At 69.9% G+C, this 52213-nt stretch carries 42 protein-coding genes, 1 pseudogene and 1 CRISPR repeat array; of the genes and pseudogenes, 17 read left to right on the top strand and 26 right to left on the bottom strand.

The window, feature by feature from the left end; translation table 11 throughout:
- Positions 1-172 precede the first annotated feature (172 nt).
- The 3 genes from KVT45_RS39075 to KVT45_RS39065 all read right to left on the bottom strand — a co-directional run bounded on the left by KVT45_RS39075 (position 173) and on the right by KVT45_RS39065 (position 4002).
- Complete coding sequence (locus KVT45_RS39075) at positions 173-838, bottom strand: SDR family oxidoreductase (protein ID WP_217554055.1); 666 nt, start codon at positions 836-838, stop codon at positions 173-175.
- 71 nt (positions 839-909) lie between these two features.
- Positions 910-1437 carry a MarR family winged helix-turn-helix transcriptional regulator gene (locus KVT45_RS39070; protein WP_217554054.1) on the bottom strand — a complete coding sequence of 176 codons (528 nt, stop codon included), beginning with the start codon at positions 1435-1437 and terminating at the stop codon, positions 910-912.
- Between the two features lie 381 nt (positions 1438-1818).
- Entirely contained in the window at positions 1819-4002 is a 2184-nt protein-coding gene (locus tag KVT45_RS39065; protein ID WP_217554053.1) for an MMPL family transporter, read from the bottom strand.
- Between the two features lie 222 nt (positions 4003-4224).
- Between KVT45_RS39065 and KVT45_RS58205 the strand changes: the two genes are divergently transcribed.
- The 7 genes and pseudogenes from KVT45_RS58205 (at position 4225) to KVT45_RS39030 (ending at position 9451) form a co-directional block, all read left to right on the top strand.
- Positions 4225-5505 (top strand): sensor histidine kinase, encoded by a 1281-nt coding sequence (locus tag KVT45_RS58205; protein WP_217554052.1) that lies wholly within the window; start codon positions 4225-4227, stop codon positions 5503-5505.
- Between the two features lie 56 nt (positions 5506-5561).
- On the top strand, positions 5562-6173 hold the full coding sequence (locus tag KVT45_RS39055) for a response regulator transcription factor (protein ID WP_254648007.1): 612 nt from the start codon (positions 5562-5564) through the stop codon (positions 6171-6173).
- A 210-nt stretch (positions 6174-6383) separates the two neighbouring features.
- Positions 6384-6743 carry a helix-turn-helix transcriptional regulator gene (locus KVT45_RS39050; RefSeq protein WP_217554062.1) on the top strand — a complete coding sequence of 120 codons (360 nt, stop codon included), beginning with the start codon at positions 6384-6386 and terminating at the stop codon, positions 6741-6743.
- A pseudogene (locus KVT45_RS39045) lies at positions 6743-7442 on the top strand (cation transporter). Before KVT45_RS39050 ends, KVT45_RS39045 begins: the two are co-directional and overlap by 1 nt.
- Positions 7443-7673: 231 nt before the next feature.
- Positions 7674-8087, top strand: a complete 414-nt coding sequence (locus KVT45_RS39040) for a hypothetical protein (protein ID WP_217554049.1) — start codon at positions 7674-7676, stop codon at positions 8085-8087.
- A gap of 691 nt (positions 8088-8778) precedes the next feature.
- Positions 8779-9246: a hypothetical protein gene (locus tag KVT45_RS39035; RefSeq protein ID WP_217554048.1), complete on the top strand. Its 468-nt coding sequence runs from the start codon at positions 8779-8781 to the stop codon at positions 9244-9246.
- A gap of 4 nt (positions 9247-9250) precedes the next feature.
- Positions 9251-9451 carry a hypothetical protein gene (locus tag KVT45_RS39030; protein WP_217554047.1) on the top strand — a complete coding sequence of 67 codons (201 nt, stop codon included), beginning with the start codon at positions 9251-9253 and terminating at the stop codon, positions 9449-9451.
- A 332-nt stretch (positions 9452-9783) separates the two neighbouring features.
- On the opposite strand, the gene KVT45_RS57840 is transcribed toward KVT45_RS39030, so the two are convergent.
- From KVT45_RS57840 to KVT45_RS38980, 11 genes are all read right to left on the bottom strand, one after another.
- The gene (locus tag KVT45_RS57840) at positions 9784-9918 is read right to left on the bottom strand and encodes a hypothetical protein (protein WP_302832622.1); all 135 of its coding nucleotides are present in this window, start codon (positions 9916-9918) and stop codon (positions 9784-9786) included.
- Positions 9919-10122: 204 nt separating this feature from the next.
- Complete coding sequence (locus KVT45_RS39025; RefSeq protein ID WP_217554046.1) at positions 10123-10896, bottom strand: hypothetical protein; 774 nt, start codon at positions 10894-10896, stop codon at positions 10123-10125.
- Between the two features lie 97 nt (positions 10897-10993).
- Positions 10994-11521 carry a hypothetical protein gene (locus tag KVT45_RS39020; protein ID WP_217554045.1) on the bottom strand — a complete coding sequence of 176 codons (528 nt, stop codon included), beginning with the start codon at positions 11519-11521 and terminating at the stop codon, positions 10994-10996.
- Positions 11522-11714: 193 nt separating this feature from the next.
- A complete protein-coding gene (locus KVT45_RS39015) occupies positions 11715-12413 on the bottom strand; it encodes a hypothetical protein (RefSeq protein WP_254647994.1) in 699 nt (232 codons plus the stop codon).
- A 534-nt stretch (positions 12414-12947) separates the two neighbouring features.
- A complete protein-coding gene (locus KVT45_RS39010; protein ID WP_217554044.1) occupies positions 12948-14453 on the bottom strand; it encodes an ATP-binding protein in 1506 nt (501 codons plus the stop codon).
- Positions 14454-14480: 27 nt separating this feature from the next.
- Positions 14481-14933 carry a DUF6238 family protein gene (locus KVT45_RS39005; RefSeq protein ID WP_217554043.1) on the bottom strand — a complete coding sequence of 151 codons (453 nt, stop codon included), beginning with the start codon at positions 14931-14933 and terminating at the stop codon, positions 14481-14483.
- Between the two features lie 34 nt (positions 14934-14967).
- Complete coding sequence (locus KVT45_RS39000; RefSeq protein WP_217554042.1) at positions 14968-16440, bottom strand: SCO6880 family protein; 1473 nt, start codon at positions 16438-16440, stop codon at positions 14968-14970.
- A gap of 139 nt (positions 16441-16579) precedes the next feature.
- Positions 16580-17995, bottom strand: a complete 1416-nt coding sequence (locus tag KVT45_RS38995) for an ATP-binding protein (protein ID WP_217554041.1) — start codon at positions 17993-17995, stop codon at positions 16580-16582.
- 27 nt (positions 17996-18022) lie between these two features.
- Positions 18023-18712, bottom strand: a complete 690-nt coding sequence (locus tag KVT45_RS38990) for a hypothetical protein (RefSeq protein ID WP_217554040.1) — start codon at positions 18710-18712, stop codon at positions 18023-18025.
- Positions 18712-19020 (bottom strand): DUF6112 family protein, encoded by a 309-nt coding sequence (locus KVT45_RS38985; protein WP_217554039.1) that lies wholly within the window; start codon positions 19018-19020, stop codon positions 18712-18714. Before KVT45_RS38985 ends, KVT45_RS38990 begins: the two co-directional genes overlap by 1 nt.
- Positions 19021-19100: 80 nt before the next feature.
- Positions 19101-20246 (bottom strand): C40 family peptidase, encoded by a 1146-nt coding sequence (locus KVT45_RS38980; protein WP_217554038.1) that lies wholly within the window; start codon positions 20244-20246, stop codon positions 19101-19103.
- A gap of 577 nt (positions 20247-20823) precedes the next feature.
- On the opposite strand from KVT45_RS38980, the gene KVT45_RS38975 reads away from it, so the two are divergent.
- A complete protein-coding gene (locus KVT45_RS38975; protein WP_217554037.1) occupies positions 20824-21570 on the top strand; it encodes a site-specific DNA-methyltransferase in 747 nt (248 codons plus the stop codon).
- Between the two features lie 96 nt (positions 21571-21666).
- Here KVT45_RS38975 and KVT45_RS38970 read toward each other — a convergent pair whose 3' ends face one another.
- The 6 genes from KVT45_RS38970 to KVT45_RS38945 form a co-directional block, all read right to left on the bottom strand.
- Positions 21667-22602, bottom strand: coding sequence for a DUF5655 domain-containing protein (locus tag KVT45_RS38970; protein ID WP_217554036.1), 936 nt, complete (start codon positions 22600-22602; stop codon positions 21667-21669).
- A 205-nt stretch (positions 22603-22807) separates the two neighbouring features.
- A CRISPR array of direct repeats spans positions 22808-24543; the repeat unit is 29 nt; unit sequence GGGAACATCCCCGCGGGTGCGGGGAGCAG.
- Between the two features lie 556 nt (positions 24544-25099).
- Positions 25100-25765, bottom strand: coding sequence for a type I-E CRISPR-associated protein Cas6/Cse3/CasE (locus KVT45_RS38965; protein WP_254647993.1), 666 nt, complete (start codon positions 25763-25765; stop codon positions 25100-25102).
- Between the two features lie 50 nt (positions 25766-25815).
- The gene (cas5e, locus tag KVT45_RS38960; protein WP_217554034.1) at positions 25816-26667 is read right to left on the bottom strand and encodes a type I-E CRISPR-associated protein Cas5/CasD; all 852 of its coding nucleotides are present in this window, start codon (positions 26665-26667) and stop codon (positions 25816-25818) included.
- A complete protein-coding gene (locus KVT45_RS38955) occupies positions 26664-28013 on the bottom strand; it encodes a type I-E CRISPR-associated protein Cas7/Cse4/CasC (RefSeq protein ID WP_217554033.1) in 1350 nt (449 codons plus the stop codon). The genes cas5e and KVT45_RS38955 overlap by 4 nt, the downstream gene beginning before the upstream one ends.
- On the bottom strand, positions 28010-28612 hold the full coding sequence (gene casB / locus KVT45_RS38950; RefSeq protein WP_217554032.1) for a type I-E CRISPR-associated protein Cse2/CasB: 603 nt from the start codon (positions 28610-28612) through the stop codon (positions 28010-28012). Before casB ends, KVT45_RS38955 begins: the two co-directional genes overlap by 4 nt.
- Entirely contained in the window at positions 28609-30195 is a 1587-nt protein-coding gene (locus KVT45_RS38945) for a type I-E CRISPR-associated protein Cse1/CasA (protein WP_217554031.1), read from the bottom strand. The genes casB and KVT45_RS38945 overlap by 4 nt, the downstream gene beginning before the upstream one ends.
- 73 nt (positions 30196-30268) lie before the next feature.
- Here KVT45_RS38945 and KVT45_RS38940 point away from each other — a divergent pair, with 73 nt between their 5' ends.
- Complete coding sequence (locus tag KVT45_RS38940; protein ID WP_217554030.1) at positions 30269-31120, top strand: HD domain-containing protein; 852 nt, start codon at positions 30269-30271, stop codon at positions 31118-31120.
- Positions 31121-31274: 154 nt separating this feature from the next.
- Here the strand turns inward: KVT45_RS38940 and KVT45_RS38935 are convergent, their stop codons facing one another.
- Together KVT45_RS38935 and KVT45_RS38930 are read right to left on the bottom strand one after the other, a co-directional pair.
- A complete protein-coding gene (locus tag KVT45_RS38935) occupies positions 31275-35675 on the bottom strand; it encodes an AAA family ATPase (RefSeq protein ID WP_217554029.1) in 4401 nt (1466 codons plus the stop codon).
- The gene (locus tag KVT45_RS38930; protein WP_217554028.1) at positions 35672-36538 is read right to left on the bottom strand and encodes a GPI inositol-deacylase; all 867 of its coding nucleotides are present in this window, start codon (positions 36536-36538) and stop codon (positions 35672-35674) included. The genes KVT45_RS38935 and KVT45_RS38930 overlap by 4 nt, the downstream gene beginning before the upstream one ends.
- 1553 nt (positions 36539-38091) lie before the next feature.
- Here KVT45_RS38930 and KVT45_RS38925 point away from each other — a divergent pair.
- The gene (locus KVT45_RS38925) at positions 38092-38664 is read left to right on the top strand and encodes a hypothetical protein (protein ID WP_217554026.1); all 573 of its coding nucleotides are present in this window, start codon (positions 38092-38094) and stop codon (positions 38662-38664) included.
- An 82-nt stretch (positions 38665-38746) separates the two neighbouring features.
- On the opposite strand, the gene KVT45_RS38920 is transcribed toward KVT45_RS38925, so the two are convergent.
- Positions 38747-39178 (bottom strand): hypothetical protein, encoded by a 432-nt coding sequence (locus tag KVT45_RS38920; protein WP_217554024.1) that lies wholly within the window; start codon positions 39176-39178, stop codon positions 38747-38749.
- A 725-nt stretch (positions 39179-39903) separates the two neighbouring features.
- Between KVT45_RS38920 and rsgA the strand changes: the two genes are divergently transcribed.
- The 4 genes from rsgA (at position 39904) to KVT45_RS38900 (ending at position 44597) form a co-directional block, all read left to right on the top strand.
- Positions 39904-41064 carry a ribosome small subunit-dependent GTPase A gene (gene rsgA, locus KVT45_RS38915; RefSeq protein WP_217554022.1) on the top strand — a complete coding sequence of 387 codons (1161 nt, stop codon included), beginning with the start codon at positions 39904-39906 and terminating at the stop codon, positions 41062-41064.
- A gap of 149 nt (positions 41065-41213) precedes the next feature.
- Entirely contained in the window at positions 41214-42608 is a 1395-nt protein-coding gene (locus KVT45_RS38910; protein WP_217554060.1) for a DNA-3-methyladenine glycosylase 2 family protein, read from the top strand.
- The gene (locus KVT45_RS38905; protein ID WP_217554020.1) at positions 42608-43096 is read left to right on the top strand and encodes a methylated-DNA--[protein]-cysteine S-methyltransferase; all 489 of its coding nucleotides are present in this window, start codon (positions 42608-42610) and stop codon (positions 43094-43096) included. Before KVT45_RS38910 ends, KVT45_RS38905 begins: the two co-directional genes overlap by 1 nt.
- A 319-nt stretch (positions 43097-43415) precedes the next feature.
- On the top strand, positions 43416-44597 hold the full coding sequence (locus KVT45_RS38900; RefSeq protein ID WP_217554018.1) for an SGNH/GDSL hydrolase family protein: 1182 nt from the start codon (positions 43416-43418) through the stop codon (positions 44595-44597).
- A gap of 4 nt (positions 44598-44601) precedes the next feature.
- Here KVT45_RS38900 and KVT45_RS38895 read toward each other — a convergent pair whose 3' ends face one another.
- Positions 44602-45090, bottom strand: coding sequence for a DUF456 domain-containing protein (locus KVT45_RS38895; protein WP_217554012.1), 489 nt, complete (start codon positions 45088-45090; stop codon positions 44602-44604).
- 44 nt (positions 45091-45134) lie between these two features.
- Complete coding sequence (locus tag KVT45_RS38890; protein ID WP_217554007.1) at positions 45135-46115, bottom strand: LuxR family transcriptional regulator; 981 nt, start codon at positions 46113-46115, stop codon at positions 45135-45137.
- Between the two features lie 541 nt (positions 46116-46656).
- On the opposite strand from KVT45_RS38890, the gene KVT45_RS38885 reads away from it, so the two are divergent.
- Positions 46657-48111 (top strand): protein phosphatase 2C domain-containing protein, encoded by a 1455-nt coding sequence (locus tag KVT45_RS38885; RefSeq protein WP_217554006.1) that lies wholly within the window; start codon positions 46657-46659, stop codon positions 48109-48111.
- Positions 48112-48189: 78 nt separating this feature from the next.
- On the top strand, positions 48190-49932 hold the full coding sequence (locus tag KVT45_RS38880) for a pyruvate dehydrogenase (RefSeq protein WP_217553999.1): 1743 nt from the start codon (positions 48190-48192) through the stop codon (positions 49930-49932).
- A 13-nt stretch (positions 49933-49945) separates the two neighbouring features.
- Here KVT45_RS38880 and KVT45_RS38875 read toward each other — a convergent pair whose 3' ends face one another.
- Complete coding sequence (locus tag KVT45_RS38875) at positions 49946-51325, bottom strand: helix-turn-helix transcriptional regulator (protein WP_217553996.1); 1380 nt, start codon at positions 51323-51325, stop codon at positions 49946-49948.
- Positions 51326-51503: 178 nt separating this feature from the next.
- On the opposite strand from KVT45_RS38875, the gene KVT45_RS38870 reads away from it, so the two are divergent.
- Positions 51504-52124, top strand: coding sequence for a hypothetical protein (locus KVT45_RS38870; RefSeq protein ID WP_217553995.1), 621 nt, complete (start codon positions 51504-51506; stop codon positions 52122-52124).
- Positions 52125-52213: the final 89 nt, after the last annotated feature.

The raw sequence follows: 52213 nt of genomic DNA, 5'->3' as shown, positions 1-52213 counted from the left end.
CGCGAGCTTGTCGGGCCGCTCAGCCAGGCGCTGGAGAGCGTCTACGCGAACATAATCGCGCAGGGCACGCTGCCGCCTCCGGTGGACTGGCACCCGCCCCGGGGCGAGTGACCGCCGTCGGCCACCGATCGGCGTCCGAGTGGACCGGTGGCTGCCCGTGGGGGTGCTGGGGTCAGGCACCGATGAAGTGCTCGGCCTGGGTACGGCTGGTGTAGAGGGACCAGTAGTCGGCGGCGATCTCGTCGGGGGCCCGGTGGGGGATGCCTTCGGGGGCCTCAGCGCCAATCATGAGGTTGATGGCCACGTTGGCCGCGTAAATGCCCTTGTCGGCGAGGGTGTTGTGCAAGTTGAGTGCATAGTTGCGCTGGCCGGCCTGGGCGATGTTGATGGTGGCGAGCATGGGGTAGGGGTTGATGGCACCGCCGCCGGTGGTGAACAGCAGGGTGCCGGTACCGGCCTGGAGCATCCCGGGCAGTACCGCCTGCACGGCGGTGACCGCCCCGTACAGCAGGTTGTCGATCCCCGGACGCAGGTTGTCGATCGTCACCTCCTCGGGCGAGGTGAAGGACAGGCTGGCGTGCGGGGAGAACTCCAGGACGTCGATCTGGCCGAACCGCGTGATCGCAGCCTCCAGGGCGCTGGTGAGCTGGCCGGGGTCGGCTGCGTCGGCGGGGAAGCCCGCTGCGGTGATCCCGGCGGTGTCGAGTTCGGCGGCCAGGGCGTCGAGCTTGTCCTTGTTGCGGGAGATCAGTGCGATGTCGAAGCCGTGGGCGCCGAAGACCTTGGCGATGGACAGGCCCAGGCCCGGTCCGGCTCCGACGATGGCGATGGTGGGCATGCGGAAACTCCTTGACGGTGGGGGTGATCCGGCCGGTCGGCCGGGTGAAGAGGCGTGTGCGGGGTGAGGGGTCAGTCCTGGCCGGCCGGCAGCGTGGTACCGGGCGGTGTCCAGTCGACGGGAAGCGGCGCGTCCAGGGCGCCGAGGATGCGCTGGGAGACGGTGCCGAGCTGACGCTGCTGGGCTTTGGTCAGCGGGTCGAAGACCAGGCGGCGCACCTCCTCGACATGGCCGGGTGCCGCGGCGGCGACCTTGCCCATGCCCTCGTCGGTGAGGGTGGCCAGGGTGACGCGGCCGTCGGAGGGATCGGGGTGGCGGCGTACCCAGTCGCGCTTCTCCAGCCGGATGACCACGTTGGACAGTCTGGTGAGCGCGCTTCCGACGTACTGGGCGAGCTCGCTCATCCGCAGGGTGCGCTCCGGCGCCATCGACAGGGTGGACATCACCATGTAGTCGAAGTGGGCGATGCCCGCGTCGCGCTGCATCCGCGTTTCCAGCGCGGCCGGCAGCAGGGTCAGCACGTAGGCGAACGCGTACCACTGCTGCTGCTCATCGGCGTCGAGCCACCGCGGCCCGACAGGCTCTTCAGTCTCTTCCATACCCCTAACATACTCCAAGCGTGGACTGAAAATCCAACCCGGATACTCTTAGCTTGAATAAATCTGGCAGCATAGTCAGTCCAACCTTGAAGTCACTGCAGGGGAGAGTGGGCGCCGATGAACGTCTTGGTGCGGAGCTTTACGGGTCTGCCGGCGGTCGCGTTCCTATCGACCGGAGCGACGACGGCGGCTTGCAGTCCCGACCGGTGGGCCGTCGTAGGCCGGCAATGGGCGGAGGGCTTCCCTGCCGGGTTGGTCTCGGCGGTCGGTGCTGTGGAGGCGCTTGCTTCGGGCCGCGCTGCTTCACCTCCTCGCAGCTGCCGTGCGCCCGCAGTCCGCGATGGAGCCACCACGGACCGCGAGACGCCTGTCGTGACGGGATCAGACGGCGGCGGGCATCACCGGATCGGCGGTGCCGTCGGCGGATTCCGGCGGATCGATGGCCAGGTGCGGCAGGCGCCGGTCGAGCCAGCGCGGCAGCCACCAGTTCGCGTTGCCGAAGAGGTACATCACCGCCGGCACGAGGACGGTGCGGAGGATGAAGGCATCCAGGGCAACCGCCACGGTCAGGCCGATGCCGGGTTCGGCGACCGCTCGGGTTCCAAGGAAGGAGAAGGTCAGGAACACGCACAGCATGATCATCGCGGCGGCGGTGATGACCCGGCCGGTCTCCACCTGCCCGATGCGTACCGCGTCGGCGTTGCGGCGGTTGTGTACCCATTCTTCGTGCATCCGGCTGACCAGGAACACCTGGTAGTCCATCGACAGTCCGAACAGGAGGGCCAGTTGGAGCGGGGGCAGGAACGCCTCGACCGGTCCGGCCTTGCCCATCCCGAACGCCTCGGTGCCCCAGCCGAATTGGAAGAACGCGGTGAGCACGCCGAAGGACGCGGCGGCGCCCAGCAGGTTCATCACCGCGGCCGTGGCCGGGATCAGCAGGCTGCGGAATGCCACCACCAGCAGCAGGAAACTCAGTCCGACGATGGCCAGCAGGAACCACGGCAGTTTGCTGCCGACCACGGAGGCGAAGTCCGCGGAGGTCGCGGTCGCGCCGCCGACATAGACGTGCAGTGTGGTGCCCTGCTCGGCGGCCGGTACGACCTTCTTCCGCAGGGTGTCGATGAGGTCGACGGTCCGCTGCGCCTGCGGCGAGGTCCCAGGGGTGACCTTGATGACGTGGACATCGTGTGCAGTGGCCACCGATGTCACGGCGGCCACGTTCGCCACGTGCGGGAGCCGGGTCTCCAGCGCTTTCAGTGCGGCTTCGTCGGCATCCGAGCCGGTCTGGGCTACGACCAGCAACGGGCCGTTGAAACCGGGTCCGAAGCCCTCTGCGAGCATGTCGTATGCCTGCCGGGTGGTGCTGGACTGGGGGTCGTTGCCCTGGTCGGAGGTGCCCAGACGCAGGCTCAGCAGCGGCATCGACAGCAGCACGATGACGGCGGTCGCGACGGCGGCCATGGCTCGCGGCCGGCGCTGGACCGTCACGGTCCAGCGAGCCCACGGTCCGGCCTTCGCGGGAGTCCCGTTCACGTCCTGCTTGCCGAGGGCACGCCGCTGGCGGCGGCTGAGCACGCGCATCCCGAATATTCCGAGCAGGGCGGGCAGCAGCGTGACCGCCGCGAGGACGGTGAAGGCGACGGTGAGCACCATGGCGGCCGCGAGGCCGTTCAGGAAGTTCACGCCGAGGATCAGGATGCCCAACAGGGCGATGGCCACCGTGCCGCCGGCGAACAGCACCGCGCGGCCGGAGGTGTCCAGGGCCGTGACCGCGGATTCCTCGGGCGTCCGGCCCTTCAGCAGGCCGCTGCGGTGACGGGTGACGATGAACAGCGCGTAGTCGGTGCCCACGCCCAGGCCGATCAGCGCGCCCATGAACGGCGCGTAGCTGGTGACGTCCATCGCGTGGGTCAGCGGCGCGATCGCCAGCATGCCGCCGGCGACCCCGGCGATCGCCGTGATGATCGGCAGCAGCATCCCCAGCAACGAGCCGAACGCGATGAACAACACCACCGCCGCGGCCACGAGGCCGACTGCCGCCGTCACGCTCAGCGGGGTCTCGTCGGTCAGGGCGATGGCCTGTCCGCCGAGCTGGACGTCCAGCCCCGGCCCGCGTGCCGCCCTCGCTGCGTCCACGACCCGCTGGATGTCGGGCTTGGCCAGGTCGTCCTTCTCCTTGGTGAAGTTCACCGCGGCGTAGGCGGTGCGCCCGTCGGCGCTGATCTGCCCGGCGCCGTCCGTCGCGTACGGGCTGATGACACCGGCCACATCGGGCATCGTGGCGATCTGCTTCAGCACGCTGCTCATCCGGGCGGCGACCTGCTGGTCACGCACCGAGCCGTTCTCGACCCGCCAGACGACGGTATCGGCGTCACCGGCCTGCTCCGGGACCGCCTGGGCCAGCAGCTGCTGCGCCTTGGACGAGCCGGTGCCGGGAAGCGCGGACGAGCTCTTGTAGGTGGTGCCCGCGGCTTGGGACAGCACGCCGAGGCCGACGAGCAGCACCAGCCAGAGGCCGATGGCAGCGTATCGATGGCGAAAGCACCACCGGGCGAGGGTAGACACGAGGACTCTCCAGACGGTCGGAGCAGGAACCCTCGCATCGTTCGCCATCGCAGCGGCCCAGGTCTTCGGCCTGACGCAGCGACTTCGACCACCACGCACGCAGTGGCCGAGCCCTGTCGGCTACCGCGTCCGCAGGTGCCCACGCCGCCTGGCGCGGCATCCCCTACCGCACCCGCAGTGCCTTGCTTGCCGCCGTACCCGACGCCTGCCTACGGTGCCGAGGTGAACCTTCCTGACCTGCTGCGCAGCGGTGCCGAACGGGTTCGCCGTGCCGCGCCCATCGAGCGCGTGTGTGAGTGGACGCGGTACTGCACGCCGATACAGCGCGCCGCGACCAGTGTCGCCGTCGCCCTCGCGCTGTTCGCTGCGGCGCTCGTCATGGAATGGCAGCAGGGCCGGCCCGCACTCGGCGCCGGGCAGCTGGCCGTGACCGCGCTGGTCTACGCGAGTTTCGCGCTGGGTCCGATCCTTCGCCGGCCACCATGGCAGCTGCTGGCGGCGGTCACGGTCGGCGCGATCGTCATGACCGCCGCCGGGATCCCGCAGGCGCCGGTCGGCCTGGCCCTGGTCGTGGCGGTGTTCGCGTTCTCGCTGGGCAGCGACAAGTCTCCGGTGTGCGTCGGCACCACGGCAGCCACGGGCGCGTGGCTCCTGGCCAGGGGCGCGACGACCGGGCTGAACGCCCACAGCGGCCTGTCCGGCCTGGCGGTTGCATGGGTATGGGGCGCCGCGGCCACCGGACAGGCGATCCGCGCCGGCCACGCCCAGCGGAGCATGCTCGAAGACCGTGCCCGACGCGCCGAACAGGGACGGGAGGAAGAGGCACGCCGCCGCGTTCAGGCCGAGCGGCTCCGCATCGCCCGGGAACTGCACGACCCGGTGGGCCACCATGTCGCGCTGATCAGCGTCCAGGCCGGGGCGATGTCCTACGTCCTGGAGAGCGAACCGGACAAGGCCCGGCAGTCCCTCGCCCACATCCAGCAGGCCAGCCAATCCGCTCTGGAAGAACTGCGGCTCGCCGTCGGCCTGCTCCGCCAGCCCGGCGAACACGAACCCGTCGAACCCGCCGGCCGCCTGGGCCGGCTGGACGACCTGATCGCCTCCTTCACCGCCACCGGACTGCTGGTCGCCTGCGATGTCACCGGCCAGGCCAGGGCCCTGCCGGAGGCGGTCGACCTCACCGCCTACCGGATCGTCCAGGAATCGTTGACCAACAGCGCGAAACACGCCGCGGGAACCTCCGCCACGATCACCCTCGCCTTCCGCCCCGGGACGCTGACCGTCGCCGTCGAGGACGACGGACCACCGACGTCCCTCCCTCCGACCCATCGTCCGCCGCACGCCGAGCCCGGCGACAGCGGGCACGGCATCGTCGGCATGCGCGAGCGGGCCGCCGCCCTCGGCGGCCGACTGACCGTCGGGCCCCGTACCGGCGGCGGCTACCGAGTCCTGGCCGAACTGCCGGCACCGGCCCAGCCGACATCGCCGGGAGCGACCCAGTGAGCCGGGTACGCGTACTGCTCGCCGACGACCAGGACATCGTTCGCGCCGGACTGCGCATGATCATCGACAGCGCTCCCGACCTGCACGTGGTCGCCGAGGCCGGCACCGGCGGCGAAGCCGTCCGCCTGGCCCGCGAGTCCCGCGCCGACGTGATCCTGATGGACATCCGCATGCCCGGCCTCGACGGCCTGGCCGCCACCCGCCGCATCACCGCCGACGACGACCTCGCCGGAGTGAAGGTCCTGATCCTGACCACCTTCGAGGTCGACGAATACGTCTTCGAAGCGCTGCGCTCCGGCGCCAGCGGCTTCCTCGGCAAGGGAACACGCCCCGAAGCACTCATCGAGGCGATCCGCACCGTCGCCCGCGGCGAAACCCTGCTGTCACCGGCCGCGACCCGCGGCCTGATCGCCCGCTACCTCACCCTCGACAAACCCCGCCCCGGACCGGCCGCGAATCCCCGACTCCTGGAGGGCCTGACCGAACGCGAACGCGAAATCGTCGCCCTGATCGCCACCGGCATGTCCAACACGGAGATCGCCGAACAACTCACCCTGAGCCCACTGACGGTCAAGACCCACGCCAACCACGCAATGACCAAGCTAGGCGCCCGCGACCGAGCGCAACTCGTCGTTCTCGCCTACCAGGCAGGTCTACGTCCCGCCTAGAACCTGATCTCCGCACACGGGTGCGCGGCACGGTCCGGCGTGAGCGCGTTGGAAGGACAACTGGCCGTGCTGGCAGCCAAGTTCGGGGCGATTCCGCCGTACCTCACCGAGCGGCCCGGACTCGCGCAGCAGCCCGTAGCCGGCCTTCACCATCAGGGCGACATCCGGAGACGTTCCTGCCCGGATGGGGCGGGCTGGCGATCGTGGTGCATGTGGCGGCCGCCGGGCTCGGCGCGACGGAACAGCGCTGCCTTCTCGGCGACCTCGGCCTCCCTGCGCGCCGACCCGATCCGCTGCAGCATCCTGCTCGCCCTCCGCGAGGCCCCCGCACACCCGGCCGACCTGGCCGACTTGGCCGACCGACTGGAGATCTCCCGCACCTGGCTCTCCAACCACCTGGCCTGCCGGCGCGACTGCGGCATCGTCGTCGCCGTCCCCGAAGGCCGCCGCACACGCTACGAACTGGCCGACGCCCGCCTCGGGCACGCCCTCGACGAGCTGCGCGGCGTGGTCCTCGCCGTCGCAGCCGACCGCACCTGCACGGACGCCGAGGAGAAGGGCTGCTGCTGATGACGACGCTCTCCCTCGGCCCCACCCCGACCCGCCGCGCCCAACTCACCCGCCGCATACGCCTGCTGGTCGCCGCCACCATCGCCTACAACGTCATCGAGGCGATCGCCGCCCTCACCGCCGGCACCCTCGCCTCCTCCACCGCCCTGATCGGCTTCGGCCTCGACTCGGTCATCGAAGTCTCCTCCGCCGCAGCTGTGGCCTGGCAGTTCTCCGCCACCGACCACACCGTCCGCGAAGCCCGCGAGAAGACCACGCTCCGCATCATCGCGCTGTCCTTCTTCACCCTCGCCGCCTACGTCACCATCGACTCCGTACGCGCCCTGACCGGCACCGGCGAGGCCCAGCACTCCACCCCGGGCATCGTCCTGGCCACCCTCTCCCTGGCGGTCATGCCGTTCCTGTCCGCCGCCCAGCGCCGCGCCGGCCGCGAACTCGGCTCCGCCTCAGCCGTCGCCGACTCCAAGCAGACCCTGCTGTGCACCTATCTCTCGGCCGTCCTGCTGGTCGGCCTGCTTGCCCAACTCCCTGCTCGGCTGGAGCTGGGCCGACCCGATCGCCGCCCTGACCATCGCCGTCGTCGCGGTCAAGGAAGGCCGCGAGGCATGGCGAGGCGACACCTGCTGCGCGGTTCCGATCGAGGGGATCGCCGAGGCCGAGGAACATGGCGGCAGCGGCCCGGCCTGCTCCTGCTGCTGACCGGTTGGGCAGGCTCGTCCCGGCTGGCACCGGAGGGTGATCCGAGAGGCCGGATCTCGATGGCCAGGGCGCCCAGGGCTTCCTTCTCTGCTGGGTAGACGGACCGGATGTTGGCGAGTTGCTCGCCACAGGTGTCGGAGTATGCGTACGTGGATTGTCCCCTCGAAGTGTCAGTGCGGCCCGGTAGGTTCTGCTGGGGCACGTCACCACGAACGGGGAGATATCTCGATCATGTACGACGCCGAATTAATGGCAGTGGCCACTGGCGCAGCCGGCACGCTCGTTGCGGCCATCGCCACGTCGGGTGCCGAGCAGATACGCCAGAAGGTCGCGCACTTCTTTCGCCGGGCCACTCCGGACCAGCAAAGGGCGGCTGCTCAGGCGGTGGATGACACCGCTGCGGCTCTCGCCTCGCCCTCGCCGGAGGCCCGGGCACTCGCGGCGACCGCCTGGACGCAACTCATCGCTCGGTACATTGACGAGCACCGCGACTCCATGAACGAGGTCGGCGAACTCGCAGTGGCCGCCCCACCCGCCTCGAAGGTATGGAACCAGCACAACACCGGAACGGGAACGTTTATCGGTGGTGACGTTCACGGTGGCATGACCGTCAACTACGGCGGGGCGTCAGATGGCGGACACTGAGCACCGGGAGCAGCACAACCACGGATCCGGCACCTTTGTGGGCGGTGATGTCCACGGCGGCCTATGGCAGGTCTTCGTCCCTCCCTACGGGAAGAGGGCGTCCACCAATCCAGCTCCCGCTAAGCGACAGCCCGAGCAGGACGACGAGGAGACGGATGACTACGAGGGCATCCTGGAGTCTCTGATCGGGTCTGCATGGCTCGGCGCTACGGCTGGTCTGGCCGTCGTGTATTCGGTCATGGGCTGGCCTTGGACCGACGATGCACCGACTCCGGGTATTCCAGCGCGTATCGGCGGAGGGCTCATTGCCTTCTATGGATGCTTGGCCGCTGTGGCCGCCGTCTTTGCCCGTCTCGCTCAGGTCTTCGAGGTCTGGTCCGAACAATGTGCCATCACGGCTGTACAGAGCCGAGGTCGGTGGGTTGCCAGGCCCCCTGCATCAATGTCCGGGGTCACGGCTGCATTGACAGCAGCGGCAGCTGTTGTAGCCGAGCTGCTGGCGTCTCTGTACGGCTGGTCTTCTTTCGGCAGCAAAGTATCGCAACGCGCGCGTCTAGCCCGCCGTAACGCAGCTGGCAACGCGAAGTCGGCTCGCGCCGCGACGAGGAGACCCAAGGCATAGTCATGCCATCACGGCGACGACTTACGAGGCTGGGTGCAAGGGTCGGAAAGGTCATCCTAGGCTCTGGTCATGACTACGACACCAGCGAACCCGCAGGGCGAGGAAGCGGCCTTGGAGCTGCTGAACAGCGAGCTGGCGTCGAGGCTGACCCGGCAGTCGGACTCCTTGGCGAAGATTGACACGAAGGCCGTGTTCCTGATCGGGTTCGCCGCGACTGCTGCCCAGTTCCTGGCGACGCATAAACACCAGCCCGTTTTGACCTACTTGGCCTTCGCCGCGTACGCGCTCGCTCTGGCGGCTGGCATGCAGACCATTCGGGTAGCTGACCACAGGGATCTCGAACCGCGTCCGATGTTGGATGCCTATGCCGCTTCGCCCAAGAACCAAGTGCTCGCAGCGTTGACTGCTGCCCGTGTGGTGATCTTCGAGAGGAATCAGGAACGGGAGCGGCAGAAGGCCAAGTGGTGGACGACCAGCCTGTGGTCGCTTGCTGCCGGGCTCGTGCTGTCCACGGCGGCACTCGTGATGCACGATTGAACCCATGAGCGACGACCAGAATGCGGGAGCTGGGCAGACGTCTCCCCCTCCGGCACCAGCACCAACGGTTCCGCCGTCGGCGCAACCGCAGCCGAGCTTCACTGACACCCACTTCAACCCTGCTCTGGTGGGGACCGAGAAGAAGAACGACAACCCCGCCCTCAACAAGGCGGTTCAACCCCCTGGTGCCGCGGAGGAGCGCTGACAGCAGGGCGTATCGGAACGGTTGCCGGTACGCCCTGTTTGCTGCGTGGCCCAGAGCTTCGTACAGGGTGGTCTGGCCACTCGGGACGCTTTCGTAGCCCCAAGGTGCTGCGCTGCTCCGCGCCGGAGCCCGGCCCGCTCTGACAAGGCCGGGATGTCCGCTCCCTCAGCTCCAACCCCATGATCTGGGGCATGTCCTCGGGCCGGTCTCGGTTGGCCGGCGCATCGGTGCGTTCCACCAGCAGCTGGAGCACCCGCCGCACGGTCGCGTCGGTGATGTCGAGCTTGGGTACGTATGCGAGGGCATCCCTGTTCCCTGCGGCGTTTGCCCTCCTAGATGTTCGTGCGTCCGCCGAAGTACTCGGGGACCTTGGCGTTGAGGGTCTGCTCGACCTCTTGGTATGCGCTGAAGTGGGACAGCGGGGTGTTGTGGAGAGCAAACCGAAGGTCCCTGACTAGGTCCTTCAAGGTCACCTCCTTGCCGGGCTGGGGAGTGTGACGGCGTGCTTCGCCCCCGTCGCTTCTCCTCGCCGCCGCCGTCATTGTCGAGGTTGACGGCGCCTGGGTCGAGCAGGGCGGCCCCTCGGAAACTGGCAGTCGGCCCATTTCACAAGTTCCGATAACCGGAACTATCAGTAACGGCCATGGGGACTGCTTCTTAAGGGAGTTGAGTCAGCGGTTACGGGAGTACGCGATGCGCGGGTCGACCGGCCGGGCTGCCGGAGCGGACGTGGCGGGAGCGGGAGCCGGCACCTTGCCCGGGAGATCGGCGCGGGCTGGGCTGGCGGCGAGCGCGGCGGCGCTGATGGGGAACGCGTGGGTGATGAAGCCCTGACTACGCTCGTGGTGCGCGGTCGTCGCGGGTGCAGGGGAGTGGCGTGCTGCTACGTCCTGGGCGAGGAGGGGCTGTACCGCGACCTGGAGATCGGATCGGCGCATCGACAGCGTGGCGTGGGCGACCTTGCCCAGGGCCTCGTTGCGGTCGATGGTGATGGGCAGCGTGTAGATGTCCAGGCTCGGGTTATGCCGCCAGCCGTGTCCTTCTAGGACGAGTCGGCCGTCGAGCGCGGAGGAGTGGTCGCTGGTGGCCGCGACGATGCCGAGCTGCGGATGTTCAGCGAACGCGACGTCTGGTTCTACGCGTGGGGGCCGGGCACGGGCGGGAGTCGCACCGGAGGCCAGTGAGGGGTCGAACGCGGCGTCCGCGTCGACCTGGTAGCCGGCCTTGCGCAGCAGCGCGACAGCCCGGGTGGCACGGCCCTGTCCGTCACGCTGCTGGTCGGCCAGTGCGTACAGCGCCGGGTGGCCCGGGACGGGGTGGAAGTCGAATCCCCTCAACACCCAGGTGCCGGCGGCGAGTTGTTTTGGGTTCGTGGCGACGATGCCGTGGGCGGGGTGGTGGCCGACTGTGATGTCGGGAAGCGAGTCGTGATCGGGGGCGGGCATGGCTGATCCATCCGGTGTGGGCTTGGGGAGAGGGGCGGTCGAAGGCCGGGATGGTTCTGCTGGCGCGGGACATGGCGCACTCCGAGGCGGGAAGAGGTCAGCGACCGGGGGCGGACGAGGGTTGGGCGGACGGCAGCGCGGGCCGTACGGCCGACGCCGCCGGCAGTTGTGTGGGGACCGTGCGCTGGGCGGTCGGCGAGAGCGCGAGAGCAGCACTCACCCGCGGCGAGGCCGTGGCCGGCCGTGCAGGCATGCCGAGCTGATCCAGACGCGCGTCGATGGCGGCGAGCAGACTCGGCACACTTCCCCCGTGCCGGGCGTGGGGGCCGTCGGGTTCCGAGTCGTAGATCACTTCGTGTATCGCGGAGTTGTCAGGATGCCCGCGGGTCACCAGCCAGCTCTCGGGGTGCCCGGGTGGGTGGTCGGGCGACGGTTCCTGGGGCGGCGAGATGATCAGCGTGCTGCCGTCGGGGAGCACGGCGTGGACGATGTAGTCGCTGAGGCCGTACTCGACGGTGCACTCCAGGCCGCGTTGCCGAAGGGGAACGGTGAGGTGGCTGTATCCGTGCTCCCGTTCCGAGGCGTCGGCAGCGGTTTGCCGGGGGAGGGGTTCGCTGATGCGCATCGGTGATGCGTGTGCCCTTCTGGTGGTGGAGGGCGGCCGGGGCCTGATCGGGGTGCACTGGGTTTCTCCGTGGCCGGGTGTCCCAGCGGTTGACGGCGCGAGCCACACGCGGGGGACTGGCAGGGGCAGTGGCATTCGGTGAGGATCCGGCGATCGGCCAGTGTGGCCGTTTCGGAAGCCGGTGCAGGAGGTGTCACCGGGAACGACGTGGGGCCGGCGGATTCGACAATGGCGGTGCCGGAGGTGAAACGGGCGGTACCCCTCGGCTGCCGGAGGCGGATCGAGCGAGGGCCACCTGGGCGCGTTCGGTCTGCGAGGGCTGGTCGGGATCCACCCGGTTGACCAGGTAGTCGGCCGCTCGGGCAAGCGCCGAGCCTTGGAACGACAACTCGTCCGCGTAGTGCCAGCCTTCGGAGTTACGGATCTCCAGTGCTCGGGTCTCGTAGAGCTCCCGCGAACCGGGCATGGAGCCCTCCATGAGCGCGAGGACCTGATCCCACTCGAGCTGGATCTGGCCCGCTCGTTCCAGGGTGGTGTCGATTCCGCGCAGCTGCCGCAGGTCTTCGCTGACCGGCCCCTCGACGTAGTCGGCACCACCGGCAGTGGCGCGGACCCCGGCCAGCACCTCGGGGCCGTGGTCGAGGAAGACTTCGACGTGTTTCCACGCTGCGGCGTCGCGCTTCACCTTCCCGTCCGCATAACCCTTCTCATCGATGGGCCAGCCGCCGAGGTCGCAGAAGGAGTCCGAGACCGCGTCCCAGGCATCGGACGCCTGCCTGATGCCGGCGGCGGCGGAAGCCAGAGTGGGGATGTGCTGCCGCCACGCCAGGTGATCGGTGGTCGCCGCTGGCCGGCCCTCACGGGGCTCGGGGGAGCTGGGCGAAGTGGGCATGGTTGGTCCTCGGGATGTGTGCTGGTGCTCACCGCGAACGCGGCAGCGAACGTACGGAGGGCGGCGGAAGGGGGGGGCAGGAGCGTCGCTCTGGAGGCCGACGGAAGTCCCTCGGGCTGACACGATGGGGGAGATGCGGGTCGCTGCTGCCGCTCGATGCGAGCGGGAGTGGATTTCGTGGCCCATGTCCTCCCCCACGAGATACAGCTCCTCGCCGAGATCGGCCAGACGGTCGGTGAGGGCGTCCAGCTCCAAGGCGCTGCTTCGGGCGCCGTGGGCGCGGCACCACTGGGAGGCGGTTTCGAGCATCTGGTGCAGCCGGGCCGCCGCGCCGCGATCCTGCGTGACTGCCTCGTGGAACAGCTCGGCGAACTCCTCGGATCGGGCGACAGCGAGACGGCCGTTCCAGTCGACGGCCGGTGCAACGATGTTCGGACTCACGGCCGGACCGGCGGCTCCCCCGTGAGCCGGGTAGTCGGCTCGTTGAACAGTTGGCGACATGGCTCAACGCCCTTTCAGAGATTGCAAGTTGAGCTAGGCCGACATGCGGGCGTCGGTGTCGAACAGCTCGCGTTCGGCCGGGTGCAGGATGTGCTGGGTGATGAAGCTCCGGCCCGCGACCTTCCACAGGCCCCGGCCCTTGGTCAGGGCGGACACCGCCTGGGTCTCGACGCCGGTCAGGCCGAGCAGCGAGGCGGCGGCAGCGAGCTGGTCGGGCTCCTGGCGGTAGATGATGCGGGTGGAGCAGTCGGCCAGGAGGCCCTCGGCCAGTACCCGGCCGCGTGAGCCTGCGTCGCCTGCGCTGAGCAGGTCGCTGAGGCGGTGGATGACCATGAGATTGGCGATGCCGAGCCCGCGGGAGAGCTTCCACTGCGACTGCATGCGTTCGAGCAGGCCGACGTGCCTCATGACGCGCCACGCCTCGTCGTAGATCACCCAGCGCCGACCGCCGTCCGGGTCGGCGAGTGCGCTCTCCATCCACGCCGAAGCGCAGGTCATGGCCAAGACCAAGGCTGTGTCGTCGCCGGATCCGCCGAGGCGGGAGAGATCGATGGACAGCATCGGGGTCCTAGGGTCGAAGGCCACCGTCGAGGGGGCGTCGAACATGCCGCTCAGGTCGCCGTGGACCAGACGGCGTAGGGCATGCGCGAGGTCCTGCGCGGCGGGCCCCATGTGTCCGGCCTGGTCGCCGAGGGCTCGGTCGAGGCGCTCGGGCGAGCCGAGGGTGTGCGCGATCTCGCCGAGCAGCGGCACCATGCCGTCGGCGTCGGCCTCGGCGACGACCAGGTCGAGAGCGAGGTCCAGGGCCGTGTGTTCCATCGGCAGCAGATCGCGCTTCAGCACGGTGCGCGCCAGGCCCGCCAGGAGCAGGAGGCGGCGCTTTCGAACTTCGGCCGACCAGTCGCCCTCGCTCACCGAGGCGGGTCGGGCCGGAGCATCCAGGGGGTTCAGCCTGCCCGGGAGTCCCGGGCCCAGCGCGATGCTGTAACCGCCGAGGGCCTGCGCGACGGCCGTCCACTCTCCCTTGGGATCGCAGGGAACATAGACCCGGTAGCCGTGGGCAATCGCTCGGGTGGCTATCGACTTGGCCAGCGCGGACTTGCCCATGCCGATGATCCCGGCCAGGACGGCGTTCGGATTCGTGAAGCCTTCGACGCGCCCGCTGCTGTAAAGCGAGAACGGGTCGTAGCAGAACGCTGCTTCGGCGTGTACGTCCCTTCCGATGAAGATCCCTTCGGCGCCCAGGCCGCCCTCCGCGAGAAAGGGGTAGGCACCGCTGACGGTGGCCGTGGTCATGCGGTGGGCGGGCAGACTGAGCTTGCCGCCGCGCGCCGAGAAGGAGCCGGGACGTCCGGACGGCGTGTAGGTGGGCCGCAGCTGCGGGTCGAGGATTTCTGCGGCGCGGTGTTTCGGCGGGGCTCCGGCGAGGCGGGCCTGGCGGCGGGCCTCGGCGATACCGGCGCGGGCGGCTCGCTGCTCGGAGCGTGGGGCCTTGCGGGGGACGAACAGGGGGGAGGCGCTGGCGCGGGTGCGGGGCATGAGCGTTTCTCCAGATGGAAGGCAGCGTCAGCGGCGGACGAGGCCGGTGAATGGCGCGTGCAGGTCGGCCGGGGTGGTGCGGCGGCGCACCAGGTGCGCGGTGCGCTGGTGGCGCTGGCAGATGGTCAGCTCGGGTGCCCCCTCGGGCAGCCCGGCCTGGCACGCCTCGCGTTCGGGTACCTCGCCGGAGCCGGTCCGGGGGGCCGCGTGGTAGGCGGCGTGGACGTGGTCGGCGGCCTGCCAGATCCGGGTGCGGGCGGCGCGGATCTGGTCGCCCACGGTGGGGACGAGCTGTCCGGTGCGGGCGGCATGTGAGTCGAGGAGGCCGTGCAGCGAGACGAGGTGGGAGTGCAGGGCGTCCAGCTCGGCGCGGGTGGTGACGAGGGGGCCGGCCGGAATGTTGAGCGCACGGTGGAAGTCGAGCGCTGCGGTGGCGAAGGGCACGAAGTCCTGCGCGGTCGGGCTGGCGGTGCGGGACATGGAGGTGCTCTTTCGGAAGGGAGGAAGGTCGGCATCAGACGGCGAGGGCGAGCGGCATGGCGGCGGCGGTGAACGCTTCTGCCTGCTGCCAGGTGAGCGGCCTGAGGTCGAGCTGGGCGCCGACGGCCGCGGTCTCCACGACCGCGCAGGCGGAACGGAGTTCCTCCTCGGAGTCGGCCGAGACGGTCAGGAGGCCGGTCAGGGCGACATCCGCGTGGCCCGCGATGAGCTGGCGCTCACGGGACTTGATGTCCTGGTACTCGACCGAGTCCGCTTCGGAGTCGACCTGGCCGCGCCGGGCTCGCTCGGCGGCATCGGCGATCACGCTGGCCTTCTTGCGCTGGACGTCGCGCAGAGCGGCGTCCAGTCCCTTCGGCTCGTACGACAGCGACAGCGTGCGCCGGATCCCGGCGGTGAACAGGAGCTGGTGCAAAAAGCCCGCCGACGTCTCGGTCCTGGGCCAGTTCTCCACCCAGTACGTGCAGTGGACGGCCGAGTCGGTCGCGATGTGATCCGACTTCTCGACGACCACGACAGGGCCGGCAGCGGCGGGCTTAGCCTCAGGACGTCCGGCGGTGGACCAGCGGTCCAGCGCGGCAAGGGCCTTGGGGTCGTACGCCGTGCGCACGACGGCCGCGATCTCGTGGGCGGTGAGCCAGCCGGTGGGGTTGAGCCCGGCGGTCCGCGCGGCCTGATCGAAGGTCGAGGTCAGCTGTGCCAGGACGCTGAAGGACCCGGTCAGGCCGCCTCCGGCCTGGTTGATCAGACGTCGCGCGGTCTTGGTGTCCAGCGACACCGCGACGTACGCCTCGTGTGGTGCGGCCGCCGGGCCGGCGCTCTGGATCAGCTCGCTGTAGATCGCGCCGGCCACGGGGGCACTGGGCCGGCCGTGCTCCTCCCAGTACCGGCGCAGCGCGTCGCCGGAGTCCGGGACGGTGCGCTCGATCACCTGGATACGGGCGACCTGGCCGGTGCGGGCGAGCGCGGCCAGCGCCCGTCCCCAGCCGTTGACGTTGGCATTCTGGGTGCCCGGGTCGAGCAGCGCGTAGGCGCGGGAAGAGACCTTGACGACGGCGGTCAGCGTGCCGGTGTGGGGGTTGTGGGCCGCACTGTACCGGCCGTCGGGGGCGGTGACCACACGCAGGCTGGCTGCGGTACCGGGCAGGTGGAGAAGTCCTTCACGCACCGGGCGGCGGGAGGGCCGGGCGAGCCAGATCAGTTGGCCCCGCATCCGGCGCAGAACGTACCGGGTGACGATCGGAGCCCAGTCGGCCAGGGCACGGCCTCGATAGCGGACGAAGACGAGCAGGGCGATGGCGGCCCAGAGCGGGATAAGTTCGAGTGCGCCGACGACGCCGTGGGTGACGACCACGGCGAGCAGGAGAAGGCCGGTGAGACTTACGACGATCAGCTGCGGGGCAGTCAGGCCGAGCAGGATGCCGCGCCTGCTGCGGTGGGGAAACTTCACGGTGGCCGTGGTGGCTTCGGCCTGAGGCTTGTCGGACATGGTGGTTCCAGACGGTGGGAGCGGGCGGAGGGCGAGGCACGCGGCGTTCTTCGGGAGGGCATGACGGAGCTCCGTTTCCGGTGATCGGTGGTGGTGCGGGGGCGGGTTGTGGGAGCAGCCCGCCCCCGGTTTTGGTTGGTCAGGGTCCCGAAGGCGGCTGGTTGGGGTAGACCCAGCTCGTCGGTGTCGGGGAACCGGCTGCCGACGGACCCGTGGAGGACGGCGCCGGTGCCGCAGCGCCGCTCGTACCCCCGGGCGCAGGGCCGACGGGAGGCACGGCACCAGCGAGGGTCATGCTGCCGCCCGGAGCCGACGCGCCAGTGAACTGAGCACCCGGGGCGTCTGCTTCGGAACTTCCCGATTCCCCCTCGCTGGGCCGGGTGATGAGCGGCGGGATACCGGGGCGCTGGATCAGGGCTCGACCCTTGTCGCCGGAGGCGTTCGGGTCCTCGCCGTACCGGAAGCGGGTCTGCGGTTTGGGCGGCCCCGCGTCGATGCCCTCCTTGCTGAGGTTGCCGCCGGACGGGTTGATGCCGGAGGCGACACCGTCGGTTCCCGCGCCGGAGACCTGGCTCGGACCCTGCGGTGCGGGTGTGCCGGTGCCGACCTGCATCGCCAGGCTGCCCGCGGTTTTCGCGGCCCCTGCGGCGACCGCCATTCCGGCAACGCCGGTGCGATGCAAATCGTCGTGGCCGCCGCCGTCGCTGGCCCAGTGGACGAACTTGTAGGTGGCGTACGGGCAGAGCAGGACCAGCACCATCACGACGATGCCGGCCATCGCGTCGGACAGCGCGGCCATGCCGTCGTGGGAATCGGACTTGCCCATCGCCGAGACACCGATGAGGAAGACGACCGTCATCAGGAGTTTCGAGACGACCAGCGTGGCGGTGGCCTCGATCCAGCCGCGCCGCCATCGCTTGGCGACCTCCCAGCCACCGCCGGATCCCGCGAAGACGGCGAGGGCAACCATGATCAGGACGCCGACCTTACGGGCGACCATCACCCCCCAGTACATGAACGCGCCGATCGCGCAGCCCAGGGCGACCAGGGCTGGGACGGCCCAGCCGAGGCCGTACATCGCCCCCAGCTCGTTGACCTGGACTACGCGGCGGATCGCATCGTCGACTGAGCTGTTGGCTGCTTGGAAGAGGCTGGCGGACAGGGCGTCGACCACCGTGATGGCGACGGAGGTGAAGGCGACGGCACAGAAACTGAACAGAACGCCGGTCATGGTGCCGATCGCGGCTTGAGCAAGCGCTCGTTCGTCCCGTCGCCAGGCCGCGGACATCAACTGGATGCAGAACGTCCCCACGGTCAGCGCGAGCCCGATGGGCAGCAGCAGCTCGTAGTTGTCCCGGAACCAACCTGCATGGAGATCGATGGCGGTGGTCTCGTCGACGGCCTTCGCAGCGAGATCCGCAGCGCTGGCGGCCAGTTCGCCCGCCGACTTCGCGATCCAGGCTCCGATGCCGTCCGTGACGGTCCCGGCGGGGTTGGTCGCGAAGTCAACGGCGCCGCACACCGTGTCCATCAGCGGAAAGTCGCAGACTCCCATAGCGATACCTCCCTTCTGGTTTCGGGGTCAGGGCGCGACGGACGGCATGACACCGGCCAGGGCGCAGGGACGGGAAGGACGGCACTGGACCGCGAGGGTGGTCACACGGTTCTCCGCACCACCGGCATGCGAGCCCTTCCAGGCGATCGACTGCTTGCCGGAGATGGTCACGGCATAGACGTACGCCTGCGTGATCGTTCCGGGATTCGCCTGGAGAGCCTGGGCGAACGAGTCCGGGAAATGCCCCTCGTTCACGGTGGCGGTGGCGAACTGGCCGTTGGCGGCCATTTCCCTCCACAGCACGGGCGAGGGAACGACCGCGTCGACCGAAGCAGGGTCGGCGTACTTGGTCTCGGTGGTCAGCCACCCGTGCAGGGCGGCCAGCAGCTTGCGCTGGGAGTACGCGCGGGTGTCGTAGGACCACAGCGCCGCTGCGGCTGCCTTCCCGAACACGACCGGATCGTGGGTGTTCGGCGGGACCGGGAGGGCGTGAGCGCGTGCGCTCGGCGAGGGCGACCCGGACGGCGAAGCGGCCGAGGAAGTGAGGGAAGCCGAACTCGCATGCTGCGCAGCAAGCTTGGAAGGTTCCCCGCCATCGCGGGTGAGGTAGGCGGCCAGGCCGGCGAGGACGACGAGCACCGGCAGAACGACGGTGCCGAGCAGTGCCCGGCGGCGCATGCGAGATGCTCCGCCGGGGTTCGAGGAGCGGGAAGACATCAGTGAACCTGCGTCCCCAGCGTGCTGAAGAACGCAACCACACCGTTGGCAGCGCCCAAGAGCAGGGCGGCACCCGCGCTGACCAGGACCCCCTTCTTGCCGTTGGCCTCGGCCTGGTGGCCGCCGGAGTGGTGGCCCCAGGCCCACACGCCCGCGCTGACGGCGAGCGCGCCGACCGCGGCGATGATGCCGAAGAGGTTGATGGAGCCCATCACCTGCTTGAGGACAGCAAGGCCCGGCAACCCGCCCTCGTTTGGCTTGATCCCGGGGTCGTAGGCAAGTTGGACGACCTTGTCGGTGAGATACATTTCGAACTCCAGTTCGGTTCATTGGGCGCCAAAGCCCGAGAGGCCGGAGCGGCGGTGCGAGAAGAAGGCGGAGACGCTGGTCAGACGACTCGGCGGGCCGCGAGAATCTGCGATTTCCAGGACGCGAGGCTCGCGATGCGGACCACGTCACCGGTGTGCGGGGCGTTGATGATCAGGCCCTGGCCGATGAACATGCCGACGTGTTCCGGGACTTTGGCTGTCCCTTCCGTGAAGACGAGGTCACCCGGCTGGAGAGCATCGGCCGAAACTGCCTTGCCCTCCTTGACCTGCGTGTACGTCGTCCGTGCCAGGGCGACCCCGGCGGCCTTGTACGACTGCTGCATCAAGGAGGAGCAGTCGCAGCGGCCCATGGGGTCGGGCCCGTGGGAGTCGGTGCAGCTTCCACCCCACTGGTACGGAGTGTCGAGCTGGCCGAGCGCCCAGCGGATCGCCGTCTGGACCTTCGGCGGAGCGTCAGCCGGAATCTTGTATCCGGCCGGCACCGCACCGGGAGCGATGGTTCCGAAATCCGTTCCGTCCCCACCGCTCGTACAACCGCCCGCGGTACTGGTCGCAGCGCCGCCGGTGCCCGCCGAGCCGGACGCCGAAGAGCTCGGTGACGCACCGCCGGACTTCGACAGCAGAGGCCCGATGGCCTGCTGCAAAGCGGTGGCCAAGGGCTCCCACTTGGCGTAAGCCTCGGGAAAGCCGGACTTCTGCACTGCTTGGGCGGCCTGGGTGACAGACAGGGACTGCCAGCCCGAGACCTTCTCCAACGCCTCGTAGAACATTGTTGAGGCGTGCACCGGGTCGAGGATCTCGTTCGCGGTGCCCCAGCCCTGTGACGGACGCTGCTGGAAAAGACCCAGCGAATCACGGTCGCCGTAGGTCAAATTCCGCAGGCCGCTCTCCTGCAGGGCTGTCGCCAGGGCCACGATCTGCCCCCGGGCCGGGATGTTCATCGCGACGCCGGTGGCCTGGATCGTCTTGGCGTTGGGTATCTGCTCGGCCGGATCGTCCAGCCCTGGAACGGAGACCGTCCCCTTGGTGCCGCCGTCCAGGATGGCCTTCACCTGAGTGGCAACGGCTGCGCTGTCCACAGCCTTTGCACCGTCGGTCGAGCAGGAGGCCGAAGCAGTCCCGGCACCGACGGCGAGGATCGGAACGGCCAGCAGCAGCGGACCGGATGCAAAGAGACCGACGACGGCGCCGGCGGTCTTCTTCAACGCCGCCGCCGTTCACCGAGTCGATAGTGCCGGCCGGACAACGCTGTTGGGCCGGGGCGCGGGGGTATCAGGGCGTGCTGCATCGCAGCGGCTCCTCGTGGTGCGTAGGAGGCGCGGTGCCGACTTCTCGTGCAAAGCCGTCGGCACCGCGCCGATGTGAATTCGTCTCTCAGGGAGGGCCCGTGTCAGAGGAGTTGGTAGCTCCCGGACGCCGGTCTCGGGTCATGCGCGGCAGCCGGCCGCGCTCGTAATCTCAGGCGGTACACCGGGTCTCCTCACGGCTTCGAGAACGGGGGGCAACAGGCCATCCGTGTTGCTCTTTCGGACGAGACAACATGAATAAGCACAGGTCACTGGGGGTGGATCGGGGCTCCGTCCCCGTGGCATGGCGAGACAGTAAACCCGGATTCCGGCCGCACCAAACGGCTCCCGGACCCAGGCCCGGAGCACCGCACGGTTCGTTAGGCCCGGCCGGAAATCGCGGTTAACCTCCGGCGCAACCCCGCTCGAAGCGACCGTTGTTGAGTGCCGTCCGGAGCGGGTCCAGTCCCGCCGTGCCCTGAAAGAGGCCCCGCACATGAGTTACACGCTGCACCGAGGCGACGCCCTCACCGTGCTGAAGTCCCTCCCGGACGAGAGCGTCAACGCGGTCATCACCGACCCGCCGTACAACTCCGGCGGACGTACCAGCTCGGACCGCACCGGTCGCACCGCGCGAGCCAAGTACGTCACCAGCAACAGTGCGCACGACCTGCAGAACTTCCCCGGAGAGAACCGCGACCAGCGCTCGTACCGCAGTTGGCTGACCGATTTGCTCACCGAGGCGTACCGGACCTCCACCGAGCATGCGGTCGCCCTCATCTTCACCGACTGGCGCCAGGAACCGACCACTACCGACGCTCTGCAGATGGCGGGCTGGACCTGGAGCGGCACCATCCCGTGGATCAAGCCCGCCAGCCGGCCTCGCAAGGGCGGCTTCAAGCAGTCGGCCGAGTTCATCACCTGGGGCGTCAAGGGCAGCCTGGCCAAGGACCGGGACCTGTACCTGCCCGGCCACTTCATCGCCTCCCAGCCGCGCAAGGACCGGGTGCACATCACCCAGAAGCCGGTCGAGATCATGCAGCAGCTTGTGCAGATCTGCCCCGAGGACGGCACCGTCCTCGACCCGTTCACCGGCAGCGGCTCCACGGGCGTCGCGGCCCTGCGCGAAGGCCGGCGGTTCGTAGGCGTCGAGCTGTCGTCGCACTACGCCGACGTCGCCGAACAGCGACTCCAGGCGGAGCTGACCCAGGCCGACTTCGTCCTGGCCGGACCGGAGGAGTGATCATGAGAGCAGAGAGCCCAGGGCCAATGGACGGCAGACACCAAAGGGCGGCCGGCGCATCGAGTAACCGATGCGCCGGCCGCCCTTTCGTTTGCGTCAGGCCGCCTCGAACGCTCGCCGGATCAGCGGCGCCGCTTTCTCCAGGTCAGCTGCCGAGGCAAGGCGTACCTCCAGGTCGCCGGTCCCGAGATGCCCGATGCCGCGCATGTCCCGGGTGAAGCCCTCCTCCAGCGTGACGGTGTCCGGGTCGAGTCTGAGGTAGGCCAGGATCGCCTCGTGTTTCGGGCGGAAGATCACCGACGCCACGTTCACCAGCCGCCGGTAGGCGATGTAGTGCCGAAGGGGCGCCACTTCTACTTCGCCCCACGCCGTGAGAGCGTCGTCCAGCTCCGCGTACAGGTCCCGCAGGCAGTCCGGGACGAGGCTGGGCCCCGCCGACGAGGGAACCACCGGAGCCGCCGGTATGCTGTCGGCCGCTGCGTCCCGCTCTCGGTTCCGCCGAGACGAAGCGGCGCTCGGCGAACCGGGCGAGGAGTCGACGAGCAGCAGGCTCAGCAGGTCGCCCTCGAAAACGCGATAGCGCACCAAGTCGATTCGCTCGGGCAGCCGTTGCACGGCCACGCGATCGTGATGGGAGAAACTGGCCGCGATGCAGACCATCCGCGGTCGACGCCAGTCGATGGACTCGGCGGCCTCCGGTCCCAACACCTTCCGGACGAGCGCCTCGACCTCGTGGTGCGCCGACTCCAGCCAGGACAGGTAGGAGACGGCCTGCGACAGTACGCCGCTGTCGGAGCCTTTTTTGTATTCGATCACCACCGGGCTGCCGTTCTCGTCCAGCCCCAGGGTGTCGATCCGGCCCCGGTGCCACGGACCGGTCGGGTACTCCGACGCCAGGAACCGAATGCCGAGCATCTGCTCCAGGCCGGCCTCGACCCGCCGCTGCAGCTCCACCTCCAGCGCCACCGTCGAACCCCGCATCTCGATGTCCCGGCCATCGGCATCCAGCCGGAACAGCTTCAGGTCGGTCACCAGTGTCGCCCTCCCACGATCATCACGGCAGGAGCAATCGAAAGCGACGTACGGGTATTCCGGGTCCCGGGCGTCAAGCAGTTCGGGACTATCCCGGCGGGTGCGGGGAGCAGACGAAGACTTCGGGTTCTGACCCCGCCCACCTGGGCATCTCAATGGCCGTTGACAAGCAGGCCAGCTCGGCGACCTTGGCGCCGCCCTTGGTGGGAACATCCCCGCGGGTGCGGGGAGCAGGTCTGGATGGTGCCGGTCAGGGACACCGCGCCGGGAACATCCCCGCGGGTGCGGGGAGCAGTCGACGCGCGGCAGCCGGACGAGCGAGCACGGGGGAACATCCCCGCGGGTGTGGGGAGCAGACCGATCCGAGCGTCGCCACCGCGTTCTGCGGAGGAACATCCCCGCGGGTGCGGGGAGCAGTTAACACAGGTCACTCCAGAGTTCGAACACGCGGGAACATCCCCGCGGGTGCGGGGAGCAGGCGCCCTTACGGCCCAAGGTGGCCGTCGTCTTGGGAACATCCCCGCGGGTGCGGGGAGCAGAAAGTGTCGGGCCGGCAGCCGCTGATCTGGCAGGGAACATCCCCGCGGGTGCGGGGAGCAGAGGCTCGTGTCCGTCGTGTGGTGCGATTGTCGGGGAACATCCCCGCGGGTGCGGGGAGCAGAAGACGATCCAGAAGCCGGCAGCGTTCGCGCTGGGAACATCCCCGCGGGTGCGGGGAGCAGGGAGTCTGGTCTCCCCGGACCACGCGCCACAGGGGAACATCCCCGCGGGTGCGGGGAGCAGACGTCGAGGGTGTGCGGGAGGAGCGCGCCGAGGGGAACATCCCCGCAGGTGTGGGGAGCAGAGGCTGAGGATGGCCCGGCCGGTCGTGGTGGTCGGAACATCCCCGCGGGTGCGGGGAGAAGGAGCGCATCGAGGAGGGCTGGCCGATCCGGCTGGGAACATCCCCGCGGGTGCGGGGAGCAGTTTGAACCGTCACGCTCGGGCTTTCGCCCCACGGGAACATCCTCGCGGTGCGGGGAGTAGGCGATGGTGTTCCACACTTTGCGGATGCCGTTGGGAACATCCTCGCGGGTGCGGGGAGCAGGGTCACCGCGAGTTCGTCAGATGCCACTCGACGGGAACATCCCCGCGGGTGCGGGGAACAGGTCCGGCTCGACCGGGTCTTCGGCGGTCCAGAGGGAGCATCCCCGCGGGTGCGGGGAGCAGTCGGTGACGACGGACGTGTTGCCGTTCAGGACGGGAACATCCCCGCGGGTGCGGGGAGCAGACGGTGGAGCCTTCCGGCACGCTGCCGGGGTCGGGAACATCCCCGCGGGTGCGGGGAGCAGGAAATGACGGCCCCGGCAACCGGAGCCACCTGGGGAACATCCCCGCGGGTGCGGGGAGCAGCCCAGGTTCCAGTCCGGGCGGTGCCACGGGGAGGAAACATCCCCGCGGGTGCGGGGAGCAGAACGGCGCCCACCCATCATCGATCAACGGCCAGGGAACATCCCCGCGGGTGCGGGGAGCAGTCGCCAGCGGCCTGGTGGGCGATGGCCATGGCGGGAACATCCCCGTGGGTGCGGGGAGCAGCGGACGCTGCTGAACGGGTCGGACCGCAAGCACGGAACATCCCCGCGGGTGCGGGGAGCAGAACCGCTACAACGCCACCACCCCCGTCTACACGGGAACATCCCCGCGGGTGCGGGGAGCAGTTGATGGTGCCGGCCTGGTCGGAGGCGTACTGGGGAACATCCCCGCGGGTGCGGGGAGCAGGAATACGACCTGTGCGACGAGCACGGCAGCAAGGGAGCATCCCTGCGGGTGCGGGGAGCAGAACCCGACCGCCACATTCCTCCCCGAGATCCGGGGAACATCCCCGCGGGTGCGGGGAGCAGCGGACGGCCCGCCGCGAGGTGGGTGGCCCCGAGGGAACATCCCCGCGGTCGCGGGGAGCAGAGCCCGAGCCGACTTCCACGCGTTCCACCGCCGGGAACATCCCTGTCGCCGTGCTTTGAACCGTGACCCCCTATCGGTCGACGAACAGGCACACCGCCGGGTGGGAACATCCCCGCGGGTGCGGGGAACAGTCGGTCGTGTCCAGCCCGGCGCAAAGCTCTTCGGGAACATCCCCGCGGGTGCAGGGAGCAGGGTGGGCGGCAGCCGGAACAGGTCGAGGACCTGGAAACATCCCAGCGGGTGCGGGGAACAGGCGACGGTCTTCCGGATGTGGGGCCAGAGTTGGGGACCATCCTCGCGGGCGCGCGGAGCAGGGGACCGGCGGGTCGGCCGTGCCGCCGCCGATGGGACCATCCCTGCGGGTGCGGGGAGCAGCAAGGATTCGAACCTCGATCTCCGGATCCGTAGGGACCATCCCAGGGGTGGGGCGAGGTAGCAGAGCTCGATGCGGTACAAGGGGCCTTTGGCTAGGGGACGACCCGGGTGCACGGGTGCACGGGTGCAGACCGTGGCCTGCGAAGGGATCACTACGCATCGCTCCGTCCCGCACAGGCACTTATCGGGTCAGCAGCAGTCCGCAGCCGTACGCCCGTGCATGCCCGATGCCCTGGGTCATGGCGTCGGCCAAGGCGGCAGGATCGGTGACCGTGAGCGTGCCCCGGATTTCCGCGCGGACTATGCGCAGGCCCTTGTGGGGGCCGGGGCTTGTGACGGTCGGCAGCATCCGGACGGCCAGGGACTCCTCTTCGGCGGTAGCGCCGATGCGGGTGAGGCCGTCGGGGGCTTGGCGTGGTTCGCCGGGGGGCTGGAGGCGGCGTACGAACCAGTTCTTCACGTGGTCGGGGCGCGTGTGAGCGGTTCGTCGGCCGCGAGGGCGGTCCGGAGCTGGCGGCCCGGACAGACGGTTGTATGTGGGGTTGACGACTGTCCGGAAGGCCAGGGAGTCGCCGATGCGGAGGGTGCGGTCGACAGTGATTACGTGTGGTTTGTCGGTGAGTGCGCCGCGGGGCATGCCCGCCCAGTCCCCCGGGACTCGGGACTGCACGACCAGGACGAGGGCGCCAGCCTTCAGGTCGACGGACCAGGTGGACAGCACCCCCATCTGAGCGCGGGCATCGGGGTCACCGTCCACGACCCAGCCGCGGAAGCCACTCATGACGGTGCGGTGCATGTCCTGGGCGTCGACGAGGGACTTGGCGGTGTACGGGTGCCGGGCGTCCATGGTCAGAACGCTGTGTGTGGCAACGAAACGGGCGGCGGAGGGGGGCTTGGTCACGGGATGACGTCCCATTCGGTGGCGTTCTCGGCGATGGTGACCCGGGTCCGTGTCTCCCACCGCGTGGTGTGTGCGCGACGGTCCGCGTCGAAGGTGACGGGCTGGTCCTGTACGGGAGCTGCCGCTGGGGTGCCCGGTGCCGTTTCGACCCATGCCCAGGGTCGGGGTGACGGCCGTGGCCCGACGCTCTGCGAGGGCAGTAGTGCAGTGGACTTGAAGGCGTCTTCGATGGTCCCGCCGCTCACGGGTCCGGCCAGCGTTCCGGAGGGTGGGCACGACTTGCGGCCCAGCCACAGCAGGCGTTTCGGGCTCTCCAGCGCTGCGGCGACCCTTGCGAGGAAGGTTTGGTCCGGGTGCTGCAGCGCGGCCACGAACGCGGCGTCGGCCAGGTACCAGCGTTCGGTGACGAGCGCGCCCCGAGAGAGCTGCTTGGAGACCAGGGCGCCCGAGTCGGGCTCGGTGACGACGTATTTCGGCGCTCCGTACCAGTCGGCGAGTTCGTGGTGACCGAACGCCGTACCGTCGGTGTTCGCCATGTCCGCGGCCAGCGCCGCCGCCAGGCGGTGGTCGGTGATGATGTCACGCGGGCGGACTGGGTATCTGCCGGCTCCGACGATGTGGTAGTCGCGCACCGGGGTGCCCGGGTGGTCGGCGCGGACGCCGAAGCGGGCTGCGACGAGATCGTTGTCGAGCTCCTCGGCCCGGTCGTGCCCGAGGGCGGCGGCGCACAGGCCGATCACCGCGGACTTTGTCGGTCGGCTGTGGGTGTCACGTCGGGAGAACCGGGAGACCGTTCCCCAGGACTGCAGCGGGCCGGCGAGCCTGATGAGCAGGACGTGTTGGGTCACGCCGTGAGCTCCTCGACGGACTCCACGTCCTTGACGCTCAGCTCTTGGAGGACGGCGTGGACGGCGGGTTCGTAGGTGAGGACGCGGCCTGCCGTGATGTCGTTGCGCCGTCGGCAGACGAAGTCGTGGTGGACGAGAAGTCGGCGTACGGCGAGTTCTCCGGCGGGGCCCCCGTCGGCGGCCTCGTCGATGGGCCTTTGGAATGCGGCGGCGTAGTTGAACGGGCGGTCTCCGTCGAAGGCGAGGACGAGGGCGGGCAACACTCCGGTCGAGGCGGTCGAGTTCTTCTTGGCTTCCGGGAAGGCGTTGACGAAGGAGCTGACGAACTCCGCCTCGGCAGCGACGGCGGCGGACTCGGAGTCCGCTTCGGACATGCCCGCTGCGCGCAGGTTCTGGCGCAGTTTGCGACGGTCGAGGACGGCGTGGCGGTAGAAGGTGCCGGAGATGAGGGCCTGGTAGCCGGTCATGCCGGCTCCGGAATTGTCGGCCGCGTCGAGGAAGTCGAGGGCGTTGCTCTTGCGGGCGAGCTTGGCGTCGTCGGCGGCGGCGTAGAAGTCGTCCGTGTGCTCGGCCTCGTGGACGGTGAAGGCGTGGCTGCTCTGGATCGCCCCGTCGACGTTCGGCGAGTCCGGGATCTCGGCGAGGAAGCGGCCGTAGAGCGCGATGTCGATCGCGTCGCGGGGTGCCAGCGCGGTGAGAACTGCGTTCCGGCTCGTCTTCGGCAGCGCGGGAAGCTTGGCATCGGCGGTATCGGCGGAGTCCGCATCGTTCGTGCTCGCGTCCTCCTCCTGGGGGCTGTTCTTGCGCCGCCCCTTCAGCTTCTTTGCGGCCGCCGAGGCGGCTGCCGCCTCGGACAGCGCGATGTACTGCTCTGCCCACGAGCCGATCGTCGCCTGTTCGGTGTTGATGTGGTCGGCGATACGCTCGCCCGCGTCCGCCGGCGCGAAGAGCAGCACCTTGGTCAGGTTGGCGACCGTAGGCTTCGCCGGGTCGCCGAATTTGAGGCCGATGGCCTGCAGAACCGCGCGCGCCGTCGACAGGGCCTGCTCCTTGGGCCAGCCGTGCCGGGTTTCCAAGGCGCGAGCGGTCACCAGCGCCCATTCACGGGTGCGGACGCCCATGGTGTGTCCGGCAAGCGGCCCCTTCTGGGCATTCGCCCGATCGCGCGAGTACACCCGCTCGGCGCGGCGGCGCGCCTGACTGGTGATCATGTGGCGCTCCACGCCGCCATAAACGATGGTCTTCGGGGCGCCGTTCTCGTCCCGGACGGGGAGCACAGCGGCGAGCGTCTCCAGCAGGTGGAGGGAGAGGAACTGGTACCCGGTCAGGGCAACGTGGGTGCTCACGTCAGCGTGTCCTTCGTTGTGGTCGTCGTGGAGGTCCTGTTGTTCCTGGCGTCTGTTCTCGGCGGCGCGTGGAAGTCGACGGCCCAGTGGTAACGAACGCGGGCCTGACGGTCGGTCCAGCGGGCGAGGTCGTCCGCGAGCTGTGACCAGGAGGGCGGCGGCCGGTCGCACGAGCGCAGCCGAGCGATGGCGTGCTGAAGGTGTCTCAGGGGAGGCCGGCGGCTGGCGACGATGCGGTCCATCAGCCGACTGGCGCCGGCGTCGTCGGGGCCACGTCCAACGCTGGTGCCGATCCGGCGGGCGGCGGACCCGAGGCTCCCGTAGCCTCTGGACGGCTCGACGGCTCCCCGGTGGTAGACGGCGAACAGGAAGGCCACCTGCTCGAACACCTCGCGACGTCCCGGGTCGAACCAACCCGCTTCGATGTGGGCGTTCTGACTGATGGTTGGTCGTCGCAGTTCGGCAAGTTTGCCGTAGTCGCGGCTGTTTACCAGGCCGAGGAGCCACTGCGCGAGCAGTTCGCTGCGCGTGGGCCCACGCCTTTCGGTCTCTTCAGCGGCTACGTTCCGCTTTCCAGCGCCCGGTGCGTCGGCGATCACTTTCGGTCCGCCTTCAGTTCGTCAGGGGCCTTGGGCCCGGTGAGGTCGCTCTCAAGGCGGTGGACCGCCTGTGCCTGTGCCTGGTAGCCGCGTGAGTTGGCGGGCAGCGAGTCGAGCCGGTTGCGCAGGAAATGCCCCGCGGCTTCCGCGAGCACGGCCGCGTACTCGACGAGGGCCGCGTCGACCTGGTCCTCGTTCTCGGCTGCTGTCGTGTCGTCCAGCAGCATGTGGAACGGCTCCGCGGTGTGGGCCCAGTGCTCCGGCCGCGCGTCGAACCGGGCGATCTGGTCGTCCTTGTCGGCCGGTTTCGGATTGGGGTACGTCACGGTCCAGGCGACGTACGCAGCCCTGGACAGGGCGGAGGCCACGTACTCGGCGATGAGGGAACCCCGCTCGGCCGCGTACCGCAGGTCACGCTCCCGGCCCGGCACGAAGGGGAACGTGTCCGACACCCAGGTGACGACCGTGGTCTGTTTGGCGATCAGTCCGACGGTCCAGAGGGTGAGCCGACGGCCGCTGAGCCTGGCGAGGCGGTCGTAGAGGTCGGGTCCGTGGTCCCGGTCCGCGACAGCGGCGTACAGGGCATGCGCCTCGCGCCACAGAGCCCGGGAGGCCGAGGGCCGCAGCGGCTTCGCCGTACCGTCCGCCGCTGTCGTGTATACCGCGTCCTGCAGGTGATGAGCGGCCAGCGGTTCGAGGAGCTCACCGGCCGCCACCAGGACACGGTCGACGGCGGGCTGCCCGTCCTCAGTGACGGTCGGCCGCATGAGGATCGAGCGCCCGAGAACGGTATGCAGGTCCGCCGGCCCGTCCACCCGCCGCCCCGATGGCTTGGTCTGAAATCCCCGGCGGGGCTGGGGAGCCACCGTCCAGGTGCGGTTGAAGCGGCCGGAGGCTCCATCGCCCGGCACAAGGTTGAGCCGCAGCGTGTCACCGAGCGTCTTGCCCACCGCGAAAACGCGAATGCGTGCACCGAGACGTCCAGCGGCCAGGTTGGTGATCGTAGGGCCCAGGGTGTCCTTGCCGGAGATCCGGGCACGGCCGCCGGGACCGTAGACGTGCTGAGTGAGCATCGCCCGGAAGGCGACATCGGCGGGCAGCGGAGCCGGGTGTTCGAGGTGGTGATGGTCAAAGAACAGGTTGTAGTCCCCGGCGTGCTCGATCACCAGCTGGGCGGGACCTGCGCCGTGCTCGTCGAGGTAGGGAGCGAGCAGGGCGTTCTGCCCCAGTGGCTCCGCGGGGTGGAAGAGGTTCCAGTGCTCGTCGGGGCGGCTGTCCAGCCAGTCGGCGGCATCGGTCAGCGGGCTGTTGCCGTGCACCTGGTCCAGCCACTCCTCGACCGTCGCTGGGCAGGTTCCGGAGGCGTAGCAGACCGCGAGGAGGTACTCCAGTAGTGCGACGGTCTCACCTGGGGTCGTTCCCGAGATGCCGAGCAACTCGTCTGCGTGCCGCAGAGCATCGACCAGGGTGACCGAGGTACTTTGCCCGGTGGTTGTCAGTGCGGGGACGCATGCTTGTCGTCGCGGGTCCCAGCGGGGACGTAACTCCTCCGCCGGAGACGGATGTAATTCGGACAATGGCATCTGATCCCTACTTCAGTCTCCACAGTTGTCTGATGAGATGCGGCAGGACCGTAGCACGGGGGATGAGGCCAATATGAGCGAACCAGCAGATCTCGACCGCACTGCGTACCAATGGTGTTGGGGGACGATCGATCTCTCCGACCGACTCGCATGGAATCCGCTCGTCGCTGAAATGGTCACCGCTGGTTCCGTCATGCTCGAGCTGTGGGCGCAGGCGTTGAGCCCACGGCAACGGGCGGATCTCGCGGCCGGTTTCGCGGCCGAGGACGAGCAAAGTGCCCGTGTGGCGGCCGCTTTTCTGGCAGGGGTGAGCCGACTCGGCCGCGTCAGCCCGACGTGCATGGTTTCGTTCGGTGCGGAGCAGCAGCCCTCCCTCGCACTCGACCAGGCGCGCACGGCATGGCGGGAGCAGGCACTGCGGGCGGGGCTTCCGCTGCCGTCCGTTGGGGCCCGGGTTCGTCACGCGGATCCAGAGCACATCACGGCGGCGGTGCTGCCGCGGCTGACCGGTTGCGACTGCGCGGGGTATGTCGACGGTGAGCGGTGCCGCGATCAGGACCACCACGGCCTCTACGTGGCCGCCTACGCACTCAACCGGCACGGCGCCGACGTCCTGCACGCCGACACGGTCGCCAAGGCCTATCGGGCGACCGGCGGCCCAGCCTGGGATGCGGTCCGGGCCGCGTTGGTGAACGCCGTCGCCCACCACGTGGGCATCGACGCACGGAGTCTTCCGCACCTGATTCGGCCATCGGATCCCCTGCGTCTGACGGCCTTCGGCCGCCTGGTCTCCCAGAGCAGCAGCCTTGCCCGCAGGGACGCGCTTCACGGCTTCGCGTCGCCTCATGACACCCGGGAGGCGATGTCCGACCGAGCGCGGCTGCACGCCCGGGAAGCGGTCTCACGGATGCGTGTGACCGGGTGACAGCCGCGATCCCCGCTCTGCGGGGCTGATGCCTCTTCAGTCGCCACAAGGGCCATCTCCGCGGTGCGGAGCAGAACAATCCGCCCGGTGGCGGCGAGCCGATCGTAGTGGGCCTGGCAGCGGGTGACCAGCGGCGTCCGGCCTGCCCTGCTGGCTACTCCCGGGACTGTGCCGGACGAAGCGTCACTGCGGCGATCCCGGCTGAGCCGCCGAAAGTGATCAAGGGCTGCTGAGCGGCCGGGATGCGGTGGAGCGGCGGGACACCGAGGGACGTCAAGGACGTGGCGGTGACCAGTCGCAGAACCTCTTCTCCTGTGTGGGAGTCCCACAGCCGCATGGTCGTGTCCTTGAGGCCGGTGCTCACGATCAGGGGGCGGGAACCGGGCGGCCGGACGATGTCGAGGGCGGATACGGGGCCCTCGTGCCGGGTCGGCAGCGTGAACGGCTTTTGCTCCGGAGCATCCGGAGCCCACAGGCGTACGCGGCCGTCGACTCCCCCGGCTGCCAGGAGCCACTCGTCCTCTTCGTCCCCGGGACAGATGGCCAGAGACTCCACGGGGCCGATATGTCCCGGCCAAGCGTCGTGCGGTGGGTGAAACGGGCGACACAGCAGTACGCCCTGATCGGAGGCGACAGCGAGAACACCGCCCGACGGCAGGGGCAGGTACGCCAGCGCGCGGACAGGTCGGCCGATGTCCCCGCCGCCATGGAGCCACCCCAGCACCTCGCCGGTCGCCGGGTCGCAGTACGCGACCGCCCCGCGGCTCGTCCCTACGGCCAGGACGGTTCGTGCACCGTCGGCGAAGGCGGTGAACGCGGTCGCATGGTCCTCTTCCGAGGTCCAGGCCTTCATCAACTGCCAGTCGCCACTCCAGCAGCCGACTGTCTTGTCCGGCAGCCCGACGAAGACCATGGCGGAACCGTCCGCCGCCGTGTGCGTGGCGAGGGCCGTCACCGGGCCATCAACCCCTGTCTGGGGAAAGGCGATCGAGGCCGTGACCTCGCCCGAATCGGCTGACCTCACGACGAGGTTCCGGTCGGGGCCAACCGAGACCAGCTCGGCAGGACTGGAGCTCCCTGCCAACACCGCGAACAGCGTTCCATCGACAGACCGGGAGGACGACACCGTACGGCGGGTCCACACTTCGGGATTCCAGACACGGACGGTCCGGTCGAGCGAGCCGGAGACAAGCACGGAGACCCCGCCGAGGCCGCGCACAACAGCGAGCCCCGTTACGGCACTTGTGTGGTCGATGGGAAACCGGCAGACCTCCTCGCCGGTTTCGGGATCCCACAGCTGTACGGCACCGTCGTCGGCGCCAAGCGCGAGCAGGGTGTCCGCGTCCGGCTGATGGTATGGCGTCAGCACGCCCGCGGACTGCCTGATCGTGCAGTGCCGGCGTTCAGTACCTGTCAGGGCGTCCCAGAATCTGACCGTTTTCGAGGCCCGCGAGGCCACGGCCAGCATGGGACTGCCGTTCCGCGTGTTGAGCAAGGCAAGCGCGGAGATTCGCTCTTCCGGGACCGGCACAGTGCACACCGGGTCGAGGGATGCGCCGTCGAGGATGTCGACGGTATCCGCTCTGGGAACGGCCAGGAGTGCGCGGTCGCCGGGCAGGCTCAAGGCGGCGAGTACATTCACCGGACCCGCTGGGGTGTCGGCGTCCGCCGCGCCGCCGGCGAGAACGGTCCCGGTGCGCGGATCGCACAGGACAAGACCGTCGGACGTAGCGATGGCCAGCCGAACCATCCCCTCCTGGTCACTGAAGGACACCATGTCGTGAACGGACGCGGTGACAGGCAGTGGTGCGTGCTGGCCGCTCAGCGGATCGCACGTCCACGCGCCGCTGTCGCAGCCGACGGCCAACAGGGGGTCTCCCTGCGGACGGGGCACGACAGCCAGCGTCCGCGCGAAGGGGCCGTGCCCCGGGATCGGTGGGCCGACCGGAGTCACGGTGGACGGATCCCACACCCGTACGGTGCCGTCGGCGACGCCCACGGCGATCAGCGAGGTCCCGTCCCGCAGGGTGAAGGACACGAGGGAGCAGACGTCCGCGTCTTCTCGCGCCAAGACGTTGCCCGGCACCGTGAGGTCCTTCCACCTAGGCACGAGATGCCCGACGGCCGGGCTGCCCGTGCCGCGGGTGCTCGAAGGAGCGACAGTCTCCGACTCCCACAGGGCGAAGCGCAGGCTTTCCGCACGCGCGAGGGGCGGCGCGTCGGCGAGGAAGGGTTCGATCCGGGTCCACGCGGACAGGCGCGTCGTGTCCTCGGCGTGCTCCGAGAGAAGTCCGAGAGCCCCCCGTACGTTCCCGCTTGTCTCGTAGGGCAGGAACTTCTCTTTGATGACCCGGTCGTTCAGCACACCTCCGGCTGCTGCGTGCTGGATCAGATGGCGGCGCAGGTATGGGTGCGGCGGCACGTCGTCCGTCTTCTGCAGGTCACCGAAGGCGTCGGCCAGTTGCCGATGGGCCTCCCTCACGCCCGCCGACGCCTCAGATGCGCTCGGTGTCGCTTCGGCGCCGAGAAGCAGTTGCGAGTTCTCCCTCAGCACCTCGCTGATGCGCTCGTGAATCGGCCGGTAGACGTACCTGTCGTCCTCCACTCCGGTCGCCAGGTAACCGTTGAGCCGGCTCTCCCGTACGCCCCGGATCACCGTGTCGGGAGCAGTGATGTCACCTCCTGCCAGTGCCGCCACCGCGCACGGCCACACTTCGGCCCACGGAAGGCCGGCGCCCTGCGCAAGTGCCGTGGCCCGCAGGACGTGCACGACATGCCCGGCCGCCAGACCTGTATTGCGCCGTATCGCGGCAATGTCCTGGCGCAGAAGCTCTTGCGTCCCCTGCCGCAAGGTGCGCCGCCACTCCGGATCGTCCGGATCAGGCAGCCGCCCCCGCGTATGAAGCGCCTCGATGGCAAGGCGGGTGTCGAGGAACGAGGGTGCCACCACCTCGGCCAGCGCGGCAGCGACCTCGTCCAGCCTGCGAGGATCCGGACGTTCTGAGGAGTCGGAACCATCGAACAGGGTCCTGAGCAGCGTGCGCGCGTACGCTTCGAGGTCCTCTGCGGTGCCGGTGTCTGTCCGCAGGGGCTCGTCCGCGTCTGTGGAACGGACCAGCAGGTCGAGCAGATCCGATGCCCGGTCCTGTGACGGACGGAGTTGACCGACTGTGCCTGCCTGCGCACTGCGGATGCCCAGAAGCATCCGGACGGCGGGCTGTCCGTCGTCCATCCACTGGTCGGCCAGCCGACGGATGAGGTTGGTGACGATCCAACGGGGGTGCCGCGCCTCGTCGATGCCGTCGATGACGATCGTCAGAGGCCGGCCCTCCTGGCGGACGGTGGCCAGCACGTGGTCCAGAAGCTGATCGAGTGGAGTGATCGCCCTGCCGCCGGCGAGCGGCTTGTCCGTAAGCGCGGTGTACAGTGCCACGGCCAACTCATCAACGTCCGCGTTCCGGGCGAGCACCGCAGCATCGACGACTCCCTCCGGCACGAGGAGATCGGGCGGTATGGCCTCGATGAGAGACCGGTACCTCTCGTCGGACCGGAACGTCGGGGCGCTGAGTGTGACGACCCGAGCGAGCAGTGCCGACTTGCCCGAGCCTGCTTCCCCCGTGACGACGAGCGTGCCGCACCCTTCCTCAAGGAACTCGCTCATGCGCCGTACGTGACTGGTCCGGCCGGTGAAGTACCAGCCAAGGGCATCGTGAGAAGGTCGCCCGGAGGCTCGGGAAAGCCAGTACGAGTCGAGGTCAGGCTGAGGCTCGTAGCCGGGGTTAGGGAGGCAGGGACTGGGCTGCTCGTGGTCCTTGCGCCCCGGAAGCGAATGTCTCGGCCAGAGAAACTGAACTTCGGGCGCGACTCCCGCCTCGTACAAGCCCGTCATCGCCGTGAAGAGTTCCCCAAAGCTCAGGTGAGAACGTGCGAACCCTGACTCGCGAGCCTTGAAGTGGGTGACAACGGCGTCGAGAAAGCGCGTGAACTGTTCCGGATGTGGGGTCCCTGTCTCGTTCGCAGACGAGATAACAACGAGGGAGTTCAGATGCCGCCGTGTTTCGTTCAGTGCTTGGATGCGCCTCAGCAACTCGCTGTCCAGGACACCGGAGAAGCAAGAATCAACCATGACCAGGACATGGTCGGCATCGGAATCCAGCACCCTCGTGATCAGGTCGGCGGTCGGAAACGCCGTCGCCGGAAGACGGTGCTCGCGAGACTTCGGCAGGAGCAGGAAATGCTCGCCCGACGGCCGGCCGACTCCGTGGCCGGTGATGTAGATGACAAGAGCCTCGTTGTGGGCAGCGTTCTCCGGCCTCCTCTCATCCAGGAATGTGCGGAGATCGTAGACATCGTGAAGTTGCTCCGGCGCAGCAACGGTGAACCTGCGCTCCATGCCGAGATCCTCATTGGCCCACCACCCCCTCGCGGCCGTGACCTGTGCGTCGATGCCCTTCTTGAAGGCAACGTCTCTGGAGGCGTCGCCGGTGTCGTACTCCGAGACAGCAATCTCAATCAGCGTTCGTTGCTTCGTCTTCGGAGCCGTGCTCTGGTTCACCGGCAGTTGTCCGCAATCACGCGCGCGACCGGACTGGCTCGCAGATAGCGGAGCGCGCTGTGCGGGTCGCCGATGCCGTTGTTGACTTCCGCATCGGTGACCTCCGGCGAGAGAGTGCTGAGCCCCGTGCCTCCGGTGATGAAGTCCCCGGGGTCGAAGACATTGACCCACGCGATGCCGCCGGGCAACTTCAAAGGCTCTCCGTCGGCGATATTCAGCCCACGCCGCACCGAGGGGATGGTCAACGGGGATCCACACGTCACTAGCGTGCGCACGGCAGCCGTTCGGTCCGGTGCGATCTCGCCCCGGCGGAGCAAGTCGTAAGCAATCACGCTTCCCAGTGAATGCCCGATGACCACGGAGGTACTCGCACCGAAGGCCTCCGCAACCAAGGCCCGAACCCGAGCGGCGAGGTCGGGCTGGTACAGATAGAACCGCACCTCACGCATCGCGCTCACAAGGAGCTTGCCCCCGCCTCCGGGAAAGCGCAGATCGTACGCCATCACCAGTCGCGTCAGACGCGGAGGCCAAAGCTGCGGCAGACCGAGCGTCTGCAGCTCCAACTGCTGGATACGGTCCAGGTCTTCCTGACGGACGACTTCCTCGAGCGCCGCGGCTACGAAGTCGGCTTCCCCCTCGCTCAAGGGCACCGCGGCATCGAAGCGATCCTCCTCTGGACCGAGATGGTTCGCTCCGCGCGCCAACAGCCCCGTCCAGTGGGGCAGTTCCAGCACGTCGCCAGGCAGGTTCGGCAAATCCAGCTCGCCAAGACCACCATTGAGCGCCCCGGACCAGTCGTCCGTCAGCTGTGCTTTCGACGTCATGGACTGCCGAATGCCGTGTACCCCAACAATGCGCGTCACGTTCCTACTTCCCCCGCCAACATGCCGTTCAGTGCAGGTAACGAGACTAGTGCGACTGCGCGTTCTGACGGGCTGGTTCCGGCCTCTTGGCCACCGACCGCTCCACGGCTCCTCCTGCGCTGTCATGCAGCATTCGGATGAATTGTTAGCGTGTATCTGCAGCGCCTGAGACGATACTGTCGGTAAGTACCGAGGTGTGCCTCCGGCACTCGCAGGGATGATCCCGTGCAAGGCGACCTCAAAGACGAGACGTATGGCTGCTCCCCGCCCGGGGGGATGGTCCCGTGGCGCACCACGCCTGGTAGTCGGACCACTCCTGCTCCCCGCGCCCCGCGGGGATGGTCCCGGGACACGGTCCGTCCGGGCGATGATCGTGCCCTGCTCCCCGCGCCCGCGGGGATGGTCCCCAGGTCGAGTGGCTGATCGACGAAGAGCTCGTCTGCTCCCGCGCCCGCGGGGATGATCCCGGCAAGTCCTTTGTCCTGCTCGACATGGCTCGCTGCTCCCCGCGCCCGCGGGGATGGTCCCGCCAGGTAGATGATGTTCTTGCCCGGCATGCACTGCTCCCTGCATCCGCGGGGATGATCCCAACGGATCGACCGGCGACGGCGGCGAGCACTGCTGCTCCCCGCACTCGCGGGTATGGCCCCGGCAACCAGCCGCTCAATCGGGCGCACTATGCCTGCTCCCGGCACCCGCGGGATGGTCCCTACTCGGCTGCAGGCAACATCTGGGCTGGTGACTGCTCCCCGTGCCCGCGGGGATGTTCCCGCGGGCAAGGACCTCAAGGGCGCAGGTCTGGTCTGCTCCCCGCGCCCTCTCGACAACGGGTGAAACGATTACCCGTTGTCGGCACCGGACAACATGATCGCTCACGGTCTCGTAGTGCGTAGGTCTCGGGTGCGAATCCCGAAGGTGGCAGCGAAAATCCGAGATTAGCGCCACCTTGCCCGAAAACCGGGATCGTGACCATCCCCGCGGGTGCGGGGAGCAGACGGACTGGGCGCTGTACCGCGTGCGGCGCCTGGGAACATTCCCGCGGATGCGGGGAGTGGCGCCACGGGCGTCTGTCTGATGGGGGAAGGCGGCCGAGTGGCTGTGTGACCTGCAACTTCGCTGCGACAGTGTTGCTGTTTAGTTGCTGAAACTTTCGGTGCTTGTTGTTGGCGGACAGCTGGAACTCGATTGGCGTGCCAGGAAGTCCTGCCCGGCCTTCTGAGCCAGGCTGCTGAAGATGGTCAGCATGTGACGGGGGCAGTCTGCCAGTTGGCCTTCCGCTTGATTGAAGGCGAACTGGGTTGGGCGGGCAGCGGCCAGAGCGGCGCAGGACCTTCATGACGCGTTGGGGAGGGACCTTGTGATCGTCACTACATTGTTTGCCCGGCTTGGCCAAACGATGTTCGCTGAGGAATCTAGGGCCTCCTGCTGTACGAACGAGGTGGAGGAAGTCCATGTCAATCCGGCCCCATGACGGTGGCGACGAGCCCATAGTGGGACGGTTCCATGTAGGCGGACACAAGGATGGAAGGCCAGTGGCCGCATCGTCCTGGCGCGTGACAACACGGGTGCCGTCTGTCGCGGGTGCCCTTGTCGCCCACTATCCGGGTGCTTCTGCGGTCGGAGAGACAATTAGCGGAGCCGTCACCGAGGTGCTCACTGGTTGTGATGTTGTTCCTGTCGTTCTCGCTGGTCAGGGGGCGGTGATGTTCCGTATGTCGCAACAGGGGGCTGGGGAGATCTTCCACATTTGTGACGGGTATCGGTTTCTCGACCCGATGCCGGAGTCTGGTGATTTGTGTGGGTGCCCCTCGACACTGAAGGAACGCAAGGCTGAAGCCCTAGCTGGCCGTGGGCCGGTGCCCATGACTCAGATTCGGTTCCGGCTGGGAGACTTGCCTGATATTGGGATGTTCACCCTGGACTCCTCGTCGTGGGCGCTTGCTGAGTCGGGGCCACGTTTTGTGCGCATGCTCAGCATGGAGAGTGGGCCGGTGCAGTGCCTGCTTCGCTACGACATGGTGGAGTTCACGACGCAGTCGGGCCTGGACGTCAGTTACCGGAGGCCAGCATTGGAACTGGCGGGTATCAGTTTCGGTGTCGGCGGAGGCTTCGAGCTTGCGGCATGAGCCGCGTCGTGGGTGAAGCTCAGTTGTTGATGGGGTTGCCCGGATCTGGCTGTGTCTGCAGTTCCGTGTTCCGGCTTGATCGTCAAGATCTGAACGGGGGTACGGGCCAGGGATGTCCGTCTAGTGAGCTGTGTGCCGGCCGTCCGGCCATCACGTAGTCGTGATACTCGTCCTGGACCAGGCCGGCGTTGACCCACCTTCCGCGTACTGCTCCGGTGAGGTCTTCGGCGGCTGTGAGGGCGGCGAGCGGGTCGTCGCGTGTCGCGACAAGCCGCGCGGATTCCTCTTCCTCGTCGTCGGGGGCGAGGGGAGGGAACTCGACCAGGTCGGCGAAGGTCTCGTGACCGACGTCTTGCAGGGTGTGTAGGAGGATCTCGTAGCGGGTCTTGGCCGGTCGGACCTCGGCGTAGCGGATGCCGGGACGCTGGGGTGGGCCAGCCGGACCGAGGAACTGCTCGACCGGTCGGCCCCGTCTCAGGGCCCCAAGGGCGAAGGGCTCTGCCAGATAACGCATGTGAGAAGCGTAGAGGGCCGCCGGGGATCGTCGGCGTGACGCCCCGTCGCTGGGTGAGAATGCGGGTGCGGAGGAGTTCGCCCGGTTCACGCGGCCCTTGGCCATACCCGTACTCCGCTGAAGAGCGAGTCCAGCGGTGACGGCGCGGGGGTCCTGGCGGAGGAAGCCGGCGAAGCCCTTCATCGGTTTTGGTTTGGGTACGTCCTGCTCGGCCTGGCGGAGTCACTCCTGCAGAGGGTATCCACGCTGGTGACGGACGAGATCGGCACACGCTTGGGCGAGATCGCAGCTCCGGGTGATGTCCGGGCAGGCGAGCAGGACTTGAAGCAGCCTCTTGTTCTGGCTGTCGTTGAGCGTCTTGCGGGACGTCATGATCTACGAGGTGATCGTGTGAGGGCTGGGGATATCGGCCCGGACTGGTCGACTGTGCCTGTCCGCAGGGCGGCGAGGCGTTCGCGGACGACTTGGCGACCGCCCCGGTAGCTGCAGGAAATAAAGGGCTGGCGTCGCCGCATTCCCGTCCCGTAACGTCGGCGCAAGCCGTTGAGTTCGTGTGAGCTCTTGCAAGAACAGGAGGTGAGGACCGTGATGACTGTCGTTGCGCTGGGTGCCGCCCAGATCCAGAAGTTCGTCCATCCCACCCCTGTGGTCTCCGGCTGAGCCTTCCTGCATAGTCCGCGCCCGTGAGCGCGTGCGGCCGGGGCCGCCCCTGTGAAGGGCTTCCCTTGAATTTCTCTTCTCTTTCGGTCTCTTCGGCTTCGTCACACCCTCTCGCCCCGTACGGCTGGGATGCGGGCTGGGAAGCTGAGTTTGTTCCGTACGCCGAGCAGGGTCTCCTGCCCGGCCGTGTCGTACGTGTCGACCGTGGCCAGTGCGACGTCGTCACACCGGTCGGCACCGTTCGCGCCGACACCGAGTTCGTGGTTCCCCGTGACCCGATGAAGGTCGTGTGCACGGGGGACTGGGTCGCCGTCGACCCTGAAGGCAGCGATCCGCTGTACGTGCGGAAACTGCTGCCGCGCCGTACCGCCTTCGTACGGTCGACGTCGTCGAAGCGTTCCGAGGGCCAGGTGCTGGCCACTAACATCGATCACGTCGTCATCTGTGTGTCGCTCGCGGTCGAGTTCGACCTCGGGCGGATCGAGCGGTTCCTGGCGCTGGCCATGTCTTGTTCGAGTGGTGAGGCCCTGCTGCATAAGTCGGCACTCTCCTGGGAGTCCGGGGCGCAGCCGGTCGTGGTCCTCACCAAGGCCGACCTGGTCCCGGACCCGGTGACCCTCGCGCACCTCGTCGAGGACGTCGAGACGACGGCCCCGGGCGTGCCCGTCCTCACGGTCAGCGCGCACGCGGGCGACGGCCTGGACGCGCTGGTCGCCCTCGTCGGCTCCGGTACGTCGGTGCTGCTCGGCCAGTCCGGCGCCGGCAAGTCCACCCTCGCCAACGCGCTCCTCGGGGAGGACGTGATGGACGTCCGAGCCGCCCGGGACGTCGACGGCAAGGGCCGGCACACCACCACCACCCGCAATCTCCTCGCTCTCCCGGGCGGGGGCGTGCTGATCGACACGCCGGGACTGCGGGGGGTGGGGCTGTTCGACGCCGAGACCGGGGTCGGGCAGGTCTTCTCCGAGATCGAGGAACTGGCGGAGGAGTGCCGGTTCTCCGACTGCGGACACGAGAGCGAGCCGGGCTGCGCGGTCCGCCTCGCGGTGGAGACCGGGGAACTGCCCGTGCGCCGGCTGGAGAGCTACCGCAAGCTGATGCGGGAGAACCAGTGGATCACCGCGAAGACGGACGCCCGGCTCAGGTCCGAGATCAAGAAGGACTGGAAGAAGAGGGGGGCGGAGGGGAAAGCGGCGATGGAGGCGAAGCGGGGCCGGTGGCGGTAGCGGCCTGACCGCGGGGGCGTGGGGGCTGAGCGCGCACACGCGGCGGCAGCCGCACATCGATACAGCCCCGCGCCCCTGAGGGCGCGACCAGCACCACGTCCGATTCCCGCCAGCCCCGCCCTTCGCCATCGCCCACACTTGAAGGCGTGATGGACGAAGACACCAGGTACGAGGCGGTCCGCAGCCGTGACGCCCGCTTCGACGGCGCGTTCTTCTTCGCCGTCGAGACCACCGGCATCTACTGCCGTCCCAGCTGCCCCGCCGTCACCCCGAAGCGGCGCAACGTCCGCTTCTTCCCCACCGCGGCCGCCGCGCAGGGCTCCGGCTTCCGGGCCTGCCGGCGTTGCTGGCCGGACGCCGTACCGGGGTCCGCCGAGTGGAACGTCCGTGCCGACGTCGTCGGCCGGGCCGTGCGGCTGATCGGCGACGGCGTCGTGGACCGGGAGGGCGTCGGCGGGCTCGCCGACCGGCTCGGCTACAGCGCACGCCAGGTGCAGCGGCAGCTCACCGCCGAGCTCGGCGCCGGCCCCGTCGCCCTCGCCCGGGCCCAGCGGGCACACACCGCGCGGACGCTGCTGCAGACCACCGAGCTGCCGATCACGGAGATCGCGTTCGCCAGCGGATTCGCCAGCGTGCGGCAGTTCAACGACACCGTCCGCGCCGTGTACGCCACCACCCCGAGCGGGCTGCGCGAGGCCGCGCCCGGCGGCCGGGGCGCACGGCGCGGTTCCCCGGCCACCGGGATCCCGCTGCGGCTCGCCCACCGCGGACCGTACCGGGCCGGCCCCGTCTTCGACCTGCTGGAGCGGGAATCCGTGCCCGGTGTGGAGGAGGTCACCGGCACCCCCGGCGCGCGCACCTACCGCCGTACCCTGCGACTGCCGTACGGCCACGCCGTCGTCGCCGTCGAGGAGCGGACCGGTACGACCTTCACGGGCCTCGGCGCCCATCCCGGCGGCTGGCTCGACGCCCGGCTGCGCCTCACCGACCCGCGTGACCTGACCACCGCCGTACAGCGGCTGCGCCGGCTGTTCGACCTCGACGCCGATCCGTACGCCGTCGACGAGCGGCTCGCCGAGGACCCGCGGCTCGCTCCGCTGGTCGCCGCCCGGCCGGGGCTGCGGTCACCCGGCGCCGCCGACCCGGCCGAGGCCGCCGTACGGGCGCTCGTCGGCACCGAAGCCGCCGAGCGGCTGGTGCGGCGGTACGGCAAGGCGCTGGACGCTCCGTCCGGCGGTCTCACCCACCTCTTCCCCGAGCCCGCGGTGCTCGCGGGGGCGGAGTCCGACGGCAGCCTCGGCACGCTGGCCGCGGCGCTCGCCGACGGGACGGTACGGCTGGATCCGGGTGCCGACCGGGACGATGCGGAGGCGGCGCTGCGGGCGCTGCCCGGGATGGACCCGGCGGTCCTCGCCACCATCCGCGTCCGCGCCCTCGCCGACCCCGACGTCGGCCTGCCCGGGATTGACGTACCGGACGAGTGGCGGCCCTGGCGGTCGTACGCCGTCCGGCATCTGCTGGTCGAAGGAGAGTCGAGGAACTGATGGGTGTCACGTACTGGACGCGGATCGCTTCACCCGTGGGGGAGTTGCTCCTCACCGCCGACGGCGACGGGGCGCTGACCTCGGTGTCCGTGCCCGGGCAGAAGGGCGGCCGGAGCGTCGAGACGGGGTGGCTGTCCGACCCCGGTCCTTTCAGGGCCGCCGAGGATCAGCTCGGCGCCTACTTCGCCGGTGAACTCAAGGAGTTCCGGCTGGAGTTGAGCGCACACGGTACGGAGTTCCGGGAGCGGGTGTGGGGTGCGCTCGACGGTGTTCCGTACGGGGCGACGACGACGTACGGGGAGATCGCCGCGCGGATCGGGGCGTCCCGGATGGCGGTTCGGGCGGTCGGCGGGGCGATCGGGGCCAACCCGCTGCTGATCGTGCGGCCTTGTCATCGGGTGATCGGGGCGGACGGGACGATGACCGGGTATGCGGGGGGACTTGAGCGGAAGGTGTGGCTGCTGACGTTGGAAGGTGCGGTGGGCTAGGGCGGGGGTAGGGACGCTCACCGGCGCTGGCCGGGTGCCGCCCGCGCCCACCCATGCCGCCCTGGGGGCACCTCCCAGGCCCTTAAGGCACTGGGGGAGGCACGACCGCCCGCGGCTGAGAAGAAGCGGCGGGCGAAGCGCCCCGTAAGGGGCGCGGGGAACTGCGCGACCAGCCCCCACCCACCCGCAGCCAACCCACCGCCGCCACCACCCCCTGCCGCGCTCCGCCACCCGGGTGGTCTCGTAGTCGAGTTGCTGTTCTGGCCATCCCCCATATGTCACCTTCCCCTCCAGTGGGCCTTCGGAAGGGCGGGTGTGGATGGGCAGGGTCGGGCGGGTGCTCGCGGTGGCGTTGTTGCTGGTGGTGGCGGCGACCGGGCGGGCCGGTGCCGACGCCGGGCACTCACTGTGGGCAGGGAGCTGGGAGGCCGCGCCCTCCGGTACCGACCCGGAGGTGCCCGGCGCCGCGTTCCGCAACGTCGTCCACCTGAGCGTCGGCGGCAGCGCGCTGCGCGTGCGGGTCAGCAACCGGCTGGGCAGCGCCCCGCTCACGCTCGGAGCCGTCACCGTCGCCCTCCGGCAGGGCGACGGCCCGGACGCCGTACCCGGCTCGATGCGCGCCGCCACCTTCGCCGGCGCCGGCACCGTCGTCGTACCCGTCGGCGAGGACCTGGTCAGCGACCCGGTGCCGCTCGCCGTCCCGGCCGCCATCGATCTGCTGGTCAGCGTCGAGACCCCCGGCGACTCCGGGCCCGCCACCTACCACCGGGTCGCGCTCCAGACCAGCTACCTCGCCAAGGACGGCGCCGGGCGGGCCGACGACGAGGACGGGGGCGCCTACACCGGCACCACCGGCCACTGGTACTACGTCACCGGCGTCGACGTGCAGGCCCCGACCCGCGGCACCGTGGTCGCCTTCGGCGACTCCCTCACCGACGGCAACGGCACCAGCATGGACGCCAACCACCGCTGGCCCGACCGCCTCGCGGACCGCCTGCGGCCTTTCCTGATCGGTGTCCTCAACGCCGGTATCTCCGGCAACCGGCTCATGCTCGACAGCACCGGAGGACCGGGGGCCCTCAGGCGCCTGGACGCCGACGCGCTCGACCGCAGCGGTGTCCGGACCCTGCTGCTCCTCGAAGGCATCAACGACATCAAGGGCACCCCGGAGGCCACGGACCCCGATGACTTCGTGCGGGCCTACCGGACCATCGTGACCCTTGCCCACGAGCGGGGGATCCGGGTGGTCGGCGCGACCCTCACGCCGTACGCCGGGTACAGCGCGTACACCGACGCCCGGGAGGCGGTACGGCAGCAGGTGAACGCGCTGATCCGTACCGGGCAGGTCTTCGACGCGTACGTCGACTTCGACGCCGTCGTACGGGATCCGCAGCAGCCCGGCCGCATCCGGCCCGCCTACGACCCCGGTGACCACCTGCACTTCAACGACACCGGCGCGCGCGCCCTGGCCGATGCGGTCCCGCTCGCCGACCTGCTCTGAGCCCTCAGCCGGCGGTCCAGATCACCACGGTCAGCCAGCCGGCCGTGACCAGCAGGCACGCGAGCAGCTCGGCCAGCACGCTGGAGCCGCCCGCGTTCATCGCGGTGCGCAGGGCGGCCCGCGCCTCGGCGGGCCGGCCGAGACGGAGGCGTTCGTGCAGGTAGATCCCGGCCATGAAACCGGGGATCGCGCCGACGACGGGGAGCAGGACGAAGCCGAGGACGGCGCCGGTGCCGGCGTACACGCCCATGCGGGGGGTGGCGCCGCTCGCCCGGAGCCGGCGTGGGGGCAGGACCCAGCGGACCACCAGCGCCGACAGCAGCACCACGGTCGCCCCGACCAGGACCGTCCACGCCACCGGGCGCGGGTCGTACAGCGCCCACCACAGCACCGCGGCCCACACCAGTCCCGTCCCCGGCACCCCGGGCACCAGTACCCCGCACAGGCCGAGCACCAGCACCAGGCCGACCAGCAGGAGTTCCCCTGCTCCCATCTGCCCAGAGTGCCGGACGACCGCGGGATGCGCAGGCCAGCAGGTCAGTTCCGGGTCGCCCAGCCCCGCTCGTACGCGTGCCAGCCCAGCTGCAGCCGGGTCGACACCCCGGCCAGCTCCATCAGCCGCTTCACCCGGCGCTGTACGGTCCGCAGGCCCAGATCGAGCTGCTTGGCCACGCTCGCGTCGGTCTGGCCGGCCAGCAGCAGCGAGAGCACCTCCAGGTCGGTGGCGTCGGGGCCGTCCGGCTCCTCCTCGCGCACCCCGGTCGCGCCGAGGCGGAGCGGCAGCGCCTCCCGCCACACCGACTCGAACAGGCCGCAGAGCAGTTCCAGCAGGCCGCTGGCGTGCACCACCAGGGCGGCGGGTTCCGAGGCGCGGGAGGTGAGGGGGACCAGCGCCAGCGCGCGGTCGGCGACGACCAGCTTCGTCGGCACCCGGTCCACCACCCGCACCTGCTCGTCCCGGCCCAGCGCCGCCGTCAGCTCCGTGACCGCGTCCGGCAGGTCGAGCGCCGGCCGCTCCATCACCACCCGGTAGCGCACGCCCCGGTGCGCGGCCTGTTCCTCCGCGTCGTTCTCCGCCCCGGTGACGGCCATCGGCTTGTCCGTGACCAGCGCGCACACCTCGTCCAGGGCGCCCAGCTGGAGCTGGAGGAATCGCCGGGCGACCGCCGGGGCGCCGGTGACCACCTCCACCAGGTCCTGCACCGCGGGCTCGGCGGCCGCCGCCCGGTACTCCTCCGCGAGCACCGCCGCCGCCAGCTCCGCCTTCTCCAGCTCGTGCCGCTGCTGGGTGAGCAGCGCACCCAGCGCGACCCCGGGCGGCGCCGCCACCCAGCGGCCCGGCCGCCCCGAGGACTGGGCGGCCAGCCCGTGCCGCTCCAGCCGGCGCAGCGCGCGCTCGGTGTCCGGCTCCGCCAGCGTCAGACGCCGTGCCAGGCCGGGCACGTCGGCGGCGCCCGCGGACACCAGCGCCCGGTACGCCGACTCGTCCCGTTCGTCCAGCCCCAGCGCTGCCAGCATCGACCCGCGTTCCTCCCTCGAACCCCGGTGGCCTGGCGGGAACCGGCCACGGCGCAAACCCGCCGTGGCACATCATCGCCGCACCGCGCGCCACTCTGCCAAGATCACGTCACCGCAGCACCTTCGCACGGGAATCCGATCCGTCATTCACAGCTGGCCGCCAGGAAGACCCGTCACAATCTGGCCTTCCGGCCGGCGCCGTGGCGTCCGGCCGTGCGAACGGTGACCGGCCCCATGACGCGCGTACGCGTAGGGGATCTGGGGCCGGTCACTCCGGTGTCGCCGGGTGGTTCTCCCGTGGGGGGTGGGACCACCCGGCGACTCACACGTGTCAGCCCCGTCGGCCGCGCCTCGTCCCTGCCGTCCGTCTCGTCCGTCTCCTCCTCCTCGTCCGTGCCGCTCGTCTCGCGCGTGTCGTCGAGTCCCTTTCCTCGTACGGGTGTTCAGGATGTCCCTCGACGCGCCGTTCGAGACGGGGTCGTGTGCGGGATTTTCCGGATGCCCCGTTTTCATCCGGCCCGCGCGGTGGACAATTAGGGGCATGAGCCAGCCAGGGGGTAGGCCCGCCCGTCATGACGACGACTGGTGGGGGCAGTTGTACGACGACTCCACCGAGGACACCGGACCCACGGCCGCACCCGATTCCCTGGACGACCGCTTCGCCTCGGCGAAGAAGACGGTGGGGGGACGACGGGGCGTCACCGCGGAACCGGGCGACGAACAGGCACCGCCGACCGTGCCCGCACAGCGGGCGGCCGCCGACCCCGCCGGGGACACCAGGGCCGCGCCGAAGGCCTGGCCGTGGGACGAGGTGGACCAGGACCTGCTGGAGGCGGACGACGACGCCCCGGCCGACGCCCACCCCGCGACCCGCCTCGACCTGGCCGCGCCGCCACCGCCACGTGCCGCCCCGGAAGTCCCTGAATTTCCGGAGATCCCGGAATTCCCAGAGGCCCCCGACCTCCCGGAGCCGCCGGAAAGCCGGGAGGTCTCGGCCGCCGTGGCCGTCCCGGCCGCCGCCTCGGCCTCCTCCGTGGACTACGTCGGCTCCGGACCGCCCACCTACGACGCCGAGCCCACCGCCCTGCCCGCCGCCGACCCCGACGAACTCGACGACCTGGTCGCCGACACCGTCCTGGACGGCGCCCGGTACGGCGCCTGCACCCTGCGGGCCGTCTCCCAGCGCGGCGACTCCGCCCGGTACCGGGGCGAGCCGCGCCGCGACGCCCTGCTCACCGCCCGGTTCGGGGCCGGCGAGCAGGCCCTGGTCCTCGTCGCCATGGCCACCGGCGCCCGGGCCACCCCCGGCGCGCACCGGGCCGCCGCCGAGGTGTGCGAGTGGATCGCCCGGGCCGTGGGCCGCAGCCACCAGCGGCTCACCGAGGACATCCAGGCCGCTCGGCGCGGCGACCTCAAGTCCGGGCTGCACCGGCTGACCGACCGCAGTCTCGGCAAGCTCCGCGCCAGCGCCGCCGAACAGGGCATCGCCCCCGAGGAGTACGCGGCCAGCCTGCGCTGCCTCCTCATCCCCGCCCACCCCCAATCCCGTACCCGCGTCTTCTTCGGCGTCGGCGAGGGCGGGCTGTTCCGGCTCCGGGGCGGCGAGTGGCAGGACATCGAACCGCGCGTCGACGCCGACACCCCCGGCGAACCCGTGCTCGGCTTCGGCTCGCTGCCCTCCGAGACCCCGCAGGGCGACCGGCTCACCATGGACCTCGGCATCCCGACCCCGCCGAGCCCCTACGAACCGGCCCCCGAGCCGCCCCGCGACCCGTTCCTGTTCCGGGCCTCGGTAGCCCGCCCGGGTGACGCGCTCGTGATGTGCACGGGCGGCCTCGCCGACCCGCTGCGCGGCGAGCCCGCACTCTGCGCCTACCTGGCCCGGCGCTGGTCCGGCCGCACCCCGCCGGGCCTCGCCGCGTTCCTCGCGGACGCCCAGGTACGGGTCAAGGGGTACGCCGACGACCGTACGGCGGCGGCCGTCTGGGAGGCGTGAACGCGACCTCTGTGGATACATGGAAGGGCATCGCGCAGGGAGCCGGAGATCCGCGGAGCCGAAGGGTGCCCGACCGCCATGGCCAAGCAGAACGTCGCCGAACAGTTTGTCGACATCCTCGTCCGCGCCGGGGTGCGCCGCCTCTACGGCGTCGTCGGCGACAGCCTCAACCCGGTCGTGGACGCCGTCCGCCGCAACTCCGCCATCGACTGGATCCACGTCCGCCACGAGGAGACCGCCGCCTTCGCGGCCGGCGCCGAGGCCCAGATCACCGGCACGCTGGCGGCCTGCGCCGGCTCCTGCGGCCCGGGCAACCTGCACCTCATCAACGGCCTCTACGACGCCCACCGCTCGATGGCCCCGGTCCTCGCCCTCGCCTCGCACATCCCCTCCAGCGAGATCGGCCTCGGCTACTTCCAGGAGACCCACCCCGACCGGCTCTTCCAGGAGTGCAGCCACTACAGCGAGCTGATCTCCAACCCGCAGCAGATGCCCCGGCTGCTCCAGACCGCCATCCAGCACGCGGTCGGCCGCAGCGGGGTGAGCGTGGTGAGCCTGCCGGGCGACATCGCTGACCAGCCCGCGCCCGAGCAGTCCGCCTCGGCGGCCATCGTCACCTCCCGGCCGACCGTCCGCCCCGGAGACGAGGAACTCGACCGGCTCGTCGCGATGATCGACGCGGCGGACAAGGTGGCCCTGTTCTGCGGCAGCGGCACGGCCGGCGCCCACGCGGAGGTCATGGAGCTGGCGGAGAAGATCAAGTCCCCGGTCGGCCACGCCCTGCGCGGCAAGGAGTGGATCCAGTACGACAACCCGTACGACGTCGGCATGAGCGGGCTGCTCGGCTACGGCGCCGCCTACGAGGCCACCCACGAGTGCGACCTGCTGATCCTGCTCGGCACCGACTTCCCGTACAACGCCTTCCTCCCCGACGACGTGCAGATCGTGCAGGTCGATGTCCGCCCGGAGGTGCTGGGCCGCCGCTCCCGCCTCGACCTGGCGGTGTGGGGTGACGTGCGCGAGACGCTGCGCTGTCTGGTGCCGCGGGTGCGGGCCAAGGAGAACCGGCGGTTCCTCGACCGGATGCTCAAGAAGCACGCGGACGCGCTGGAGGGGGTGGTGAAGGCGTACACGAGGAAGGTCGAGAAGCACGTACCGATCCATCCGGAGTACGTGGCCTCGGTCCTCGACGAACTCGCCGCCGACGACGCGGTGTTCACCGTCGACACGGGCATGTGCAACGTGTGGGCGGCCCGCTACATCTCGCCCAACGGCCGCCGCCGGGTCATCGGTTCCTTCTCGCACGGCTCGATGGCCAACGCGCTGCCGATGGCGATCGGCGCCCAGTTCACCGACCGGCGGCGGCAGGTCGTGTCGATGTCCGGGGACGGCGGATTCGCCATGCTCATGGGCGACTTCCTCACCCTCGTCCAGTACGACCTGCCGGTGAAGGTCGTCCTCTTCAACAACTCCGTGCTGAGTATGGTCGAGTTGGAGATGCTGGTCGCGGGCCTGCCCGCGTACGGCACCGCCAACACCAACCCCGACTTCGCCGCCGTCGCCCGGGCCTGCGGCGCCTACGGCATGCGGGTCGAGAAGCCCAGGCAGCTCGCCGGTGCGCTCAAGGACGCCTTCAACCACAAGGGCCCGGCCCTGGTCGACGTCGTCACCGACCCCAACGCGCTCTCCATCCCGCCGAAGATCAAGGCCGAGATGGTCACCGGCTTCGCGCTCTCCGCGTCCAAGATGGTCCTCGACGGCGGCGTGGGCCGGATGGTCCAGATGGCCCGCTCCAACCTGCGCAACATGCCGCGGCCGTGACTCGGGCCGTGACTCAGTCGGTGGGCACCCACTGGCGGACACCGTTCACGAAGCCGTACCAGTAGTGCGGCAGGCCCTTGATGGAGCTGGTGCGGAACGGCCGGCCGTGGTCGTCGATCCGGACGGTGCCGCTGCGGCCCTGTGACGACCAGTCGAGTTCGAGGTACCAGCGGCAGTCGCAGCCGGCGGTGCTCGCCTTGACGCGCAGCACCTCCGGGTCCGTGGCGGAGACCCGGTAGGGCAGGTGCATGGTCGAGACGGTCTTCCCGTCGGGGCCCTCACCGGCCACCGGGCGGGCGATGGGGCGGTCCTTGTCCAGGTTCACGTCGAAGTAGCGCGGGGTGAGCCCGCCGCCGCAGCCGTCGGCCATGGAGTAGGCGATGCCGGGCGCGGGAGCCGTACGGCCGACGACGCGCACCCGCAGGTCCTCCAGGACGACGGCGGTGGACGACCGGCCCTGTACGGAGACGTCCACGATCGTGTTGCCGCCGTGCACCGCGCTCTGGGTGGCCGCCCAGGTGCCGGCGTCCTGCGGGGCGGGCGGCGGCGGGACCTGGGCCGGCTGCTTGTCGATGACGTAGTCGTGGTCGCAGCCCAGTTCCCAGAGCTGTGAGTCGGCCGTCCAGGTGAGGGGGACGCCGGTCGGGGCCGGGGTGCCGGGCGTGCTCCGGCCGGCGGGGGAGGAACTCTTGGCGCCGTCCGACGATGCCGGGGGTGACGGGGTGGCCGAGGCGGGGTTCGGCGCCGGGCCGGTGGCGCCGGTGCCGTGGCGCTCGGCGTCGCCGGCGGCGGTCGTGGCGGAGGAGCCGGTGCCCCGGGCCGTGGTGCCACCGGCCGGCCGGTCGTCAGGGAGGGCGGCCAGGGTGCCCAGCGTCGCCAGCAGGGCGGTGGCCACCGCCGACGCGACCAGCATGCGCCGCCGCCGGTACCAGGGGCGGGCGACGGGGGCCGCTCCCGCTAACGGTTCCGCGCCGGCGGCTTGCGGGGTCTGCGGCGCCGTCTCTGCGGGTCCGGAGGGCTCCGCGGGTCCGGAGGGCTCCGCGGGTTCGGAGTTCTCCGCGAATCCGGCGGTCTCTGTGGGTCCCATGCCCTCCGTGGCGCGCGGTCGCTGGCGTGCTGCCACCGCTCGCAGCCAGCGCTCGTGGAGATCGAGCCGTTCCTGCGGTGTCGCCCCGCAGAACGCGGCCAGGCGTTCCACCGGAGCGAAGTCCAGCGGCACCGCCTCGCCCGCGCAGTAGCGATGCAGGGTGGAGGTGTTCATGTTCAGGCGGCGGGCCAGGGAGCCGTAGCTCCGGTCCGTACGGTCCTTCAACTGCCGCAGCAGCGCCGCGAACTCCTCGACATCGTCGCGCACGGGCACCTTCCCCCGCTCGTCCGTATCCCAGGCACTCATATACCTGCACGTCAGCAGGGCTGGGATGGTTCCAGGCCGGCGAAACGGCCGGTGGCCGTTGCCGTCCGGCGAGGTGACGGCCGATGCTTCTGGTGTCGCACCGACCAGGGCCGGACCGACCATCCGGCGCCGTCGGCGGCATCCCGCACCCATGCACCGAACTCACGGGGGATCAGTCATGCCCAAGCGCACCCGAGCAGGCGCGCTCACCGCACTCGCCGGCGCCGCACTGGCCGTCGGCACCGCACTCGCCGCCCCGGCGGCGGCCGCCCCGAGGCCGCCCGGCTTCCTCGCGGCGGCCGACCTGCCGCCGCAGCCGGGCACGTCCTGGACGGCGGGCAAGGTCACCGCCGGGGTGCCGGAGGTGGTCGAACAGGACACCTGCCTGAGCATGGCGCTGGGCGGGGGCCAGGACTCCTGGTACCGGGAGTTCCGGACCGACCTCGACACGGGCGCCCGTCAGGTCAGCGTCGAGCTGCCCGGCGTGCGGGCGGCGAAGGGCAGGTTCGCCCGGCTGAACCAGGACATCAGGTCCTGCCCGGGGCGGATCGAGCGGGCCGACCCGGAGACCGAGGCCACGCTGCGGGACGAGGGGACGCTGCCGGCCGGGGACGGCGCCCACGTCTACGCCCTGCACACCGTGACCTCCTGGGGCGCCAGTGACATCCGGCTGCTCTCGGTCGGCCGGGACGGGCGCACCGTCACGGTCGTGGACTGGGGGCGGCTGGGCGGCTTCGCGGACGCGCCGGTGAAGGCGTTCCGGAAGACGACCACGACGGCCGTGCACAAGCTCCACTGACCCACGGCCACCGCGAGGACCGGGGCCGTCCTCCCGTTCGGGGGAGGGGAGGACGGCCCCGACGGACCATCACCGCACCACAGACCGCA

Origin of the sequence: Streptomyces sp. GbtcB6 (assembly GCF_019091475.1) — a bacterium.
GTDB classification, from domain to species: Bacteria; Actinomycetota; Actinomycetes; order Streptomycetales; family Streptomycetaceae; genus Streptomyces; species Streptomyces hyaluromycini.
The sequence above is the reverse complement of the archived record's forward strand: the minus strand, read 5'-3'. Positions and strand labels throughout refer to the sequence as shown.

What these genes read in the sequence shown, in the direction of transcription:
- KVT45_RS39075 (WP_217554055.1), bottom strand. Translation starts at nt 838, where the DNA reads ATGCCCACCATCGCCATCGTCGGAGCCGGACCGGGCCTGGGCCTGTCC.
- KVT45_RS39070 (WP_217554054.1), bottom strand. Translation starts at nt 1,437, where the DNA reads ATGGAAGAGACTGAAGAGCCTGTCGGGCCGCGGTGGCTCGACGCCGAT.
- KVT45_RS39055 (WP_254648007.1), top strand. Translation starts at nt 5,562, where the DNA reads ATGATCATCGACAGCGCTCCCGACCTGCACGTGGTCGCCGAGGCCGGC.
- KVT45_RS39050 (WP_217554062.1), top strand. Translation starts at nt 6,384, where the DNA reads ATGTGGCGGCCGCCGGGCTCGGCGCGACGGAACAGCGCTGCCTTCTCG.
- KVT45_RS39040 (WP_217554049.1), top strand. Translation starts at nt 7,674, where the DNA reads ATGTACGACGCCGAATTAATGGCAGTGGCCACTGGCGCAGCCGGCACG.
- KVT45_RS39035 (WP_217554048.1), top strand. Translation starts at nt 8,779, where the DNA reads ATGACTACGACACCAGCGAACCCGCAGGGCGAGGAAGCGGCCTTGGAG.
- KVT45_RS39030 (WP_217554047.1), top strand. Translation starts at nt 9,251, where the DNA reads ATGAGCGACGACCAGAATGCGGGAGCTGGGCAGACGTCTCCCCCTCCG.
- KVT45_RS39025 (WP_217554046.1), bottom strand. Translation starts at nt 10,896, where the DNA reads ATGCCCGCCCCCGATCACGACTCGCTTCCCGACATCACAGTCGGCCAC.
- KVT45_RS39020 (WP_217554045.1), bottom strand. Translation starts at nt 11,521, where the DNA reads ATGCGCATCAGCGAACCCCTCCCCCGGCAAACCGCTGCCGACGCCTCG.
- KVT45_RS39015 (WP_254647994.1), bottom strand. Translation starts at nt 12,413, where the DNA reads ATGCCCACTTCGCCCAGCTCCCCCGAGCCCCGTGAGGGCCGGCCAGCG.
- KVT45_RS39010 (WP_217554044.1), bottom strand. Translation starts at nt 14,453, where the DNA reads ATGCCCCGCACCCGCGCCAGCGCCTCCCCCCTGTTCGTCCCCCGCAAG.
- KVT45_RS39005 (WP_217554043.1), bottom strand. Translation starts at nt 14,933, where the DNA reads ATGTCCCGCACCGCCAGCCCGACCGCGCAGGACTTCGTGCCCTTCGCC.
- KVT45_RS39000 (WP_217554042.1), bottom strand. Translation starts at nt 16,440, where the DNA reads ATGTCCGACAAGCCTCAGGCCGAAGCCACCACGGCCACCGTGAAGTTT.
- KVT45_RS38995 (WP_217554041.1), bottom strand. Translation starts at nt 17,995, where the DNA reads ATGGGAGTCTGCGACTTTCCGCTGATGGACACGGTGTGCGGCGCCGTT.
- KVT45_RS38990 (WP_217554040.1), bottom strand. Translation starts at nt 18,712, where the DNA reads ATGTCTTCCCGCTCCTCGAACCCCGGCGGAGCATCTCGCATGCGCCGC.
- KVT45_RS38985 (WP_217554039.1), bottom strand. Translation starts at nt 19,020, where the DNA reads ATGTATCTCACCGACAAGGTCGTCCAACTTGCCTACGACCCCGGGATC.
- KVT45_RS38975 (WP_217554037.1), top strand. Translation starts at nt 20,824, where the DNA reads ATGAGTTACACGCTGCACCGAGGCGACGCCCTCACCGTGCTGAAGTCC.
- KVT45_RS38965 (WP_254647993.1), bottom strand. Translation starts at nt 25,765, where the DNA reads ATGGACGCCCGGCACCCGTACACCGCCAAGTCCCTCGTCGACGCCCAG.
- KVT45_RS38945 (WP_217554031.1), bottom strand. Translation starts at nt 30,195, where the DNA reads ATGCCATTGTCCGAATTACATCCGTCTCCGGCGGAGGAGTTACGTCCC.
- KVT45_RS38940 (WP_217554030.1), top strand. Translation starts at nt 30,269, where the DNA reads ATGAGCGAACCAGCAGATCTCGACCGCACTGCGTACCAATGGTGTTGG.
- KVT45_RS38920 (WP_217554024.1), bottom strand. Translation starts at nt 39,178, where the DNA reads ATGCGTTATCTGGCAGAGCCCTTCGCCCTTGGGGCCCTGAGACGGGGC.
- KVT45_RS38910 (WP_217554060.1), top strand. Translation starts at nt 41,214, where the DNA reads ATGGACGAAGACACCAGGTACGAGGCGGTCCGCAGCCGTGACGCCCGC.
- KVT45_RS38905 (WP_217554020.1), top strand. Translation starts at nt 42,608, where the DNA reads ATGGGTGTCACGTACTGGACGCGGATCGCTTCACCCGTGGGGGAGTTG.
- KVT45_RS38900 (WP_217554018.1), top strand. Translation starts at nt 43,416, where the DNA reads ATGGGCAGGGTCGGGCGGGTGCTCGCGGTGGCGTTGTTGCTGGTGGTG.
- KVT45_RS38895 (WP_217554012.1), bottom strand. Translation starts at nt 45,090, where the DNA reads ATGGGAGCAGGGGAACTCCTGCTGGTCGGCCTGGTGCTGGTGCTCGGC.
- KVT45_RS38890 (WP_217554007.1), bottom strand. Translation starts at nt 46,115, where the DNA reads ATGCTGGCAGCGCTGGGGCTGGACGAACGGGACGAGTCGGCGTACCGG.
- KVT45_RS38885 (WP_217554006.1), top strand. Translation starts at nt 46,657, where the DNA reads ATGAGCCAGCCAGGGGGTAGGCCCGCCCGTCATGACGACGACTGGTGG.
- KVT45_RS38880 (WP_217553999.1), top strand. Translation starts at nt 48,190, where the DNA reads ATGGCCAAGCAGAACGTCGCCGAACAGTTTGTCGACATCCTCGTCCGC.
- KVT45_RS38875 (WP_217553996.1), bottom strand. Translation starts at nt 51,325, where the DNA reads ATGAGTGCCTGGGATACGGACGAGCGGGGGAAGGTGCCCGTGCGCGAC.
- KVT45_RS38870 (WP_217553995.1), top strand. Translation starts at nt 51,504, where the DNA reads ATGCCCAAGCGCACCCGAGCAGGCGCGCTCACCGCACTCGCCGGCGCC.